Here is a 57,671-nt window from a genome sequence, read left to right on the forward strand (position 1 = left end):
ATTCCCGCTGCTGGTGGCCGGGCCGGCGAGCACGCATGTCCCCGAATCCGCTTTCGCGGCGGAGGATCTGACCCACCACGTGGTGCACGGCGACAACATCGTGCCTGCCGTCTTCTGGCTGCGACGACTGCTGCAACTCGCCAGGGACACCGCGGGAACGGCCGCCCTGACGAACTTCGCCGTGCACGAGAGGACCGATCCGAGCGCCCTGCCAGAGGTCGTCTATCGGGGGCGGGGCGCGGAAGAAAGCGTGCGGGCGGAGGTCACGGGCACCGGGACGCTGGCTTCGGCCCGGCCCGCCGGTGACCCCACACCCGCGGATATCGTCGCATGGATGCGGGTGGTCGACGCAAACCGGGCCGCACGGCATCACATGCGCGTCATCACCACCGGCGTCTTCTACCAGGAAATGCGCCGCAGGCGACTGGAGTACGGTCCCGGGTTCCGGACGTTGCGCGGCATCGCTGCGGGCGCCGGGCGCGCGCTCGGCCTGTTCGACGCCGCCGAATTGCCTCGCACCGCAACGCTGGACGGCTGCCTGCACGTGCTCGCCGCCGCGGTGTTCGACGAGTTGCCCACCACCTCGATTCCGCTGCCGATCGGCATCGACTCGGCCTGGCTGTCGCAGGAACCCGATCGCCACGTGCTCGAGGTGCACGCCCTGGTCCGCGAGCGCGGCGACACCGGACTGATCGGCGACGTCATCGCTACCGACCAGCACGGTGTGCCCTGTCTGGCTCTCTGCGGGGTGCGCATCCGCTACGCCGATCCCACCGGCGAGGAAGGGCTCGGCGTCCTCCGCACCGCCCCGGCCGAACTCGGAACGCGCGACGCGCCCTTCCGCCAGGAGACCTGGGAGCCGCACGACCTCGGTTCGTTCGGCGACGCACCCGATACCCGCGTGCGACGGGCGGTCGTGGTCGGCGCCTGCGACCTTGCCGTCCGGCTCGCTCGCGCGCTGGACGCCGAGTTGCCGACCGAACGGATCGCGCGGCCGCCGGACGACGCGAGTTCGCTGGTCAGCACGGTGCTGACCGGGCGAAGCGGCGGCAACGCCGTGGTGGCCGTCTGGCCAGACGGTTCCGGCGGGAGCGAGGGCGACGACGTCGCGGCGGCGGCCGGGCGTGTCCTCGAACTGCTGCAACTGATCTCCGCCCACGACGCCACCGCGTCGTTGACGGTCGTGCTGCCGCGATCCGATAAAGCCGCGGCGACGGCCTCGGTCGTCCCCGCGGCGATCGCGGGGCTGGTGCGCTCGCTCCAACTGGAGACGGGTCGCACGGTGCGCCTGGTCTGGGCCGATCCCGATCCCAGGAACCTGCCGCCGCTCACCCGACTGGCGACGACCGACAGCGCCGTGCCGGACGAGTTGCGCCTGTCGGCGGGCGAGGTGGCGGTGCGGCGCTTCACGCCAGCGTGGCCGCGCGCCGTGCCCGTCGCAGGCATCGACGCGAACGGAACCTACGTCGTCACCGGCGGGCTCGGCACGCTCGGCTCGGTCGCCGTGCGCTGGTTGCTCGACGCGGGCGCGCGCGACGTGGTGGTGCTGACCAGGGCGCCCCGCCCGGTGCCCGCCCTGCTCGACGGTTTGGAGGACCGCATCGTCGTGGTGCGCTGCGACGCGGCCGACCGGGACGATCTGGCCAACGCGCTCGGCGACATCCGGGCCTCCGACTCGGTGATCCGCGGTGTCGTGCACGCGGCGGGCGTGCTGGAGGACGCCGCGTTCGACTCGGTCACCGCGAGCGAGCTGGTCAGAACGTTTCTGCCCAAATCGACCGCCGCGGGCAATCTGATCGAGCTCACCGCGACCGACGCCACCGATTTCGTGTTGCTGTTCTCCTCGGCCACCGGCGCGCTCGGTGCGCCGGGACAGGCCGCGTACGCCGCCGCCAACGCGGCGATGGACGCTCTGGCACAGCGTGACCCGGGCCGAAGGATCGTGAGCGTCGGCTGGGGTCTGTGGGATTCCGGCCTCGCCGCAGCGGCGGGCGGCGCGAACCATCTCCGGCGAGCCGGTGTCGGCGCGTTCGATCCGACGGGCGGAATCGCCGTGCTGTCCCAGGTTCTGCGCTACGACGGCCCATACCTGCTGGCGCTGGAGCACACGCCGACGGCCGACACCTCCCCGATCGCGATGCGCTTGACGAATCTGCTGGCGCCCGCGTCCCGTACCGATCCCGCGCCCACGCGGGCCGCGAGCGAGCGCCCATCCGAGCCCGCCGACCCACTCACCACGATCATCCGCCGGGTCCTGGCGAGCACGCTGGAGCTGCCCGCCGAGCACATCGACCACGCGGCCGACTTCAACGACCTCGGACTCAGCTCGCTGCTCGCCATCGAGATGCGACGCAACCTGGAGGCACGACTGCGCGTCCGGATCGCGACCGCGGAGTTGTTCAAGCACCCCACCATCACCGCTCTCGGCGCCGCCCTGCTGGATCGGGTCGCCGCGAACACCGGAGACACCTCGTGAGCCGCACCGACCAACCGGCGGCCAACGGCCTCGCGACCTCGGTGGCAGCGACCGTCCGCACGCCGTCCTGGCCGATGCCAGGCCCTCGCTCAGCCTGCTCTCCGCTCACGACGAGACGAGTACTCGCCTTGTCCGCGAATCCCGGTGTCCCTGAACATCGTTCAGCAGAGGGAATCAGGTCCGGCGCGATGGCGTCGGCGAGCGCGGCCGACCGAACGCCCTTACATGACCCGGGCAGAGCTCGAATTCCCAAACCAGCAGCGGAAAGCTCCGCCGCGGCGAGCGCAGGGCGCGCTACCTGGCGGGACGCCTCGATCCGGTGACCATGATCTGACCGGCCTGCTTCCGTTCAGTGCTCGTCTCGGCCCATGAGACGGTCGGTCTCGCGACGCTCACGCTTGGTCGGCCGTCCCGCGCCGCGGTCGCGGCGGGGCATACTCGCCACGATCTCGCGCGGGGGAGGAGGCGGACTGCGATCGATCAGGCATTGCGCGGCGATCGGAGCGCCGACACGCTTGGTGACGATCCGCTCCACGATGACGATGCGCTCGATGCCGCCCACGCGGACGCGCACTTCGTCACCGGGACGTACCGGCTGCGCGGGCTTGGCCGTCGCGCCGTTCACCCGGACATGCCCGCCCCGACAGGCCTCCGCGGCAGCGGACCTGGTTTTGAACAGGCGCACCGCCCAGGTCCACGAATCGACGCGGGCCTGGGTCGCGGTGCTCTGGATGCCGGATTCGGCGCGGGCCACTCGTTAGACGATACGGCGTGCGGTGACCACCATGTCGGGGCGCAGCGGCGTGTAGGACACCGGCGTACCCGTCTGCACGGCGTTCAGGAGCTTGTTGTCGCCCGCGTAGATGCCGACGTGACCGCCGCCGTTGGTGATGACGATGTCGCCCGGCTTCAGCTCGTTGTAAGCGACCGGAGCGCCGACGTGCGACTGCTCGAAGCTGGTGCGGGGCAGCTCGACGCCGGCCTGGCGGAACGCCCACTGGACGAGGCCGGAGCAGTCGAAGGAACGGGGACCCGCCGCGCCCCAGGAGTACTGGGCGCCGACCTTGGTCCTGGCGGCGTCGAGGGCGATGTCGCCCGGGCTGTTGTTCTGCTGCTGGCCGAACAGGCCCGGCAGCATGGGCGCGAAATTGGGAGCCTGGGGAGCGACCTCTTGCGGCGCCTGGGCAGGGGCGGCGGGAACGGCCGCGAGCGCCTGCTGGATCTGCTGATTGAGCTGCTGGACCGGCTGTTCCCACTCCTGCGGAACGTCGAAATTGCCGACACCGGGAACGTTGATGGTCGCGGCCATGGCCGGAATCGCGGGCATGGCGCCGGTCGCGGCCACCGCACCCATGACAATCGCACCCTTGACGGAATTCGGAACTCGAGAATCCCGTTGCAAGCTGTGTTTACCCACCGAGCTACGTCTCCGATCTTGCTGCTCTCCCGCCGACCGGGTTAGCTGACGGGTTCGGGCCGGGAGAGCGGCCCTACCTCGCGACCGGAATCGGCCATGAGGATTCACCCCAGACGAACCTGTGGGTCCCCGGCACGACAGCCGAGACCGATTGGCCCCGACAGCCGTTAAGGCGGTAACTAGTGGCGCCGTTTCTCTTACGAAGCGACTGGTTCCACTAAGTCACGAAGAGATTACGGTGCCGACGCGATGTTGTCCAGCGCACAGAGCTGCATCTTTTCCATCACGGTGGGAACGCCGGTCGGATCGAGGAAAATCGCCGTGGACGGAAGGTCACGAATCGGTCTCGGCGAGCGGGGCGATGCAAGGCACCACCCTGCCTGCCCGACGGCTCAGCGTCGCGTCCCATGCACCGCGCGTTCGAGTTCGTCGATCCTGCGACGCGCCTCGGTCAGCTCGACCTCGAGCTTGCCGAGCGCCATGACCAGCGGGCCGACCGCGAGATCGGCGACCAGTTGTGGATCGTCGTAGCCGCGCTCGATCGCGATGAGGATGTTGGACCGGATGCGCTCGGCCACCGTGGCGCCCGCCGGAATGTTCCAGGATCCGACCACCTCGGCGAGGCCCGCGGTGGGTGGTTCGTCGGACATGCCCCTCCGTTCCCGCGCCGCCCTGCCGCGCGACCATTCTGGCGAACCGCCACCAGCCTAGAGAACCGGCGGCGAGAGCAATAGTGCAATACGAAACGCTAGGGCTTTCTAGAACACGCCGTAGACGCGCCCAGATCATCCGGACGAAACGCGCTACGGTGTCGGGGCATGGACCCCGTGCGGAACCCGTATGCCCCCGGCGCGGGACAGCGCCCGCCCGAATTGGCCGGGCGCGACAAACAACTCACGGCTTTCGACATCGTGCTCGAACGCATCGCGCGCGGTAGGCCGGAACGCAGCGTCATGCTGACCGGTCTGCGCGGCGTCGGAAAGACGGTGCTGCTCAACCAGCTTCGCTCGGCCGCGATATCGCGCGGTTGGGGCACAGGCAAGATCGAGGCGCGTCCGGACCAGGAACTGCGCCGCCCGCTGTCCTCGGCATTGCACATGGCGGCGCGTGCGATCGCGACGGCGCACCGCAATCCGGAACGGGTGGACGACTTCCTCGGCATCCTCAAGGCTTTCGCGCTGCGGTCCACCGCGGACAAGGGCATGCGGGAACGCTGGCAGCCCGGCATAGACGTACCAGCGGTGAGCGGCAGGGCCGATTCCGGCGATATCGAGATCGATCTGGTGGAACTCCTGGTGGAGGCGGCGGCCCTGGCCGGCGACATCGGCGTGGGCATCGCGATCTTCATCGACGAGATGCAGGATCTCGGCCCCGCCGACATCTCCGCGATCTGCGGCGCGTGCCACGAACTGAGCCAGGACGCCGCGCCGTTGATCGTGGTCGGCGCGGGCCTTCCGCACCTGCCCGCGGTGCTGTCCGCTTCAAAGAGCTATTCGGAGCGACTATTCAGTTATCACCGCATCGATCGCTTGGACCGGGAATCGGCCGACCAAGCGCTGATCGCGCCGGCCCAGCGCGAGGACGTGAAGTTCACCGACGACGCCCTGGACGCGCTGTATAGCAAGGCCGATGGCTACCCGTATTTCGTGCAGGCGTACGGCAAGGCGGTGTGGGATCAAGCGCCGGAGAGCCCGATCACGGCCGAGGACGTCGAGGTGGCTTCACCCGCGGCCGAGGAGGAGCTCGCGGTCGGATTCTTCGGTTCCCGTTACGAGCGGGCTACCCCGGCGGAGCGCGAGTACATGCGTGCCATGGCCGACCTGTCCGGCGACGACGGCCCGGTGGCGACCGCCGCGGTGGCCAACGAACTCGGCCGCAAGCCCGCTTCGCTCTCGCCCGCCCGTGACGGCCTGATCAAGAAGGGCCTCATCTATTCCGCCGAGCGCGGCACGATCGGGTTCACGGTGCCGCATTTCGGCCGCTATCTGCGCTCGGTGTGAGCGCGGCCGGCCATGCGGAGAGTGGCGGATTGCCAGCTATTCGCCCTTCTTTCAAGATCGCTAGATATTCGTAGATTTATCTCGACCAGCGGGCCTACCGATGGGTAACAAACCCTCCTACACTCGGATGTGATCCTGATCACGTCCGAGGGAGGACATCATGGCGACAGCCGCGAAAGTCGACGCCACCGAAGAACAGGCCCGCGCACTGGTCGAGGAGTCCCGCGAAACGAGCTGGGCCAAACCGTCCTTCGCCAAGGAGATGTTCCTCGGGCGGTTCCGGCTCGACCTGATCCACCCGTATCCGCAACCCGGCCCCGAGGACGCCGAGCGCACCGAAGCGTTCCTGTCCCGGCTGCGCACGCTGTGCGAGTCCATGGACGGATCGGTGATCGAAGCGGAGGGCCGGATCCCGGAGGAGTACGTCAAGGGTTTGGCCGAACTCGGCTGCTTCGGCCTGAAGATCCCGCAATCGTACGGCGGCCAAGGGCTTTCCCAGTTCGGCTACAACCGAGCGTTGATGCTGGTCGGCTCGACGCACCCGAGCCTCGGCGTCCTGCTCTCCGCGCATCAGTCCATCGGGGTGCCCGAACCGCTCAAACTGGCGGGCACCGACGAGCAGAAAGCCGAGTTCCTGCCCCGCTGCGCGGCCGGAGCGGTCAGCGCGTTCCTGCTCACCGAGCCCGACGTCGGCTCCGACCCGGCCAGGATGGCCAGCACCGCGACGCCGACCGACGACGGCGAGGCCTACCTGCTCAACGGCGTGAAGCTGTGGACGACCAACGGCGTGGTCGCCGAGCTGCTGGTGGTGATGGCACGGGTGCCCAAGAGCGAGGGCCATCGCGGCGGCATCTCGGCGTTCGTCGTCGAAGCCGACTCCCCGGGCATCACCGTCGAGCGGCGCAACTCCTTCATGGGCCTGCGCGGCATCGAGAACGGCCTGACCCGCATGCACGACGTCCGGGTGCCGAAGCGCAACCTGATCGGCCGGGAGGGCGACGGCCTCAAGATCGCGCTCACCACCCTGAACGCGGGCAGGCTCGCCATTCCGGCGTTGTGCACCGCCGCCGCGAAGTGGTCGTTGAAGATCGCGCGGGAGTGGAGCACCCAGCGGGTGCAGTGGGGCAGGCCGGTGGGCGAGCACGCGGCCGTCGGCCAGAAGATCGCGTTCATCGCGGCGACCACGTTCGCGCTGGAAGCGGCGCTCGATCTGTCGGCGACCATGTCCGACGAGGGCCGCAACGACATCCGGATCGAGGCGGCGCTGGCCAAGCTGTGGGCCAGCGAGATGAGCTGCCGGATCGCCGACGAACTCGTGCAGATCCGCGGCGGCCGCGGCTACGAGACGGCGGCGTCGCTCGCCGCGCGCGGCGAACGGGCCGTCCCCGCCGAGCAGCTGGTGCGCGATCTGCGGATCAACCGCATCTTCGAAGGTTCCAGCGAGATCATGCGGCTGCTGATCGCCAGGGAGATGGCCGACGCGCACATGGCGGCCGCGGGCGCGCTGGTCGACCGCAAGGCCGAGTTCAAAGACAAGGCGAAGGCCGCGGTCGGCGCGACGGGTTTCTACGCCAAGTGGTTCCCGCAACTCGCGGTCGGCGCGGGTACGGTGCCCGCGGCGTACACCGAATTCGGGGTGCTGGCCCGGCATCTGCGCTTCGTCGAGCGCAGCGCGCGCAAGCAGGCCAGGTCGCTGATGTACGCGATGGGCCGCTGGCAGGCGGGGCTGGAGTACCGGCAGAACTTCCTGGGCCGGATCGTGGACATCGGCGCCGAGCTGTTCGCGATGTCGGCGGCCTGCGTGCGCGCCCACGCGTTGCGGGCAGCGGACGCGCCGGAGGGCAAGGCGGCCGAAGAACTGGCCGACACCTTCTGCAGGCAGTCCCGGCTGCGGGTGCGCGAGTTGTTCGACGCGCTGTGGGAGAACACCGACGATGACGACCGCACCCTGACCCGCGGCGTGCTCGACGGCCGTTACGAATGGCTGGAGGACGGCGTGCTCGACCCGAGCGAGGGGACCGGCCCGTGGATCGCGGAGTGGCAGATGGGGCCGTCGACCGAAGAGAACCTCCTGCACCCGTTCCTGCCGTCCACCCGTCCCGGCGCGAAGGCCTGAGCAGCGGCCGGGCTCGTCGCACGCCCGTCGAGCGTGCGGCGAGCCGGGCTCGCCCACTATTTGCCACTATTGGAATTTCCCTAGACAACCGCAGATTTTCCTCGCGGGCCGCGCGACAGGTTCGTCCCGACGGAAATCAGCGCAATCTAAAGGAATCTAGCTTTTTGTCTAGCATTCCGTAGTTCTTCCTGTGCGCGTGGCGACAGCTGCCCGATCGACCGGCGGCGTCGGTTGGACAACGTGTGCGTAACGGCAGGTGTAGGGGGGTAACGGCGCGGAAATCCAGTTCGACAACTGGGCAGGAGACGCCGAACATGCGCCTCGCCCACAGGAGGGTGCCATGTCCACCACCATCGCCCGCCGCGCCGCCGATCACGACGGCCACCGCATCACGGTGTCGGCCGAAGACGGTGTCCCTCTCGCGGTCCGCGTCTTCGGCGCCGACGACGCCCTCGCGAGCGTCGTCTTCGTGCACGGCCACTGCCTGCGGGCCGAATCCTGGACCTCCTTGCGCGCACACCTCCTGCGACAGTGGGGCGACGACATCAGGATGGTTTTCTACGACCACCGCGGCCACGGCGAGTCCGGGATGGCGCATCCGTCGACGTACACCATCGAGCAGCTCGGGCACGACCTCGACACCGTGCTGCGGACGGTCGCGCCGACCGGTCCGGTAATCCTGGTCGGCCACTCGATGGGCGCGATGGTCGTGCTCGCCTATGCGCGGCTCTACCCGCAGGCCATCGGCACGCGGATCGCGGGCGTCGGGTTGCTCGCCGGCGCGGCCGCCGGGATCACCGACGCCGGGCTGGCGCGCCTGCTGCATCGGCGCGCGGTGAACTCGCTGCAAGCCGCCGTCACGCACGCCCCTCGGGTGATGCAGGCGTCCCGGCGCCTGACCCGCAGCCTCTTCGCGCCGATCCTGCGCGAGGCCGAATTCGGCACCGGGAAGGTGAACCCGCGGTTGGCCGCGCTGGCCACCGCGATGCTGAACGACACCCCGCTGGTGACCATGGCCGGATTCCTGCACTCGCTGATCACCTTCGACGAGACGGCGACCCTGCACCACCTCGGCGCCGTCCCCGCGCTGGTCCTGGCGGGTTCGGCCGACCTCATCTTTCCCTTCGCCCACTCCGTGGCACTGGCCTCACAGCTGGCCGGTTCCGAATTGGTCCGGCTGGAAGGGGCCGGGCACAGCGTGCTGCTCGAACGAGCCGAAGAGGTCGCGCTCTCCCTCGCCGGACTCGCCGAGCGCGCGTTCGCCGCGGCGCGCCCCTCCGCCGGCTACGCCGCTGCGGGCTGAACCTCGGCAATCGGACGGCAACTAGCGGATTTCTACCTCGCACGAGCCAGGAACGAATTCTTTCGGTACTGTGTTGTAGATCACGTTGTGTGGTGGGTCACACGGCTGGGTGCAGCGCGGTCCAAGGCAAACGGGCAACCGCGCGTCACTGCACCGAGTTCGCATGTCCGCCAGGGAATCAGGAGGTATCGATGACTCGCAGCGAATTCGCGGAACTACGCTACGCGGTCGGCCAGCTCCGGCAATCCATCGGCGTACTCCGCACCCAGTACGGCGACGCCAGCACGGTGCGGCGGTTGGAGAACGACCTCGAGCGCCTCGTCATCGACGCCGACGAACTCGAGCAGTCACCGCCGCCCGAGGTGCGGCGCCGGCCGCAGGACGTCATCTACGTGCCGGACAGCAAGTCCGACGAAGCCGCCTGGATGGGCGCGCAGGACGAGGGGCTCGGCTTCCACTCCCGTCCGCGGACGAAGTAGTCCCCGGATGGGCGGCGCGAGCCGCCCATCCCGGTATCCACGCCCGCCGTGGCGGCGACGCCCCAGGCACCGGGCTTCATCCTGGCGCCGCGCCGACCGGACGGCGGGCATCACGAAGAGCACGGCGACGGCATGATCGCTGCGAGCGGGTCGGCATTCGAGGCCGCGGCGGTTCTCCGCGCCACGCAGTTCATGCGGCAACTCGGCACGGTGTGCGGGTCGGCCGGATACCGCCCGTGATCGAGGCGTCGTTCGATCCGGGCACGGCAGTCGAGTCGTAACCCGCGCCGGGAGCCGGGAGCCGGAAGTCGGAAGCCGGAAGCCGGAAGCCGGAAGCCGAAAGCCGGAAGCCGGAAGCCGGAAGCCGGAAGCATTGTGCACGGGCCACGCGCCGAACGCCGACGGATCACCTACCTTGCGTTCGGCCATCATGTCGAACATCGACGAGGCCGACCCCACATCACCGGCGCGGGCGGCTACCATCAGCGGCGCTGAACGCCGTGGCTGTCGACCGGCGATCCACTGCCTCAACCGCACGGTTGAAGCGGCAATTCCGGCACTCCGGTTTCCCCTGCTCGAACTCATTTCACTGCCTCCGACTTCGAAAAGTCCGGTTGGCCCGGAACTCTCGGGAGACATACCTGAGGCTTGCCTGATGTGGCGTAAATCATACGGTTGACGGCGGGGCGGGTTTGTCGAGACCCCGCTCGATCAATAGCGGACGTGTCGTATGGTGCTCAGCATCACATTCGATTGCGGAGGTAACGATGACCACCCGCACACAAGATCAGCGAGGCATCCCACTGTGAGTGCCGCACCGACCGCCGCCCCCGAAGCGGGCACCGGCGTATTCAGCAGAACAAGGGCCCGAATCTCGGATCGCACATTGCGCACCGACCGATGGTGGATCCCCCCACTCGTCACGGTGCTCGGGCTCGCCGCGTTCGTCATCTACGCGACGATCAGATCGTATGTGCGCACGGCGTATTGGGTTCCGGACTATCACTATCTGACCCCGTTCTACTCGCCGTGCCTGAGCACTTCCTGCGTCGAGGGCTCCAGCCATTTCGGCACCCCCTTCGGCGATCTGCCCGCGATCCTGCCGCTGGGCTTCGTGGTGCTGCCCTTCCTGCTCGGCTTCCGCCTGACCTGCTACTACTACCGCAAGGCCTACTACAGGTCGGTGTGGTTCTCCCCGCCAGCCTGCGCCGTGGCCGAGCCGCACGCCAAGTACACCGGCGAGACCAAGCTGCCGCTGATCATCCAGAACGCGCACCGCTACTTCTTCTATGTGGCCGTGGTGGTTTCGCTGATCAACACCTATGACGCCATCGTCGCCTTCCACGGCAAGACCGGCGGCTTCGGTTTCGGTCTCGGCAATATCGTGTTGCTGGTCAACGTGATCCTGCTGTGGGCCTACACGCTGTCGTGCCACTCGTGCAGGCACATCGCGGGCGGACGGCTCAAGCACTTCTCCGAGCACCCGGTGCGCTACTGGTTCTGGACTCAGGTCTCCAAGCTGAACACCCGGCACATGGCGCTGGCCTGGACCACCCTCGGCACCCTCGTGCTGACCGACTTCTACGTCATGTTGGTTGCCAGCCAAACGATTTCGGATCTGCGGTTCATCGACTGACCGCCTCATCGAGGAGTTTTTCTGCATGGCAGAAGTGGAACGGCACAACTACGACGTCGTCGTGATCGGAGCGGGCGGCGCCGGATTGCGGGCGGTCATCGAAGCCAGGGAGCACGGCCTGTCCGTCGCGGTGGTGTGCAAATCGCTGTTCGGCAAGGCGCACACCGTGATGGCCGAAGGCGGTTGCGCGGCGTCGATGGGCAACGCGAACGAGAAGGACAATTGGCAGGTCCATTTCCGGGACACGATGCGCGGCGGCAAGTTCCTGAACAACTGGCGCATGGCCGAATTGCATGCCCAGGAAGCGCCCGACCGGGTGTGGGAACTGGAGACCTACGGCGCGCTGTTCGACCGGACGCCGGACGGCCGCATCAGCCAGCGCAATTTCGGCGGCCACACCTACCCGCGGCTCGCGCATGTCGGCGACCGCACCGGCCTGGAGATCATCCGCACCATGCAGCAGAAGATCGTCTCGCTGCAGCAGGAGGATTTCGCCGAGACCGGTGACTACGAGAAGCGCATCAAGGTCTTCGCCGAATGCACCATCACCGAATTGCTCAAGGACGGTGACCGCATCTCCGGCGCGTTCGGTTACTGGCGGGAATCGGGCCGCTTCATCCTCTTCGAGGCCCCGGCTGTGGTCCTGGCGACCGGCGGCATCGGCAAGTCCTACAAGGTGACCTCGAACTCCTGGGAGTACACCGGCGACGGGCACGCGCTCGCGCTGCGCGCCGGCGCGACGCTGATCAACATGGAGTTCCTCCAGTTCCACCCCACCGGCATGGTCTGGCCGCCCAGTGTGAAGGGCATCCTCGTCACCGAGGGCGTGCGCGGCGACGGCGGGGTGCTGAAGAACACCGAGGGCAAGCGGTTCATGTTCGACTACATTCCGCCGGTCTTCAAAGGGCAGTACGCCGAGACCGAGGAAGAAGCCGACCAGTGGCTGCGCGACAACGACTCCGCACGCCGCACGCCGGATCTGCTGCCGCGCGACGAGGTCGCCCGCGCCATCAACGAGGAGGTCAAGGCCGGGCGCGGCACCGAGCACGGCGGCGTCTACCTCGACATCGCCTCCCGGATGCCCGCCGAGGAGATCGTGCGGCGGCTGCCTTCGATGCACCATCAGTTCAAAGAGCTCGCCGATGTGGACATCACGAAGGAGCCGATGGAGGTCGGCCCGACCTGTCACTACGTGATGGGTGGGATCGAGGTCGATCCGGACACCGGCGCGGCCACGGTGCCCGGCCTGTTCGCCGCGGGTGAGTGCTCCGGCGGCATGCACGGGTCCAATCGCCTGGGCGGGAACTCGCTGTCGGACCTGCTGGTGTTCGGCCGCCGCGCCGGGCTCGGGGCCGCCGCCTATGTGGAACAGCTCGGCGAGCGGCCATCGGTCGCGGAAGACGACGTCACGAAGGCCGCGCAGGCCGCCGTCGCGCCGTTCGATCCGCCCGCCGACGGCAAAGGCGAGAACCCCTACACCTTGCACACCGATCTGCAGCAGACGATGAACGACTTGGTCGGCATCATCCGCAAAGAACACGAGGTACGGGAGGCGATCGACAGACTCGCCGAGCTGCGTGCCCGGTTCCGCCAGGTCACCGTGGAGGGCCACCGCCAGTTCAATCCCGGCTGGCATCTCGCGCTCGACTTGCAGAACATGCTGCTGGTCAGCGAATGCGTGGCGCACGCGGCGCTGCTGCGGACCGAGAGCCGCGGCGGGCACACCCGGGACGACTATCCATCGATGGACCCGGACTGGCGGAACAAACTGCTGGTGTGCGCGGTGGATCCGGGTACGGCCGGCGACCCGATTCCCGGTGTCACCGTGACGCGCAAGGATCAGATTCCGATGCGATCGGACCTGCTCGCCCTCTTCGATCTCGGCGAGCTCGAGAAGTACTACACCCCGGATGAACTCGCCGGGCACCCGGCCGCGGCCGGGCATTCGACGGAGCGAGAGGCGTAACGATGGGTTACGACGCCAAATTCCGCGTATGGCGCGGCGATCTCGACGGCGGAGAACTGCAGGATTTCACCGTGCTGGTGAACGAGGGCGAGGTGGTGCTCGACATCATCCACCGCCTACAGGCCACCCAGGCGCCCGATCTGGCCGTGCGCTGGAACTGCAAGGCGGGCAAGTGCGGTTCGTGTTCGGCCGAGGTGAACGGGCGACCGCGTCTGCTGTGCATGACCCGGATGTCCACCTTCACCCAGGACGAAGTGATCACGGTGACGCCGATGCGCACCTTCCCCGTGATCAAGGACCTGGTGACCGACGTGTCGTTCAATTACGAGAAGGCACGCGAGATTCCGTCTTTCACGCCACCCGCCGATCTCAAACCGGGCGAGTACCGGATGAAGCAGGTCGACGTGGAACGTTCACAGGAGTTCCGTAAGTGCATCGAGTGCTTCCTGTGCCAGAACACCTGTCATGTGGTTCGTGACCACGAGGAGAACAAGAAAGCGTTCGCCGGACCCCGCTATCTGATGCGGATCAGCGAATTGGAGATGCACCCGCTCGATGTCGGCGACCGCACCGAACTCGCGCAGGACGAGCACGGGCTCGGCCTGTGCAACATCACCAAATGCTGCACCGAGGTCTGCCCGGAGCACATCAAGATCACCGACAACGCGTTGATCCCGATGAAGGAACGGGTGGCCGATCGCAAGTACGACCCGCTGGTCTGGCTGGGCAACAAGCTGTTTCGCCGATAGCACGCCGGACAACCGGCCGGGGAAGTCCCCGGCCGGTCGGCGCACCCTTACAACATGGCCACGACGCCGAGGGCCACGACCCACACCAGCAGGCCGACGAGCAGCGCCGACCACAGCGAGCTGGTGAGGACGAAGACTCCGACCGCCGACACCGCGAACAACAGCGCGACGATCAGCCATTCCACCCAATCGCCCGGCCGCAATTTCCGGTACCGGGGATGGGAACTCTTGAGCCCACGGTCCACAGACTGTGGGCTACCCGTATTCGGCCTCGGCAAACGTCTTTCCGTTGCCGAATATGTGTCATTCCGTGATCTTCGAAGGCGCCGCGCCTCAGCGTGGCCGGTCGAACTCACCGTCCTGCACGCCCGCGGTGAAGGCGGCCCACTCTCCCGGCGTGAAGATCAATACCGGCCCTTCGGGGTCGGCCCCGTTGCGCATCCCCACGTGTCCGTCGGCGAGCAGCGCCACTTCGACGCTGTCGTTTCCCGAACCGTCCCCGGCTTTCCGCCACGTGGCGCCGGTCAGGTCGATGTTCGCGTTGCCTTGAATGCTCACGAAACGAACTCCTTCGCTATCTGCCGTGGGGAGACGTGTGTACGGACCGAGAACCCAGCACCACCACTGGACGCACGCACGCGCGCCCGATAGTACCGCCGCCGACCGGCGTCGGCGGGCGACTACCGAGGAAAAGGCCGGCACCCGCCACGCGATTCGACGGAACCGTTTTCAGCGAGGAATCCTGCCCTCAGCGGCGGCGCGGCGCGGGCTCCGCCCAAGCACGGATGGCAGCGACCACCACCCGGCCCGACGGGCGAAACCTGTTCCGCGGCGGCACGATCCAGGAGCGAATCGCGCCGACCGCCGCCGTCGGGGACGGCAACGCGATCGTCGACCCGGTGCGGGACACCGAGACGTTGAGCCGGAACAATTCCGCGAACAGGCGCGTATCGTTCTCCGGCAGGTCCGGCGCGATCAGGAAGGTCCAGCGATTCGAGCGCGGATGCGCCAGGATCGGGCCGAGCCGCACGCTCTTGCTCTGCATGTGCGCCTTCACCGCCTGTCCCAGGCTGCTCGGCATGGTCAACGCCCACACCGATCCGGCGCGCATCACGATCCGGCCCAGTTCGGGCGGATCCACCACGGCGGGCAGATCGCATTCCCGCCGGTAGAACTGGCATCTGGACCGCGGCGTATCCCCAAGTGGCCTCTGCTCCACTGACAACCCCCTGCAGTTGTGTGGTTCGACGATGAGGTGCGCGCCATCCCGAGCCCCTTCGGCTACCGCTCGCGTACCGATGTGCATGCGGCGATAGCCGAGTGTGGCGCGACTACCTCTAGTTTTGCTTTTCCCCGGCCTGAACCGACGGATAAAGAATGGGCAAAACTGCGGAAAAGTGAACGCGCCGTGCGGTCAGTGCCAGGTGTGGTCGGTCAGCGGGGTGCGCGGGCCGAACTTCGGCTTGTGGAAATGGCCGCTGATCTCGAGCAGGCGGATCGCCCGATAGCGGTGCGGACGCAGCGGTTCCAGATATTCGATCATCGCGTCGTCATCGATGGGACGGCCGAGCAGCGTCCAGCCGACCGCGGCGGCCAGGTGGTAATCGCCGACCGACAGCGCATCGGCGTCGCCGAAAGCACGCTGCGCGATCTCCGCGGCGGTCCACACCCCGATGCCGGGGACGCTGCGCAGCATCCGCGCCGCCTCGACCGGGTCGACCCGGGCAGCGCGCTCCAGCGATTCGGCGATACGAGCAGCGCGCACGATGGTCTGGGCGCGCTGCGGTCCGACATTGGCGCGGTGGTAGACCCAGGAGGGGATGCGCCGCCAAGCGTCCGCGTCCGGCGGCAACCGCATGCCCTCCGGCGCGGGACCCGGCGCCGGTTCGCCGTACTGCCGCACCAATTTCCGCCACGACGCCCGTGCCGACACGGTGTGCACCTTCTGTTCCAGCACCGACGGCACCAGCGCTTCGAAAACCAGGGCCGTGCGCAGCATGCGCAGCCCAGGGAAGCGGCGGTGGGCATCGACGAGCTTCGGATGATCCGGGAGGAATGCCGAGACGTCTTCGTCCAGGCAAAGCATGTGCTCGAGACCCGAGAGGAATTCCGCCGCGCCCGGACCCCACGCGCGGGCGTGCACGGCGAACGGACCGGCCTGGGCCAGGCGGTAGGTGACCGGACCGGTCGGCAGCCGGGAAGCATGCCAGTGCGCGCCGTCGGCCGTCACCCGGTGGCACGGATCGCCCGCGCCGCGACCGAGGGGGGCGAGGGTGCACGCCAGATCGATCGGCCGATCCGTGGTCACGGTCCGGCTGGCTTCCGGCTCGACCGTCACGCTGCGCACCGGAATCATTCTGCCCGGTGCGGCGCGCGGCGCCGCGTCGGCCTCCACCGAGCGGCTCGGATTATCATCTGAGCCACACCATAAGGCTTTTCATACCCATCGCACATAATTATGGATTCGTAATACGATGTAACGACATGAGATTCACGGCGATATTGTTTTCGTTCGGCAAATATCTGGCTGTAGCAATGATGGAGGTTCTCTGATGATCACCAATCTGCTCAACTGGCTGCTCAACGCCTGGGGTGGGGTTTCCGCGGGCAGCTCGGGCTACCAGATTCCGCCGGGCACCCTGCCGTTCGGCAGCTGAACCACGCGGGCGCCCGCCCGGCTCGTCGGCGGGCGCTCGAAAGGTCATTCCTCCAGCAGGAATTGCGCGATATGCCGCGCCTGTCGCCCGGAGAGGGCAGCGGTTTGCGTGCGACAGGAGAAGCCGTCGGCGAGGAAGACCGCGTCCGCACCCGCGGCGCGCAGGGCGGGCAGTATGCCGTTCTCGGCCACCGCGACCGAAATGTCGTAATGGCCCGATTGCATTCCGAAATTACCCGCCATACCGCAGCAACCGGTGATTTCCGTCACCGTCACGCCCATGCTGGCTAATAAACGGCGATCGGCATCGAATCCGAGAATCGCGTGCTGGTGACAATGCGGCTGGACCACCACTCGCCGACCGGTTCGCCGCGGCGGGCGCCAGGCCGGCTGTTCGGCGAGGAACTCGGCCAAGGTGCGCACGGCGGCGGCGGTCCTGGCGGCTCTCGGATCGTCCGGCAACAGTTCGGTCAGGTCAGCGCGCAGGACCGCGGTGCAGGACGGTTCCAGTCCCACGACCACGCCGCCCGCGTCGACGTGCTCCTGCAAGGCGGACAGCGTGGCCCGCAACCGCGCGCGGGCGCCGTCGAGCTGGCCGGTGCTGATCCAGGTGAGTCCGCAGCAGACGCGCCGCTCGGGGATTCGGACGCGGTAGCCCGATGCGGCCAGCAGCCGGGCCGCGGCCAAGGCGATCTCGGGGTCGAACGCGTCGGTGAAGGTATCGATCCACAGCATCACCTCGCCGGAAATACCGCTTTCGACCCGCTGTTCGGGCGCGTAGGCGGACTCGACCAGCCGGGCGCCTTCGTCCAGATCGCGCCAGATGCGGCGGAAGGTGCGCGGGGCGAGGCGCGGCACATCGCGGCGCGGGTCGATGCCCGCGGCCCGCAGCCCCGCTCGGCGCAGCGCGGTCCGGCCCGCGAGCGCGTTGACGACCCGCGGCACCCGACTGGCGGCGGACAGCCATCGAGGCAGCCAGCCCAGCGCGTAGTGATCGATGGGCCGGAGCCGGTGGCGGTAGCGGCGATACAGCGTCTCCGACTTGTAGGTGGCCATGTCCACACCGGCGGGGCAGTCCGACCGGCACGCCCGGCAGGACAGGCACAGATCGAGAGACTCGGCGACGGCGTCCGACGACCACGGCAGCGCGCCACGCACCACCTCTTGCAGCACCCTCGCCCGTCCGCGGGTGCTGTCCTTCTCGTCCCTGGTGGCCTGATAGGACGGGCACATGAAACCGCCGTCGGCGCGACATTTGCCGACGCCGACGCAACGATGGACCGCGACACCGAGATCGCCGCCGTCCTCCGCGAGCAGGTGACCGTTCGACGCGCCGACGCCACCGAGTCCGGCCAGCCGCAGGTCGGCGTCGATCGGCCGCGGTGCGACGAGCACGCCGGGGTTCAGGACGTCGTCGGGGTCGAACAGCGCTTTGTAACCGGCGAAGACGTCGAGGACCGCGGGGGAGTACATCGCCGCGAGCAACTCGGAGCGAGCCCGGCCGTCGCCGTGCTCGCCGGACAGCGAACCGCCGTGCCGGACGACCAGCTCCGCGGCATCGAAGAGGAAGGCGCGGAAGCGGTGCGGCGCGTCGGCGATCGGAAGATCGAGGCGGACGTGGATGCAGCCGTCACCGATATGCCCGTACAGCAGCCCGTCGACGCCGTGCTCGCGGGTCAGGTCGGCGAAATCGCGCAGGTAGGCGCCGAGCCGGGCGGGTGGGACGGCGGCGTCTTCCCACCCGGGCCACGCAGGCTGCCCGTCCGGTGTGCGGCCGGCCAGCCCCGCCCCGTCGGCGCGGATACGCCACAGCGCCGCGGCGCTGCCGGGATCGGTCACGATCCTGCTGTCCATCGCGCCCGCCGTCCGGCACAGCCGCTGCGCGACGGCCAGCGCGTCGGCCTGCGTCGCGCCCGCGGTCTCCACGAACAGCCAACCGCCGCCGCGCGGCAGGTCGGGCACCGTCCCCCGATGCGCCCTGACCACGTCGACCAGCCGCGCGTCGATGCCCTCCACCGCGATCGGCGCGCAGGCCAGCACGGCGGCGACGTCGTCGGCCGCGGTGGCGATGTCCGGGTAGCCGAGCACCGTGAGCACGGTGGCCGCGGGCAGCTCGACCAGCTCGACCGTCGCGTCCAGCAGCAGGCCGCAGGTGCCCTCGCTGCCGACGAACGCCTTCGCCGCCGACGCGCCGCGCTCGGGCAGCAGATGTTCCAAGCCGTAACCGGATGCCTGGCGGTCGAAGCGGCCGAGATCGGTGCGCAGCACCGCGAGATTCGCCCGGCTGAATTCCGCGAGACCAGGCACCGCGGACAGGTCGGCGGCCAACGTGCGCTCGGTGCGGGTGCCGTCCAGGATGCGCAGCTCGCGCACCGTATCGGAGGTGCGGCCCCACGCGACGGCCCGCGGTCCGCACGCGTTGTTGCCGATCATGCCGCCGAGCGTGCAGCGATTCTGCGTCGAAGGGTCCGGTCCGAAGCGCAGGCCGTGCGGACGGGCGGCACGCTGCAACTCCGACAGCACCACGCCCGGCTGCACGGTCGCCACGCGCTCGTCGGGATCGATCGCCACCACCCGGTTCATATGCCTGCTGAAGTCGAGCACCAGCCCGGGGCCGATCGCGTTGCCCGCCACCGACGTTCCCGCGCCGCGCGCGGTCACCGGCAGCCCCTCGTCTCGGGCGAATTCCAAGGTGACCGCGACGTCGTCGTCGGTACGGGGAAAGACGACCGCCGCCGGGACGACCCGGTAGTTCGACGCGTCGGAGGAGTACTCCGCCCGCCGCCGCTCGGAGGTATCGACCGCACCATCGATCCTGCGACGCAGGGCCGCCATCGGGTTCACTGTGTCTATTTTTCCAGCGCCTGCGGCGCTGGGTGTTCGCGGCCCTCTTGTGGCTCGCGTTTACGCGACCGCCGCTTGCTCCTTCGTCGCGTACGCGGCGGCCGCGTAAACGCGAGCCGGGCCGCGAACGGCAGATGCTCGGTCTCGCTTCGCTCGAAACCGGTGGTCGGGGTGCGCTGGGCGCGTCGGTTGCCAAGCCCGCTGTCCGAGTGCGTGGTTCACGGTGGCCGATGTCAGATCGCTCGGCAGGCGTGGCCCACCGCCAAAATAGTGGTCCCGCAGCCCGCCGATCCTGACGATGAGGCATTCGCCCCACAGCGTCACGCACGAGGCGCCGCCCAGGTGCGCCATTCACAGTGACCAATGACAGGGTGATCGGCAAGCGTGGTCTATCGCGGACGGGGTGGTCCTGGGGACCGCCGACCCTGACGGTGAAATATTCGCCCACAGCGTCACGCACTGGGCGCGTCGGTTGCCAAGCCTGTTGCCCGAGTGCGCGATTCACGGTGACCAATGACAGCGGTCGGCAAGCGTGGCCGATCGCGGAAATGGTGGTCCTGGGGACCGCCGACCGTGGCGGCATGTGTCCGTCTACGGCGTCGATCGTCTACAGGCCGGTGCGAAAGAATTGTGGCGGCGCTGGCTGTCCGGCGTTCGAGGCCCATGTAATCGTGCCCGCTGGCTCGCCGGATCGAGACTTGGCGGGCAGCCTGGGGAAGCGGCGCATCTGCGCGTGCACGCTCGACGGTATGCGTCAGTGAAGACTGCTTCGCCGACACGCCGCGCTGATCGCCCTCCGCCGTTCCGAGGCGGGCATGCCGGCGGCGTTCGTCGGGTGTTCGCCGCGCCGGTTGCGCCAACGTCATTCGCCTCAGGGGCGGGTGGGAGGTTCGGGGCCTCGGCCGGTTTCGCTGTGGGCGGAAACCCTCGGTGGGCGGAATCGACTTGAACTCAACCATTGTTGAGGTCTTAGTGTCGGTGGCCAGGTCTTGGATGGGTGGGGAGCGAAGAGGGAGTACGACGTGAGTATCGAATCCGTGGCGTGGAGCCAGATGTATCGGCGGGCGAACGCGCCGCAGGAACAGCGGCCGTTCCGGCTCGCCACCGCGCGGCGCATCCTTCGGTTCGCCGCGCCGCACCGGCGGCGGATCGGCGCGTTCCTGCTGTTCAGCGTGGTGTCGGCGGTGCTCGCGGTGGCGACGCCGGTGCTTGCGGGCCGGGTCGTCGACCACATAGTCGGCGGGGCGGCGCCACGGGTGGTGGTCGTGCTCGCGGCGGTGATCGGCGTGCTCGCGGTGTTCGACGCGGGGCTCGGGGTGGCGATCCGGTGGATGTCGGCGCGCATCGGTGAGGGGCTCATCCTCGATCTGCGCACCGCCGTGTTCGACCACGTGCAGAAGATGCCCGTCGCCTTCTTCACCCGCACCAGGACCGGCGCGCTGGTCAGCCGCTTGAACAACGACGTGATCGGCGCTCAGCGCGCGTTCAGCGACACCCTGTCCGGCGTGGTGGCCAATCTGGTCACCCTCGCGCTGACCCTCGGGGTGATGATCAGCATCTCGTGGCAGATCACGCTGCTCGCGCTGGTGTTGCTTCCGGTGTTCGTGCTCCCGGCGCGGCGGATGGGCAACCGCTTGGCCGACTTGCAGCGCGAAGCCGCCCGGCTGAACGCGGCGATGAGCACCCAGATGACGGAGCGGTTCTCCGCGCCGGGCGCGACACTGGTCAAGCTCTTCGGGCGTCCGGAACAGGAGTCCGGCGAATTCGCGCTGCGGGCCCGCCGGGTGCGGAACATCGGCGTGCGCACCGCGATGCTGCAAACGGTCTTCGTCACCTCGCTCACCCTGGTGTCCGCGCTGGCGATCGCCTTGGTGTACGGCCTCGGCGGCTGGTACGCCCTGCGTGGGCAATTGGACGCGGGTGCGGTCGTGTCGCTGTCGCTGCTGCTGACCAGGCTCTACACGCCGCTGACCGCGCTGGCCAGCGCCAGGATGGAGATCATGGCGGCGCTGGTGAGCTTCGAGCGCGTCTTCGAAGTGCTCGATCTGAAGCCGCTGATCGAGGACGCCCCTGACGCGAAACCGGTTCCGGAGGGCCCGGTCGCGGTGGAGCTGGACGCGGTGAGTTTCGGCTACCCGTCGGCCGACAAGGTGTCGCTGGCCTCCCTGGAGGACGTGGCCAATCTGGACACCCGCGGTGGGGTGCGGGTGCTGCACGACGTGTCGCTGCGCGCCGAGCCCGGTCAGCTGATCGCGCTGGTCGGCTCGTCGGGCGCGGGCAAATCGACCATCGCGCAGTTGGTCTCCCGCCTCTACGACGTCGACGCGGGCACGGTGCGGTTGAACGGCGTCGACGTGCGCGAGCTGACCACCGCATCGCTCCGCGACACGGTCGGCCTGGTCACCCAGGACGGGCATCTGTTCCACGACACCATTCGCGCGAATCTCCTGCTCGCGCGGCCGGAGGCCACCGAGGACGAACTGTGGGACGCGCTCCAGCGCGCCCGGCTGCGTGACCTGGTCGCGTCGCTGCCGGACGGGTTGGCGACCGTGGTCGGCGAGCGCGGCTACCGGCTCTCCGGGGGTGAGCGCCAGCGCCTGACCATCGCCCGCCTGCTGCTGAAGCAGCCGCGTGTGGTGATCCTGGACGAGGCGACCGCGTCGCTGGACTCGACCTCGGAAGCCGCCGTGCAGGAGGCGCTGTCCGAAGCGCTGGAGGGCAGGACCGCGCTGGTGATCGCGCACCGGCTGTCCACCATCCGCGCCGCCGACCAGATCCTGGTGCTGGAGGAGGGCCGAATCGTGGAGCGGGGCAACCACTCCCAGCTGCTGAACGCCGATGGCCGCTACGCGGAGCTGTACCGCACCCAGTTCGCCGAGGAACCCGTCACGGCCGCGGCGTGAGCCGTCGTCCGGCTAGCTCGCCGTCTGGTCCGCGCTACAAGTGGTGTCGGCGTCCGGCAGGGTTCCCGCGCCGAAGTAGGTGTTGATCGCGTTGTTCACACAACTGCTCAGCTCAGGCCGGAAGGTCATGTGGATGCGGACGCCTTGCAGGCTGACCATGCGCGACTCCGACAGGTACTGGTGCAGCCGGACGCCGTGCGCATAAGGAGTGCGCGGATCACCCGTCGCCTGCACGATCAGCGCGGGCACGGCGTTGCGCACCACGGTCGGCGGCTCCACCGGGCGCGGCCAGAAGGCGCACGGCTGGATATTGCCCGCCAGCGCGCCGAACACCGGCTGCGTGGCCCGGCTCTCCTCGATATTGCGCCAGTACCAGAGGGGATCGATGGGCGCGCTGACATCACCGCAGGCGATCTCCGCCAGGACGGAGTTCTCGTTGTCCCGCAGCGCCGCCACGATGGCGCGCAGCCGCGGCGTCTGCGCGGTCGTCGGCGGCCCGCCCGCGGCGTCGGCGAGTTCGCGCACCGCCGCGGCCAACGGTTCGTTCAGCCGGAAGTTCCACAGCAAGGCGTGCAGGATGAACGGCAACCAATGGTCGTCGATAGCGAATCCATCGATGACGATCGGCTGGCGGTGGACGATCCGGACCAGCTCCTCGATCTTCGCGCGCACCTGCTGCGGCGTCGCCCCGAGCCGGAACTGTTCGTCCCGGGCGGCGGCCCACACCGCCCAATCGTCCAGCGCGATCTCGTCGGCGGGTCCCCAATCCTGGACCAAGCCTGTCCAGTACCGATCCGGGTCGATCGCGCTGTCGAGCACGATGCGATCGCTGCGCTCGGGAAACATCTGGGTGAAGACCGCCCCGAGATACGTGCCGTAGGACAAGCCGTAGAAGTTGATCTTCTCCTCGCCCAGTGCCGCCCGGACGACGTCCATGTCTCGCGCCGTGTTGCGGGTGGTGAACTGCCGCACCAGCTCCGGATCACGAACGACGCAGCTCACGGCCATGCCGGCGGACAGAACGGTGTCGTGCGCGAAACCCAGCGGATCGAGGCCCGCCGACCGGACCATCTCGCCGACCGGCCACCCGCACCGCGGGCTCGAGGTGGATTCGCCGACGCCGCGCGGGTCCAGCCCGATCAGGTCGTAACTCGCCAGCACGTCCGGCGACAGCACGTCGCCGAGCAGATCCACACTGTCCAGGCCCGGCCCGCCCGGACCACCCGGATTCGACACCAGGATGCCCCGCCGCCGCGCCGGATCGCTCGCTTTCACCCGGGATATCGCCAAAGTGATCGTGCGACCGCCCGGCTGCCCGTAGTCGAGCGGCACGACGACGTTGGCGCACTCGCCACCGGCCTTGTCCAGATTCTCGACGCCGCACGGCTTCCACTCCAGCGGCTGGTGATAGAAGCGGTCCAAGCCGTTCTGACGCGAGTCGTCCACCGGATCGGCCCGGCCGTACGCGGGCGCGGCGAGCAGCGCGCACACCGCCACTATCGACATCGAACGCCAGAACAGATTCGCGGACAACGAAGTTCGCCTCTCGACCGGAGCGAGCACGGAGATGATGCGGAAGAACCGTATCGGATCTGTGCCCGCGACGGCGGCAACGGCTTCCCCCGCGCGGCGGGGCCGGGTCACGACCGGTGCCGGGATGTCGGCGGGGCCTTGCGACTTCCCTCGGTCGGCGGGGTCCGGTCGAGGCCGGCCGGAAGGTCACAATGCGCGCCCCTGTCGCATCTGGGCGCGTCACCGCGGGACGCCGCAGACCTCATAGTGGCAGTTGAGCGGCGGCCCAACGGGCGCGTGGCCGGCAGAACCGGCGAAGCCCGGCTCGAACGGATCGAGCCGGGCTTCGCTGCTCGGTCTCATGGTCTGCGAGGTCGGAACGTCGTCCGGCGCGGAAGTCGTTCGAGCACCGCCGAGCCGAGGACCTTCGGTCAGAACTCGCCCATGACGCCGAGCACGGTGCGCCCACGGTGGCTGCCGTCGCGGATGGAGTGCAGCACCCTCTCCACATCGGTGATCGGCGCGTAGTTCTCCAGCGCCGAAAGATGCTGCGGGCGAAGCTCTTTGCCGAGCTGTGCCCAGACCTCACGACGGCGATCGATGGGCAGGTTGACCGAATCGATGCCTTCCAGGGTGACGCCGCGCAGGATGAACGGCATCACCGTGGTGGGCAGCTCCGGTCCGCCGGTGAGCCCGCTCACCGCGACCACGCCGCCGTAACCGATGGCGCTGAGCACGTAGGCCAGCGACGCGCCGCCGACGCTGTCGACCGCCGCGGCCCACCGGGCCTTGGTCAGCGGTCGCGGCTTGGCGTTCGGGTCCTCCGGCAGCCTGCCGATCACCTCGTTCGCGCCGATCTCGCTGAGCAGATCGTTCGCGTCGGTCTTGCCGGTGGAGGCGATGACCTCGAAGCCGAGGCCGGAGAGGATGTCGATGCTCACGCTGCCCACTCCGCCGGTCGCGCCGGTGACCAGCACCGGGCCCGCGTCGGGCAGCAGGCCGCGATCGAGCAGGGCCTGCACGCTCAGGGCAGCGGTGAACCCGGCGGTGCCGAGCGCGGCGGCGTCGCGCAGGCTCAGACCGTCCAGCTTGACCACCCATTCGGCCGGCACCCTGGCGTATTCGGCGAAGCCGCCGTTGTGCGCGACGCCGATGTCGTATCCGTGCGCGATCACCTGGTCACCCGGGGCGAAATCGTCGTCGGCGGACTCGACCACCTCGCCGACGAGATCGATGCCGGGGACGATCGGGTAGTCGCGCACCACACCGCCGCCCTTGGTGATCGCCAGACCGTCCTTGTAGTTCGCGCTCGAGTAGTGCACTTTGATCGTCACGTCACCCGGTCCGAGGAAATCCTCGCCCACCTGCTGCCGGGTCAGGACGATCCCGCTATCCGATTCGTGTGCCACCATCGCCCAGAACTCCATGCGGACGAGCATACGAGCGTCAGGACGGGTCCGGGAGCTACTGCGGCAGGAGTTCCAGCCGCACGCCGAGCAGACGAACCGGGCGGTCGAGGTCGAACCGTTCGACGATGCGCACCGCCGTCTCGGCGATTCGCGCGACGTCGATGGTGGGTTCGGGCAGTTTCTCCTGTTTGCTGCGGGTGTAGAAGGTGTTCGTGCGCACGGTCACCGAGACGCGGGTGCCGATCCGGCCCGCCGCGGCCATCTCCTCGGCGACCTCGGTGGCCAGCCGCGCGACTTGGGCGCGGATCTCGCCGGGATCGGTCAGATCGTGCGGGAAGGTCTCGGATTTGCTTCGGCCGACCGGGATTCGCGGGTCGGTGGTGACGTCCGTATCGCCTTTGCCGTGGCCGAGCACCCAGAGATACGGACCGGTGTTCGGCCCGAATTCGGCGGCCAGGCGATTCCGGTCCGCCGCCATCAACTCGCCGACAGTGCGAATGCCGAGTTCGGCGAGCCGGGCGGCGATGCGGCTGCCGATGCCCCACAGCGCGTCGGTCGGGCGGTGGGCCATGATCTCGGTCCAGTTCGCGGCGGTGAGCCGGAAGACGCCGGCGGCGGCGCCCGCGCCCGCGGCGGGCTCGGCCGAGGACTTGCCCGCCGACTTGGCGAAGCCGGTCGCGAGTTTGGCGGTGAGTTTGTTGTCCCCGATGCCGATCGAGCAGGTCAGATCGAGGCCGGCGATGGCCTCGCGCACCTGCCGCGCGAGTGCTTCCGGATGGTCGGTGTCGGCGGCGAGGAACGCCTCGTCCCAGCCCCATACTTCGACGCGTCCGGGGAACGTCCGCAGCAGGGCCATGACCTCGTCGGAGGCATCCTCGTAAGCGGCCATGTCCAAGGGGAGGAACACGCCGTCGGGACACTTGCGCTGGGCGCTGCGCAGCGGCATTCCGGCCCGCACGCCGAACGCGCGCGCCGGATAGGACGCGCAGGTCACCACCTTGCGCGGCTCGCTGGGATCGCCGTGGCCGCCGACGATGACCGGCAGTCCCCGCAGTTCCGGATGACGGCGGAACTCCACCGCCGCCTGGAACTGATCGAGATCGACGTGCAACAGCCATCTGGCCACATGCCGTTCTTACCGCAGGGGTGCGACACCCGGCCTGGATTCCGCCGCGATCGCCCGCCGACCGGCGGCACCGCGCCTACCGCGTCGTTCTTGGTACGGCCGCCGCGCAGGCCTCGTCCGATTGCGCGGCCGCGAAAACAGAATTAAATTCTGGTCATGAAGATTCGAGATCGGTTGCTGTTGGCAGCCGAGCGCCAGTTCGCCGAGCACGGCGCGCTCGACGCGACGCTGACGCAGATCCGCGCCGCGGCGGGCGCCAGCGTCGGCGCGCTTTATCACCACTTCCCCGACAAGTCCGACCTGTACCGGCAGGTCTGGGCCAACGCACTGGTGGACTATCAGGAGCATTTCTGGGCGGTGGTCGGCGACAGCGCCGACGCGCGCGAAGGCGTCGTCGTCGGCGTGCACGAGCATTTGCGCTGGGTGAGCGAGAACCAGTACCGCGCCACCGTGCTCACCGCGGCGCGGCCGCCAGGGGTGCGCGAGAGCGAGAGCAATCGCCGCTTCATGTCCGACGTGACGCGATGGTGGCGCACGCACGCCGGATACGGGGCGGTGCGGGATCTCCCGATCGATCTGGTCTACGCGCTGTGGCTCGGCCCGGCGCAGGAGTACACGCGGCAGTGGCTCGGCGGGGAGATGCGCCTCGCCCCCGACCGAGTCGCGGGCGAACTCGCCGACGCCGCCTGGCTCGCCCTCGCCGCCGACCGCCCCCGTGCCGCGAAAGAGGTCTCCCGATGACCACCACGACCCTCGACCTGGACAGCGCCAAGAAGGTCCTGGCCGCACAGCCCTTCGCGACCCTGGTGGGCACCGAGATCACCGCGTTCGGCGACGGCGCCGCGACCCTGGTCATCCCGCTGCGCCCGGAGCTGACCCAGCAGTTCGGCTACGTGCACGGCGGCGTGCTGGCCTACGCGGCCGACAACGCCCTCACCTTCGCCGCTGGAACAGTGCTCGGCGCGAACGTGCTCACCGGCGGTGTGACCATCACCTACCTGCGTCCCGCCGCGGGTGAACGGTTGCGCATCGAGGCGTCCGTCACCGGGGCGACGCGTCGCCAAGCGGTGGCCCACTGCGAGATCTACGCGGAAAGCCCTGACCGCGAACCGATCCTGTGCGCGGTGGGCCAAGGCACAACGCGGCTCGCGGAAACCGACCTGACCGGCACGAACGGCTCGTGATGGCATACGAGAGGCCGGGCACGGAGTAGCTCCGTGCCCGGCCCGTTCGTCCCGGATCAGGCGGTCGCCGCGAAGGCGGGCTCCAGCGCGGGCTCGGTGACCGGCTCGATCGCGTAGGCCAGGATGTCGGCCACGTCGGCGACCGGCCGGACGTCCAGCGCGGCCAGCACCTCCGCCGGGACGTCGTCCAGGTCCGGCTCGTTGCGAGCCGGGATGAACACCGTCTTCAATCCGGCCCGCTGAGCGGCGAGCAGCTTCTGCTTGACGCCGCCGATCGGCAGCACCCGGCCGTTCAGCGTGACCTCACCGGTCATGCCGACGTCCGATCGCACCTGACGGCCCAGCGCCAGCGACACCAGGGCGGTGACCATCGTGACGCCCGCGGACGGCCCGTCCTTCGGCACCGCACCCGCCGGGAAGTGGATGTGGATATTGCGATCCAGCACCGACGGCTCGATGCCGATCTCCTCCAGGTGCGAGCGCACGTAGGTCAACGCGATCTGCGCCGACTCCTTCATGACGTCGCCGAGCTGGCCGGTGAGGGTCAGCGAGCGCTCACCCTCGGCGGCGTTCGCCTCGATGTAGAGGACGTCGCCGCCCGCCCCGGTCACGGCGAGGCCGGTGGCCACACCCGGGACGGCCGTGCGTTCCACCGAGTCCGGGGTGAAGCGCGGACGACCCAGGTAGTCCTTCAAGTCGCCGAGACCGATCGTCAGTGCTCCGGCGTCGACCGTCGCCTCGTAACCCAGTTCGGGGTCGTAACCCGATCCGGCTTCGCGCTCCGACAGCCGCGTGGCCGCCTTGCGCAGCGCTTTGGCGATCAGCCGCTCCATCTGCCTGACCCCGGCCTCCCTGGTGTAGTTGGCGGCGATCTCGCGCAGTGCCTCCTCGGTCACCGACACCTCGTCGGCGGTCAGCGCGTTGCGCTCCAGCTGCCGCGGCACCAGGAAGTCGCGCGCGATGGCCACCTTGTCGTCCTCGGTGTAGCCGTCGACGGTGATCAGTTCCATCCGGTCCAGCAGCGGGCCGGGGATGGTCTCCATGACGTTCGCCGTGGCGATGAACAGCACGTCGGACAGGTCCAGGTCCAGATCGAGGTAGTGGTCGCGGAACGTGTGGTTCTGCGCCGGGTCGAGCACCTCGAGCAGGGCGGCCGCCGGGTCGCCGCGGAAGTCGGAGCCGACCTTGTCGATCTCGTCCAGCAGGACGACCGGGTTCATCGAACCGGCTTCCTTCATGGCCCGCACGATCCGGCCGGGCATGGCGCCGACGTAGGTGCGGCGGTGCCCGCGGATCTCGGCCTCGTCGCGCACGCCGCCCAGAGCCACGCGGACGAACTTGCGGCCGAGAGCGCGCGCCACGGACTCGCCCAGCGAGGTTTTGCCGACACCGGGCGGGCCGACCAGCACCAGCACCGCGCCGGACCCGCGTCCGCCGACGACCTCCAGGCCGCGGGCGGCCCGGCGTGCGCGGACGGCGAGGTACTCGACCATGCGGTCCTTGACCTCTTCCAGGCCGTGGTGGTCGGCGTCCAGCACCGCGCGGGCGGCCGAGACATCGGCGCTGTCGGTGGTCTTCACCGTCCACGGCAGTTCGAGCACGGTGTCCAGCCAGGTCCGGATCCAGCCGGATTCCGGGCTCTGATCACTGGCTCGCTCCAGCCTGCCGACCTCGCGCAGCGCGGCCTCGCGCACGGTGTCGGGCAGGTCGGCCTGTTCGACGCGGGTGCGGTAGTCGTCGGCGCCGTCCGGCTCGTCCTCGCCGAGTTCCTTGCGGATGGCGTTGAGCTGCTGGCGCAGCAGGAATTCGCGCTGGCTCTTCTCCATGCCCTCGCGCACGTCTTCGCTGATCTTCTCGCTGATCTCGGCCTCGGCGATGTGCGCCTTGGTCCACTCGATCAGGGTGGTGAGCCGCTCGGCCACGTCGGGGGTCTCGAGCAGTTCGCGCTTCTGATCGGAAGTCAGGTAGGGGGCGTAGCCCGCGGTGTCGGCGATGGCCGACGGATCGGTCAGCTGGTTGACCGCGTCGATGATCTGCCAGGCCTCACGGCGTTGCAGCACCGAGACGACCAGCTTCTTGTATTCCGCGGCCAGTTCCTTGGTGCGGCCGTCGGCGGTGGGCGTCTCGACCGGCTCGGCCTCGACCCACAGCGCGGCGCCGGGACCGGTGACCCCGTGCCCGATCTTGGCGCGCCGTTCGGCCTTGAGGACGGCGGCAGGAGCGCCGCCGCGCATCCGGCCGACCTGTTCGATGGTGGCGACCACACCGTAGGTGGCGTAGCCCTCGGTCAGCCGCGGCGCGAGCAGCACGGCGTCGGTCTTGGCGGCGCGCGCGGCGTCGATCGCGGCCTGCGCGGATTCGTCCAGTTCGATGGGCACGACCATGCCCGGCAGCACGATCGGATCGGTGAGGAACAGCACCGGCAGGTTCTGTGGTGTAGTCACGTTCTTCGACCCTTCCAAAAGTTGAGCGATGCCTACTCAACCCCGGGGCGGGTGGGTTTGTTCCGCCCCGACCGGTCCGTTCGCTGACGGCGAAGTCACGACCGGCTTCGCGTTGACACTCCGTCCAAGGCAATGAGAACGTTGTGACCTTGATATCTCATACCGGCGGTACCGCCGGATCGGCTTAGGGAGTCCCATCGATGTCGTCGCTCGCCGCTGGCGTGTTCATCGACTGGGAAAGCCTGACCGGGCAGCCGAAATTCGTGGTCGACCTGATCACGTTCCCGATCTTCAGCGCGCTGGCGGGATGGCTGACCAACTGGACCGGCGTGCTGATGCTGTTCTGGCCGATCGTCTTTCGCGGCATCCGCATCCCCGGCCTGCACGTGCTCTACCCGTATTTCCCGCGCCGGGTGCAAGTGCTGCCGACCTTCTCCGGTGACGGCCGCCGCCTCGGATTCCAGGGCTTCATCCCGGCGCGCGCGGAGAAGATGGCCAGTATCTGCGTGGACAAGGCCCTGATGCGGATCGGCAGTCCCAAGGACTTCATCCACGAACTCGATCTCGACGGCATCGCCGACTACATCGCGGTGCTCGCGCGCGAGCAGGTGCGCCCGCTGGTGGACGAGCTGATGTACCGGGAGAACCCTGACCTGTGGCGTTCGGTGCCGCGCGCGGCCAAGCAATTGATCTACCAGCGGGTGGATCGGGAACTGCCCGCGCTGTCGCGCCGCGCGTTCGCGTCGCTCGGCGACAACGTCGACCAGTTGATCGGCATCAAGGGCTTCGTGATCCGCTACCTGCAGGACAACCCGGCCATCCTCAAGGACCTCACCACCACCATCGCGGCGCCCGAACTGCGGTTCATGGTGCGCATCGGCTTGCTCGGCGCGCCCTTCGGCGTGCTGCTCGCTCTGTACCTGCATGTGCACCAGCAGATTCCGGTGCTCGGCTGGGTACCCGGCTGGGTGATCGTTCTGCTCGCCTCGGCGGCGATCGGCGTGATCGTGAACGTCATCGCGGTGAAGATGGTGTTCGAGCCGGGTGACCCGCAACCGAGGTACAAGTACCTGTGGAAGCAAGCGCTGCTGGCGAAGCGGCAGCCGCAGGCGGCGACCGATCTGGCGCACATCCTGGCCTACCAGGTGCTGACGCTGCCCAATCTGTCGAAAGAGCTGCTGGAGGGCCCGAACGGGGACAAGACCAGGCAGTTGCTGGAGCGCCTCATCGCCGACGAGATCAATCGCCAGCTCGGGCCGACCACCACGCTGGTGCGGGCGGCGCTGGGCCGTCGTCAGTTCGACAACCTCACCGTCGGCGCGGCGGGCGCCGCCGTCGGCTTGGCGCCGACCCTGGCCGAGGACGAGGAGTTCATCCGGGAGCAGGCCAAGACCATCGATGAGTTCGCCGCGCGTAAGCTGCGGCGGCTCACTCCGGGGGAGTTCATGGAGATGTTCTACGCCTCCGTCGAACAGGACGCCTGGCTGCTGTATCTGCACGGTGCGGTGCTCGGCCTTGCCGTGGGAGCCACCCACCTGCTCCTTTTCGGCTGGTAGCGGGCCCATCGCCGCCAAGATAAAACAAGCATGCTTGCCTTTTTTTGGCCTCGCTGCGATGCTGGACGCCGGTGGCGCACGAGGCGGTGTGCCCGGGACGGCAGGGGCACAGATGGCTGATCTAGAGGCTTTGCTCGGCGATTTCGCCGACGAATGCGCGGACCTGGAACGACTCGTCGCCGCGCTGGCGCCCGAGGAATGGGCGCGCGCCACGCCCGCGCCCGGCTGGACCATCTCTCATCAGATCGGGCATCTGGCCTGGACCGACGAGATCGCGACGATCGCCACCGCGGACGCCGCCCGCTTCCAGCAGTTGCTGACCGAAGCGGGGCCCCGCGCGCTCACCTTCGTCGACGAGGCCGCCGAGAAAGCGGCGACCGAACCGCCCGCCGAGTTGCTCGACCGCTGGCGCCGTGGGCGCGCCGCGCTCGCCACCGCGCTGCGGGCGGTGCCCGCGGGCGCCAAATTGCCCTGGTTCGGCCCGCCGATGAGCGCCGCGTCGATGATCTCCGCCCGCATCATGGAGACCTGGGCGCACGGGCAGGACGTAGCCGATGCCGTCGGCGTGCACCGCTTGCCGACGGCGCGGCTGCGCACCGTGGCGCATATCGGCGTGCGCACCAGGAATTTCGCTTACACCGTGCACGGAAAGAACCCGCCCGCAGCCGAATTCCGGGTAGAGCTCACCGCGCCGGATCGCACCATCTGGTCGTGGGGACCGGAGGACGCCGAACAGCGAGTGACCGGACCGGCGCTCGATTTCTGCCTGCTGGTGACCCAGCGCCGCCATCCGGACGATCTGGCGCTCGTGGCGCACGGCGCGGACGCCGCGGAATGGCTTACCATCGCACAGGCTTTCGCGGGCCCCTCGGGCGAGGGAAGGACGGCGGGCCAGTTCACCTGACCCGCCCACACCCGACCCGATCGACGATGATGCGGGAGCGGGCGAGCGCCACACTTGGGTGCGCCGTGTTCATGTCGACGGCCGGACGCCGTTGGCCGGGTGTCTCGAGTTGGCAGTCGAGAATGGCGCTCGCCAGCTTTCAGTTGTTTACCCGCCTGTGCGCTCACGGAAACATCCGCGCAAGACAGGCCGGGGCGCGCCGGTTCCTTCCGCGCCGCCCGCCCGTTGTGATCCTGCTCTCTTCGATGAGGTATGCCCCACGATCGCGGAGGTAATCTGGTCGCGCGTACAGCTTTCCATGGTGCTGATCGCCTGTGGGGAGCAGCGTCGAAGGGAAAGGAACGCATCGTGACAGCACACCGGCCTGGCCAGGTCGCACGGCATGCCGCCGTCGTGCTCGCCGGTGCGGCCAGCCTGAGCCTGACCGTCGCGGCGGGCGCGTATGTCGTTCACCAGATCGCCGATACGCAGCGCCCCGATACTCCGATCGCCGCGCCGGTCACCCCGGCCGCCCCGGATGAGCCCCGCCACGGACACGGCACGGTCTTCGATCCCGTGCTGACCGGCACCAGTTTCGTCCTGCCGAAAATGGTTTCCGACGCACCTGTCGATGAGCGGGAACCGATTGCTCCGCAAGCTGGTTCGCCTGCCGCACCGCCTGCTCGCGCACCCCTCGGCGGCACCGTCCGGCTCGGCGACGCCTACCTCGGCGCGCGAGTCGCGGAGGGTGAGACCGACACGGTCTCGGTCACCGTGGACACGAATGCCTTGACCATGCTCACGGGTCTGCTCCGGCCCGGTTCCGCGCCGGAGCCGGGCGCGGGCGCGGTGACCACGATGCGCACCGACCTCGATACCCAGCGGGGCGAAGTGCGAGTGGCGTTCTCCGACCCGCGTCTGGGCGAGCACGACTTGCACCTGGATCGTCACCCCGCCCCGAAGGGAACCGACGAACGCGCGGCCGCGCACGGTGCGGTGGATTCCACCGTGGTGTGACCCACCGCTTACCCTGCTCGGCATGAGCGCCTACGACTTCTGCGTCATCGGCGGCGGCATCGTCGGGGTGGCGACCGCGCACCGGATCCTGGCGCGCCATCCCGGTGCGAGTCTGGTGCTGCTGGAGAAGGCCGAGCGTCTTGCCGTCCACCAGACCGGGCACAACAGCGGCGTCATCCACTCCGGCATCTACTACCCGCCGGACAGCCTGAAGGCCACGCTGTGCCGCCGGGGTGCGCGCTGGACCAAGGATTTCGCCGCGGCGCACGACATTCCGCACCGGGTCTGCGGCAAATTGCTGGTCGCCACCGACGACGCCGAGTACGGGCGCATGCTCGCACTGCACGAGCGTTCCGTCGTCAACGGGGTGACCGTCGAGCTGATCGACGCCGCCGAACTCGCCCGGCGTGAACCGAACGTCACCGGCGTCGGCGCGCTCTTCGTCGCCGACACGGGCATCGTCGACTACACCAGGGTGACCGAGGCGCTGGCCGAGGAAGTGCGCAGCACCGGAGGCGAATTCGTGTTCGGCGCCGAGGTCGCGACGCTCACCGAGACCTCGGACGCGGTGACCGCCGCCGGACCGGCCGGCTCGTGGACGGCGCGGCGCCTGGTGGTCTGCGCGGGGCTGCAAGCCGACCGGATGGCACGGGCGGCCGGACTGCGCACCGACTTTCGCATCGTTCCCTTCCGCGGCGAGTACTACCAACTGCCGCAAGAGCGCAACGACCTGGTCAGCACGTTGATCTATCCGATCCCTGATCCCGAGTTGCCTTTTCTCGGCGTGCATTTGAGCCCCATGATCGACGGAACGCTCACCGTGGGGCCGAACGCGGTGCTCGGCCTGGCCAGGGAAGGCTACCGAAAAGGCAGCGTCGACTTACAGGACGCGCGAGAAGTGCTCGGATTCGCGGGCTTTCACCGCGTCGCCAAGGCGAACGTCGGCACCGGACTGCGGGAGCTGCGCGATTCGCTGTTCAAGCGGGGCTACCTGGCTCGATGCCGCCGCTACTGTCCGGAGCTGACACTGGCTGATCTGCTTCCGCGGGAGGCCGGAATTCGCGCACAGGCGGTGTTGCGCGACGGAACCTTGGTGCACGACTTCATGATCGAGCGCACCGACCGCTCGGTGCATCTGCTCAATGGGCCCTCACCTGCGGCGACCTCGGCGATGCCGATCGCCGAGCACATCGTCGATCAGCTCTGAGCACGCGTCCGAGCACCCTTTTCCCAAGCAACCACTCGGTCGCAATCTTGCGATTGCATCCACCAAATCGCCCAGAGCTCTCGAATAAAGAGGAGAGCTGTAGTACTTTTGACGCCAGTCGTGGGACAGGGAGGGCCTATGGGCCACATCAAGTACGCGAGTGACGTCGGAGCGCCTGTCGAGGTCGCTTTCAACTACACCGACAACCATCTCTTCGTACCCGATTGGATGTTCGGGATCGCGGACTTCGTACCGACCGGCGACCAGGAACGCGGGCTGGGCGCGGTCTTCGCCGTCAGCAGCCGCCTCGCGCTCTGGCAGCCGACCACCACCTGCGAGATCACCGAATACCGCCCCAACGCGGTGATCGGGTACACGCTGCGCGGGCGTTTCTCCGGCACGCTGCGGCTGCGCTTCGACCCGCTCGGTTACGGGCGCTCGGTGCTGACCTCGGAGGCGGAGTACGGTCCGCCTCGCGGAGCACTCGGGCGCCTCGGCGCAGGCCTGGTGGACGCCGCGGTGAAATCGGCGTTGCGCCGCACGGAGTCGCGGCTACGGAGAGAGATAGAGGAATTCCACGGTACCGATCTTGTCGGTCGGATTGCGTAGGGTGCCAGCCATGATCATCGTGAGCACCGACGGATCCTGCCTCCGCAATCCCGGCGGCGCCATCGGCTGGGCTTGGGTCAATCATCAGGGCTCTTCGGCGAGTGGGGGAGCCACGTCGGGAACCAATCAGGTCGCGGAGTTGCGCGCGGTGCTGGAAGCGATCGTCGCCCATCCGGGCTCCGAACCCCTGCTCATCGAGAGCGATTCGCTCTACGCCATCAAATGCGCCTCGGAGTGGGTGTCGGGGTGGCGACTCAACGGCTGGCGCACCTCGACCGGTGGCGCGGTGAAGAACGTCGAACTCGTCCGGCAGATCGATCAGGCCATCGCGAGCAGGCCGGGTCCGGTCCGGTTCCGCTGGGTCCGCGGGCATGTCGGCAACTACTTCAACGAACAGGCCGATGCGCTGGCCGGAGAAGCGGCTCGGCAGGCCGCGGTCACCGCGGCTGTCGCCGAGGCGAACACCGTGGAAATGCTCGCGGTGACTGTGGAGGAAACGCCGACGGCGCCGGAAGCGCCGAAGGACGAGGCCGCGGGGAAGGCGGCCGCGCCGTCGGCGCCACAGGCTTTGACGCTGTTCTGACCGCGCGGCGAACGCAGGCTGCCCGAATGACCTCCGGCGGTGGTGGCTCGGCCCACCGCCGGAGGCGCTCGGCTAGTTGCCCGGCTGCGGGGCGGGCTGACCAGACGGTGCCTGCTGCGGGACGCCGCCCGGCGCAGGAGCACCGCCCGGTGCGGGAGCGCCGCCGGGTGCGGGAGCGCCGGGCAGGCCGGTGCCCGCGCCCTTCAGCATCGGCGAATCGAGCTTCTCGACCAGCCACTTGTCGCCCGACTTCGACAGCTGGGCGATCACTACGACAAACTGCCGCTCGGGGTTGGCCTGGGTGAAGTTGGTCCGGTACTGCGTGAGGGTCACCAGCACCTTGGCTGAAGTCTTGTCACCGGACTGGTAGCCGCACTGCACGTCGTCGACCCAGGACTTGACCTGCGCCTGCACCATGGCGTCCTTCAGCGCCTTGGTCGCGTCGTCGAACTCCTTGAGGAACTCGCCCGACGACCCGGCCTTCACCGTGGCGAAGTAGTCGTCGAGGTTCTTCGAGTAGTCGTAGACCGACACGTCCTTGCCGAATTCGCACGCGGCGTTGGTGGAGTCGCGGATCGCGTCGAGCTTGTCGCCGCGGTCCTTGCCCTGCAGGAAGAACACCACCACCGCGGTGATCGCCGCGACCGCGAGCACACCGGCCACGAACGCGGCCACCAGCGGAAGCGAAGTCGACTTCCCGGACCTGGCGGGTGCGCCCGCCGTGCGGGACTCGCTCTTCGCTGCTTTCTGCTTCTCGCCTGCCTCGGCCTTGTCTGCCTTCTCCGCCTTGGACAGGTCGGGCTTCGCCGCGCCAGCGGCGTCCTGCGACTTCTCGGTCACCGCGTCGGTGTCCTGGTCGGAGGCGGCGGCCGTGGTCTCGGCGTCCTTGCCGGTCTCGGCGTCGTCGGTAGACATCGATAAAACCTGCACTTTCCCGGCGCGCGTCGGTGCGCACCGATTGGCTTCAGTGGTCCGCGACAGCGAACCGCGAGCGTTCCACCGGCGAGTATGCCCGGCCGGCGGGACGACCGCCGGGCCGGGTACGTCTCACCGCACCGGAGGCAGCGTCCGCTCGTTCGGATCCACACCCGGCGGCATGTGCGCGCCGTTGTTCGGCACGTCCGGCCGCGGGGCGTTGGCGGCGCCGCGGATCTGCTGACCCGGCGGCGGGTTCTCACAGTAATTCCACTTCGGGATCGTGCCGTCCTGCACGACCTCGTTGCGGATCTTCGGAGTGTTGTAGGTGCAGAACGGCCGCGGCCAGATGTCGATCATCGCGTGGAACTCGCCGTCGTGCGCCGGAACGCCGAGCGCTTCGCCACCGAGCGCGAGCGAGGGGAACAGCGCGCGCAGCGCGGGCAGCCGCAGCTGCGCCGCCTTCGTGATCGCCTGGAAGTTGGTGGCCAGGCTGGTGATCGGATCGGCCGTCTTGTCCACCACCGCGCCCAGGCTGGTGAGCTGGCCCGGGGCCTGCTCCAGCACTCGCTGCAGTTCCGCGTTGGCGTTGTTGAACTGCTCGAACAGCACGCCCGAGTTGCGCGTCAGCGTGGCCAGATCGGGTTGCGCCATGGACGTGGTGTTCGCGATGGTGCGCAGGTTGGTGATCAGATTCGTGGTCTGCGGCAGCAGCGAATCCAGGCCCGCCATCGCCAAGCTGATGCCGTTGACCAGCCCGCGCAGCTGATCAGGGCCGCCGCTGAGCGCGATGTCCAGCTCGTTCAGGATGACCTGGAAGTGATCCGGGTTGATCTGCGCGATCAAGGCGCTGGCGTTGTCCAGCACCGACCACACCGGCGTCGGCGTGTGGATCTTGTCCGGATCGAACTTGATCACCGCGCCGTTGGCCAGGTACGGCCCCTGCTCGGCGTTCGGCCGGAAGTCGATGTACTGCTCACCCGCGCCGGACAACGCCTGCACCGCGATCTGGGTGTCCACCGGGATCTTGTACTTCGACTCGATCTGCGCGGTGGCGGCGATGGCCTGGCCGCGATCGGTCAGCTCGATCGAGGTCACCTTGCCGATGCGCCAGCCGCGCAACGTCACGTCGTTGCCGGGTTGCAGACCGCCGGACCGGTCCAGATTCACCGTGACGGTGTAGTCGGTCCGCAGCGGGTTCACCCGCATGACGTTGATCATCAGGTACGCGGCGCCGACCAGCAGCACGAGCACCAGGCCCAGGTTCGACAGGAAGATCTTGCTGCCGAACAGCTTGCGCGCGGAGGTCATCGCTGTCCTCCCGCCACCCGGCTCTGCACGAGTTGCAGCACCTGGATCAAGCTGCCCGCGAAGTCCTGCAGGTCGTTGAGATCCTGGATCTTGCCGTGCTGCGGATCGGTGAGCGCGCTGATGTCCAGATTGGTCGCGGTCGCGTACACCGCGAAGCTGCTGCCGCGGAAGGTCGCGTCCACCTTCGGCCGAATTTCGCGCAGCCGATCCAGCAGGACGCCGAAGCCGTCACCGGTCTTCGCGATCGCGTCCATCAGCTGGCGGGTGTTGTCCAGCAGTCCGTTCAGGGTCTCGGTCGAAGTGTTCGCGTAGTCACCCAGCGCGGCGCTGGTGGTGGACAACTTGGTGAGCAGATCGCCGAGTGCCCGGTTGTTCTCGGCGATGGCGCCGATCATCTGCGGCAGCGTATCGGCCACCTGGCCGAGTTCCGACCGCCTGCCCTCGATGGTGTCGGCGAGCGTGCTGAACTCGCCGAGCACGCTGTCCACCCGCGCGGAGTTGGCGTTCAGACTGCCGACGACGCCGGTCATCTCGGTGATCAGGTGAGCGAGCTGCTCGCCCCGGCCGCCGACGATGGAGTCCAGCTCGGAGCCGAGCTTGGAGAGGCTGGCGATGCCGCCGCCGTTGAACAGCATGGAGACCGAGATGAGCAACTGCTCGACGGTCGCGCCGGCCGAGGTGCTGTCGATGGTGAGGGTGTCGCCGTCGTGCAGCATCGCCGCGCCGGGCTCGGTCTTGGGCTTGGACACCGCGACGAACACGTCGCCGAGGGGAGTGGCCTGCCGCAGCTCCGCCGTGCTGCCCTTGGGCAGCTCGATGTCCTTGCGGATGGTCAGATCCACGATGGCCTGGAAGTTCTTGGTCTTGATGTCGGTGACCACGCCGACATCCGAGCCACCGATCTTCACCTTCGCCTGGTCGGGCAGGTTCAGCGCGTTCTCGAAGACCGCGTGGATGGTGTAGGTCTCCCCGCCCTGGCCCGGTTTCGGCAGCGGCAGCTTCTCCACGGTGAGCCCGCAGCCGGAGGTGACCGCCACACCGGCCACCGCGGCGAGGGCGACCAGCGCCCTGCGTGCCTTGATCGTCATTCGGTCCGTCATTTCGTCAGTCCGAGCAGTGCGGCGGTGAGCCCGTAGTCGGGGCCGAAGTCCTGCATGTTTCCGGTGCGGCAACCATCGGCCTTCATCTGGATGCGTTCGCAGAACAGGCTGACGATCTCACCCGAGAGCGCGGTGCCGATCACCGCGTGCAGCCGGACGTGCCCGTGCTGGCGGTCGATGATGTTGTCGACGTTCTGCATGACCATCGGCGCGAGGTCGGCGACCTCGGTGAGGCCGTAGGCGTTGTCGCGCAACTGCTGGGTCACGTTGGTCAGGCCGGCCATCGAGCCCTGCAACTGGTCCTGGTACTGCGTCAGCGTGGTGCTGGTGTTCTGCAGGAAGGCGAGCAGCTGGTCGAGCGTGGCCTGCAAGCCGGGAGCCTGCTCGGCGAGCAGGCCGGTCATCTGGGTCACGCGGTTGCTGAAATCGCGCACCGACTGGTCGTTCTCGGCCAGCATGGTGGTGAGGTCGTTCAGCTTGATGATGATGCTGGAGATCGCGTCCTTGTTGTCCACGCCGACCTTCAGCGCGCTGGACAGCGCGTTGAGGGTGTCGCGGATCTTCTCGCCGTTGCCGTTGAGCATCGGGTACAGCACCCGGCCCGACAGCGGGCCGATGCCCTCCTGACCCGGCTCCGGCTTCAGCGCGGCGGCGAACTGGTCGATGGTCTTGATCATCGTGTCGAGCTCGACCGGCGTCTTGGTGCGGGCCTTGGGCAGATGATCGCCGTCGGACAGGGTCGCGCCACCGGTGTAGACCGGGGTCAGTTCGACGTGCCGGTCGGTCACGATGGATGGCGAGACGATCGCGGCGATGGCGTCTTTCGGGATCTTCACGTCCTTGTCGATGGACATGTGCACCTCGACCAGCGTGCCCTTGGGCACGATCTTGTCGACCTTGCCCACGTCGAGCCCGAGCACCGTGATCGGGTTGCCCTCGTAGATGCCCGCGATGTTGTCGAAGTCGGCGGTGATCTGCAGGGTGTTGCCCAACGCGTCGTTCACCGAGCTCGGCAGCAGCGAGCAACTGCCGACCGTCAGTGCGGCGGCGCTGATCAAGACCGTCTTCGCGACGGCAGGCAGCGAAAAGCCCGTGCGGAATCTCATCCCTGGCACCCCTCGATGACTTGGGCGAAGCACAACCAGTTGTCCGGGAACAGCCACGGCAGGCCGACATCGCCGTACGGACCGCTGCCGCCCCAGGAGTTCGCCAGGTAGCGCAGGGTCGGCGGCATGAGCGACAGCATCCGATCCAGGTTGTCCTTGTTCTTCTGCAGGCCCTCGGCCATGGTGTTCAACTGCTGGATGGTCGGGCCGAGCTGATCGTTGTTCTCCGCGCCGATCGCCTCCAGCTGCTTGGTCAGCGTCGCGACGTTGTCCAGCAGCTGGCGCAGTAGCGCCTGGCGCTCCATCACCCGGTTGGCGATGGCCTCGCCCTGAGTGATCACCAGCAGGATGCTGTTGCGGTTGTCGCCGAGGATCTGAGTGACCCGATCGAGGTCCTTCAGCAGAATGTCGACCTCGGCCTTGCGGCGGTCGATCACCTTGGCCAGCGCGCCGACGCTGTCCAGCGCCTGCGCGGTGAGCTGGGGCGAGCCGTTCATCTGCTCGTTGATCAGGTTCAGCGAGTCGGCCAGCTTCTTGGTGTCGAGCGCTTCGAATTTCGGAGTGCCGACCTGCACCACGTCGGCCAGGTTGTACGGCACCGAGGTGTTGGAGACCGGAATCCGCTTGCCCTTCAGCCCGGAGCCGTCGCCCGGTTCGAGGTCGACGTACCGCGCGCCGAGCAGCGTGGCCATCTTGATCGACGCGCGCGCGTCCGGGCCGAGTTTCACGTCGTTGCTGACGCTCAGCGTGAGCAGCACGTGACTGCCCTCGAGTTCGGCGGCGACCACCCGCCCGGAGGACACCCCGGCGACGTTCACCTTGTCGCCGACCCTGATGCCCGCGGCCTGCACGAACTCGGCCTTGATCGACTGCTCGCCGACGCCGATCAGTTTGTAGACGCTGGACACCAAGAGCAGCACCACGATGAGGGCGCCGCCGATGATGCCCAACCAGAAGTACCGGTTGCTGTCGAACCTGGACCTGAGCTTCGTCATCATGGGCGGCACACCGCCGAGTGCGAGGTGCCACCGATCTGGGAGAACAGACCGCGTGGGAAGAGCACGCCGTAGAGCGACACGTCGAGGCCGCACAGATAGGCGTTGGCGTAACCACCCTCCGAGGTGTGCCTGCCCGCCGCCGACAGGACGTTCGGCAGGTCGATCGCGGCTTGATCGAGTTTGGCGCCGTTGTCGAGCAGCAGCGTCAGCGCCGCGCTGGTGGAGTTCTGCGCGTTACGCAGGCTCGGCTGGATCCGGTCGAGCATGCCGACCACCGACGTGGTCGCGCTCGCGATCTGCTCGGTGGAGGCGAGCAACGACTGTCCTTGTTCGTACAGCCCGCCGATCAAGGCCCGGGTCTGGGTCACCAAGGTCTCCAATTCATCACCTCGTTTCGCCAACCCCGACATCACGCCCGACAGGTTGGAGATCACATCGGACAGGATCGCGTCCCTGCGCTGGAAGTCGGTGGCCAGCTGGGCGGCCTGGACGATGAACGCGCTCAGCGAGACGCCGTCACCCTGCAATGCCTGGATGAACGTCTCCGACAGCCGGTTGACCTGCTCGGGCTGCAACACCTGGAACAGCGGCTGGAACCCGTTCAGCAGACCCGACACGTCGAACGACGGCTCGGTGCGGTCGATCGGGATGGAACCGTTGTTCTTCAGCGGCGCCGGATTCGGCGCCTTGCCCGGCGCCAGCGCCACATACCGCTGACCGATCAGGTTCTGGTAGCGGACCAGCGCTTTGGTGTCGTTGTAGATCGTCTGGTCCCGCTGCACGACGAAGGTGACCTTGGCGACCGACTTCTTCAGATTCGCGTCGCGGCCGAGCTCGATCTTCTCGACCTTGCCCACCCGGACGCCCGCCATGCGGACGTCGTCGCCCTCGTGCAGGCCGAGCACATCGGAGAACGTGGCGGAGTAGGTGTAGGTGTCGCCGCTGACGATGCGCGCCAGCGTGTTCCACACCACCACCGTGACCAGGATCGACACGATGGCGAAGATGCTGAATCCGATCAGCGGTTTGCGAATGCTCATCGGCCTGCACCGTTGTCGGACACCTGCATGGTTCCGCCCTTCAGGATCGTGCTCAGCAGCAGGTATTCCGCGGTGGTCGGCTGCCGGCCGAGCAGCGCGGTGATCGCCGCGTCACCCCGGTAGGAGATCGGTGCCGCCGACGGTGTGCCCTCCGGCGCGGCGGCCGGAGCCACCGGCGCCGGGGCCGCGGCCGGCGGGAGCAGGCCCGGCAGCATCGGGAACAGGCCCTCGAGCGGGGTGCCCGCGAACGGCGCGGGTGCGCCGCCGGTCGGAGCGGCCGCGGTGGCGCGGTTCGGATCCGGGGTGGTGACGCCGGGAATCAGCGGCAGACCCGGCATCGGCACCACCGGCGGAAGCCCGGCGGCCGAAGCGAGCGCGCGCGGCTTCAACTGCTCCGGCAGCTCGCCGACATCGGCGACGGCGGGAGCGGTGTAGCAGCTCGGCCCGACCAGGTCGCCGTAGCGCGGGCAGTCGGCCACGGTGTAGGGCCGGTACGGGGTCAGCGTGATGCCCGCGTCCCAGACCTGCTGTTTCTGCGGACCCCACTTGAAGGTGGTGTCCATCCGGCGCATGGTCTCGCTGAGGTTCAGCAGGCTCCTGGTGATCGCGTCCGGGTCGGCGGCGAGAGCGCCGAACATGTCGTTGGTGCCCGCGGTGACCTCGATGCCCACGTTCGGGTTGCGGGCGAACAGCCCGTTCACCGTGTCGATGGTTCCGCTGGTGCCGGTGATCAGCGAGACCAGCTCACTGCGCCGGTCGGCGATGGTGCGCGCGGTCTGCACCGAGCTGCCGAGCACGTCCACCAGCTCGGGCGCGGACTGGTTGAGCGCGTTGAACGAGGCGGAGAAGTCGCCGAGCAGCACACCGAGATCGGGGATCGACTCGTCGACGGCGAGCAGCCAGCGGTCCAGCCGCTCGACGGTGGAGCCCGGCATCCGGCCGCTGCCGTCCAGCGCCTGGGACAGGGTGCCGAGCACCCGGCCGAACTGCACCGGGTCGATCTTGTCGAGGATGTTGCGGACCGTGGTGAGCGTGTCCTGCAACGCGATGGTGCCCTTGCTGCGGTCCTCCTCGATGACCGAGCCCTCGTGCAGGTACTGGTCGGCGGGACCGTTGAAGACGAGTTCGACGGAGGTGACGGCGAACAGGTTGCTGGGCACCACGCGGGCGGTCACGTTCGCCGGGATGTCACCGGCGAACTCCGGCTTCATCTCGATCCTGACCTTCTGCAGCTCGCCCTTGGCCGCGACGTCCACGGTCTTCACCGCGCCGACGAGCACGCCGCGGAACTTGACGTCGGCCTGCTCGGGCAGACCGTCGCCGGTGGTGGTCAGGTTCGCGGTGACGTTGACCTTCTCCTGGAAGTACCCCTTGTAGCGCAGCATCAGGACGCTGAGTACCAACGCGAACACGACCAGACCGCACACGCCTGCGATGAGCAGCTGCCGCATCGTGGGCCCACGCCCACTGGGATCGATGATCATCTGGTGTCTACCCCGAGATCCGGATGCCTGGGTTTACGCCCCAGATCGCCAATGTCATGAACAGGTTCGCGAAAACGACCGCGATGATGCACATCTTGATCGCGCGGCCCGCGGCCACACCGACGCCCTCGGGGCCACCGGAGGCGAAGAAGCCGTAGTAGCACTGGATGAACGTGGTGATCGCGACGAACAGGATCGCCTTGATCAGCGAGTAGATGACGTCGGTCGGAACCAGGAACTGATAGAAGTAGTGCTGGTAGGTGCCGGTGGCGGTGCCGCCGATCAGCTGCACGGTCAGCGCGCAGGAGACGTAGGCCATGGTGAGGCCGAGGCAGTAGAGCGGGATGATGGCGACCATCGCCGCGAACATCCTGGTGCTGATCAGATACGGCAGCGGCCGGATGGCGATGGACTCGAGCGCGTCGATCTCCTCGGAGATACGCATGGCGCCGAGCTGCGCGGTGAACCGGCAGCCCGCCTGGGCCGCGAAGGCCAGCGTCGCCAGCAGCGGACCGAGTTCGCGCGTCGTCGCGAACGCCGAGATCGCACCGGTGATCGGACTCAGCCCGAGCAGGTTCAGCGAGTTGTAACCCTGGATGCCGACGGTCATGCCGCCGAACGCGCTCAGAATGACGACGACGCCGATGGTGCCGCCGCCGACGACGAGATTGCCGTTGCCCCAGGTGACGTCGGAAAGCAGGCGCCACACTTCCTTGGGGTAGTGCCGCAGCGCCAGCGGGATCGAGCCGATCGAGCGCAACAGGAAGAACACCTGGTGGCCGAGCCTGGCCAGCCAATCGACCGGAGCCTGCGCGGATTTCCGGAACGCCTGGAGCGGCCGCAGCAGCGGCGGTACATAGGTTGATGACACCGGCTCAGACCACCTGTGACGGGAATAGTGCGTTGTAAACCTGGGTGATGATGAGGTTCACTCCGAACAGCATGATGGCGGAGCTCACCACCGCGGAATTCACCGAGTTCGCGACACCGCCGGGGCCACCACGGGTGTTCAATCCGGTGTCGCACGCGATGATTGCCGCCAGCAGGCCGAAAATCAGCGATTTCATCAGCGCGACAAGCAGATCGGTGGTCACCGCGAACGAAGAGAAGGTGCCGACGTAGGAACCCGGCGTACCGTTCTGCGCGAAGATGTTGAAGATGTAGCCGGTCAAGAAGCCGACGAAGACGACGAAGCCGCACAGCAGCACACTCACCAGCATCGCGGCGCCGAGACGCGGAGCGACCAGCCTGCGCATCGGATCGACGCCCATCACCTTCATGGCGTCGATCTCCTCGCGGATGGTGCGCGAGCCGAGATCGGCGCAGACCGCCGAGCCGACGGCGCCCGCGATCATCAGCGAGGTGACCAGCGGGGCGCCCTGCTGAATGATGCCGAGGCCGTTGGCCGCGCCGATGAACGAGGTGGCGCCGACCTGCCCGGCGACCGAGCCGACCTGGATGGAGACGATGACGCCGATCGGGATGGCGACCAGCAGGGTCGGCGCCGCGGAGACGCTGGCCATGAAGGCGCACTGCCGCACGAACTCCGCGACCGGGAAGCGCCCGCGGAAAATCGAGACGAACAGTTCGGCGACCGCGGCGAAGCCCATCGTGATCTGCCTGCCGAAGGTCTCCAGCGATCGCTTGGGATGATCTTGCCAATAAGATCTCGTCCAATCGACCGCACCACTGAACCGTGACCCTGATGGTGGACTCTCGGTCGACTGCACTGGCTGATCCTCCTCGACGCCGGTTGGTTGCCCCGACGACTCGTTTGCTTGACGCACCTTACTACGGAGTAGTGCAGAACACACCATCCACTTGTGATCGCAGTCATAGATGTCTGTCACCACTGCCGGAAAGTGATGGTTAAAGCGCGGAACATTGGGAACGACCCCAAAGATGATCAGCCGAGCTCTGGCACAAGCTACAGCCGAAGTGCGGGAATGCCCGATCGCTTCCTGCGATTCGGCGAATTACTTCGGATAACTTTCATCGAAAATCCGATTTGTTTCCTGGAACCAACGCGGCGCCTTCTTACTATCACTGCGTCACTAACGGCCACACGATTTTCACAATTGCGATAGCTAATCGCTATTGGGCCGATAAGATACATTTGATCACGGTTGTATGAAAGTGGATTGAAGTGCGGAGCGGTGGGGACAACCCCCGTAGTGGTGACGCGCCCGAGACCGATTACTGACACGATGGGTGCGACAGATTGATATCGTGCGGGCTTCCGACGTCTGGAGGGACATGTTCAGCAAACTCGCCAAGGTGGCCAACGCCGCCTTCGCCGTCGCCCTGGGCGCGGCGCTGCTCGGCACGGGCGCAGGGGCCGCTAACGCCGACCCGGGCCCGCCGGTGTTGGGCGGTGGATCCGGCATCATCATCGACAACCAGTTCGAGTGCACGGTCACGACGGTCGGCCACGACAACGCGGGCCGTCTGGTCGGCCTGACCGCGGGGCACTGCGGCGACCCCGGCGCACAGGTCTACGCCGAAGCCGATCGCGGCTCGGGCGTGATCGGCCGTTTCGTGTACTCCAACCACGATCTCGACTACGCCGTCATCCAGTTCGAGCCGGGCAGGATCACCCCGGTGAACCGGGTCGGCAACGTCACCATCACCGGTATCGGCGGACCGGCCAACTTCCCGCAGATCGTCTGCAAGGAAGGGCGCACCACCGGCAACACCTGCGGTATCGCCTGGGGTGACCTCTTCAGGACGAACGTCGAGACCTGGAGCCAGATGTGCGTCGTCGAAGGCGACTCCGGCGCGCCGGTCGTCGTCGGTTCGACGCTGGTCGGCATGGTGAACGCCTACCTGGCCATCGCGTGCTTCGGTCCCGAGGTGGGAACCAACATGAGCGCGATCATGGGCGACATCAACGCGCGCGGCGGCGTCGGCGCGGGCTTCCTCCCGATCTGATCGCCCGCTACTCGGCGATGAGCGGCCCGAACGCGAGCTACGCGTTCGGGCTGCTCATTTTTTCGCTCGGCGCCACCGCAGGTCCGGCGACCGCGCACTGGGGCATGCAATCGACGCTGTCGAGCGTGGGCGCGTGCCGCACCGGGCGCAGCAGCACGGCGGCGAGCACCGCGCCGAGCACCAGCAGCCCGGCGCACAGCCACATCGCGGTGGCGAAGCCGGCGTCGAAAGCCGCGGGATCACCCAGCGCGCCCGAGATGCCCGCGAGTCCGGGCAGCGCCGCCACCGCGAGCAGTTGCGCGGTGCGCGCGACGGCGTTGTTCACGCCGGAGGCGATGCCGGCCTCGCTCGCGGGCACCGCGCCGAGCACCGCACCGGTGAGCGGCGCGACCAGCGCCGCGAGCCCGAGCCCGAAGACGAGGACGCCGGGCAGCACATCGGTGAGATATCTCGTTTCGGGTCCGATGCGCAGCAACAGCACCAAGCCCGCCGCCGCCAGCAGCGGTCCCGCGGTCATCGGGATGCGCGGCCCGTGCCGCTGCGCCCAGCGTCCGGCGGGAGCCGACAGCGCCAGCATGATCAGCGTGATGGGCACTGTCGCGACGCCGGACATCAGCGGCGTGTACCCCGCGACCAGTTGCAGTTCCAGCACCAGCAAGAAGAAGACGCCACCGAGGGCGGCGTAGACCGCGAGCGTCACGAGATTCGCCGCGGTGAACACCCGCGAGCCGAACAGCGACGGCGGCACCAACGGGTGGTCGCTGCGCAGTTCGATCACGACGAATGCCAGCAGCAGCACCACACCGGCCCCGATGAGCACGGGCACGGTGTCGATCAGTCCGAGAGTCAACGCACCCAGAGCCAGCGCCACCACGAGCGCGCCCGGTACGTCCAGCTCGGGGGCGGCGTCGGGATCGTGGCTCTCGGGCACGTGCCGCAACGCGACCAGCACGACGACGACGGTGAGCGGAACGTTGAGGAAGAAAATGGACCGCCAGCCCGCGAACTCGATGAGCCAGCCGCCGAGGAACGGCCCGAGCGCGCCTGCCACCCCGCCGAAGCCGGACCACAGGCCGATCGCGGCGCCTTGATCGCGGCGATCGATGGACGAGGAGATCAGCGCCAGACTGCCCGGTGTGAGCATCGCGCCGGCGACGCCCTGCAGGATCCGGGCCGCGACCAGCAGTTCGATGGACGTCGCGACGCCGCACAGCACCGAAGCGACCGCGAAAGCCGCGGTGCCCCAGACGAAGACCCTGCGGCGGCCGAACTTGTCGCCGAGCGAGCCGCCGAGCAGGATGAACGACGCGAGGGTGAGGGTGTAGCCGTTCAACGTCCACTGCAACCCGGCGACGTCGGTGTCCAGCGATTCGCCGATCCGCGGCAACGCGATGTTCACGACCGTCGCGTCGAGGGAGGCGACCGAAGATCCGAGGATGGTGGCCAGCAGAATCCAGCGACCGGTGCCCGACCGCAACCGCGGTAACTCGGTGGTGCTCACCCACCCCAACCTAGCGGCAGGCAAGCAGTGGGAAGTCCTGCTCAGAGCTCCTGGACGCAGATGACGAAACGGCGCTTGTCGTAGACGTATCCCGTGCCGCTGCCGCAGACGTTCACGTCATCGGCGCTGTCCACACGCTTGACCACCTTGACGCCCTTTACCGGAGACGAACCGGTGCAGTCGATGCGCTTGGGGTCGTCACCGCCGACATCCATGCAGCCGCCGACCACCCAGTCGATGTCGAGGCACAGCGCGCCCTGTTCGATGCCGTTGATCGTCTCGGCGTAGTAGTTGTCGGCGTCGCTGCTGCACTGCGAGCTCTTCGCCTTCTTATCGATCACCTTGTAGTTCGACTCGCGGCTGCCGCACGACGCCTTCTCGATGGTGGCGTTGGTGGTGGTGCCGCCGAGCTTCACGCAGTCGCCGATGCTCGCGTCGAAATCGGTGCTTCCGCTCGGCTTGCTCGTCGTCGGCTTGCCGGTGCTCGGCGCGGGCTTGCCCGAGGACGGCTTCGGCGTGTTGGTCACCGACACCGCGTCGATCGTCCCGTCCACGGCGGGCTGTGCGGTGCCGCTGACCGTGGAAGTACAGCCGACCAGCGACAATCCGGCCGCCACGGCCATTCCGGCGAAGGCGAGACGCCCCCAGGTCAGTTGACGAGACACGTACAGTCCTCCCGAGCTGTAACGCCGGCGAACTCACGCCCCCGTAATCCGAAGTTGCCTTGGCTGCGCTTGAAATACCACGCCATGAATACACCATCGACCGAGCGCCCGTCGAGCCGGAGCCGGAAACGAACCGCGGCCAGTAGCTCTGGGTATGGTGAGGTTTCTGTGTGAGAGGAGCCCCCGGGTGAAGCTGATCAGCGCAATCGTGTGTTCGACCGCCGCGATCGGAGGCTCCCTGGTCGTTCCCGGCGTGGCCGCCGCGGCGGATGTGCACTGCCGATCGGAACGCGGAACCGATATCACCCGCATCGTTGGGGAGACCGCCTGCCGCGCGGCGACCGACGACTACGGCTTGGCCACGGCCAGCGGGATCGACGGGGTTGGCTACGCCAACGCGACCTCGGGCGCGACGGCCATCGGCATCGGCGCGGCGGGAGGCGTCGGCGCGAGCGAGGGCGCGGGCGGGATTCCGGTCGCGCTCGGCTTCGGCCAGGACGCCGTCGCCATCACCTCGACCACGGTGCCGGGCGTGCGCACTTTCGCGATCTCGATCGCGCTGGAAGGGTCGCGAGCGGGGGTGGAGACCGCCGAACAGACGGTCGTCTGCCTCGGCGCGGCGGCCTTCGCGTGGAACGCCGACAGCGGCGACGCGTGCATTGCGACACCTTTTGGGCTCTGGCAGACCCATTGAACGGGTTACCCTGGTTGACCAGCCCGGATAACGGCGGTCAGGAGGTGACCCCATGGTTTCGGCAATGGCGGCGGACGACTTCGAGCCCGCCGATGCACCCGGCGGGAAGCTGGCGGCGCCGCACGAAATGCTGGTCGATCCGCGTTTCATCCGGCTGGCGGATCAGTTCTTCGGCCTGTTCGCCCAGCCTGCGCGCGGCGGCGGGGCACTGGCTGTCTACCTCGACGGCAAGCCCGTTGTCGACATCTGGGCAGGCTGGGCGGACAAGGAGCGGCGCTGGAACGGCGATACCGTCGCGCTGACCTTCTCCACCGGCAAGGGCGTGGCGTCCACCGTCGTGCACCGCTTGGCCGAACGCGGTCTGATCGACTACGACATCCCGATGGCCGAGTACTGGCCGGAGTTCGCCGCGCACGGCAAAGACGACATCACCGTCCGTGACGTGCTCTGCCACCGCGCCGGTCTGCACCGGGTGCGCGGCCTGGTTCCCGGCCGCGAAGGCATCCTGCACTACGACGCCGTGGTTCGTGCGCTGGCCGAAAGCCCGGCGGACCCTCGGCGCATCCGCACCTCCGGCTATCACGCGATCACCTTCGGCTGGCTGGTCGCCGAGCTCGTGCAACGAGCGACGGGCACGCCGTTCACCGAGGTGCTGCGCACCGAGATCGCCGAGCCACTCGGGCTGGACGAGTACTGGTTCCGCGTTCCGGAATCCGAACGGCACCGGATCGCCAAGATCTACCGTCACCTCGGCCCGCCGGGGATCCGCTGGAACACCGCCTCCTCGGTGCTGTCCTGGGTGCGGCCGGTGCGCGGGCTCGCCGAGGCGGGCATGCCGGAGAGCTTCGACGAACTGGTCCGCGATCCCCGCGTGCACGACTCGGTGATGCCGGGCTGGAACGGCGTGTTCTCCGCGCGCGCACTGGCGCGGATGTACGGCGCCCTGGCCAACGGCGGCGTGGTCGACGCGGCCGGATCGGACCGGAAGACGCACGGTGCCCAGCAAGGCGCGCCGTTCCTCCACCCGCGGACGATCGAAACCATCAGTCACGTGCAGCCGACCCACAGCCGGGACTACGTGCTCGGCGTGCCGATCCACTTCACGCTCGGCTACCACCGCCCGGTCCTCATGTCCAAGCAACAGCCACGGCACGCGTTCGGCCACTACGGCGTCGGCGGGTCCGGCGCGTACGCCGATCCGGATCTCGGCATGTCCATCGCGTTCGTGACCAACGGGCTCGGCAGCATGGTGACCGCGCTCGGCGACGCCAGGCTCGCGCGGCTGGCGGCGACGGCGCAGGCGACGGTGCGCAAGTACAAACAGGCCGCGGGCTAGGCGTCGAACCGCCGCCGTCGCGGCCTCGTGTTCTCGACATGGAGGTGCGCATGCCACGAACCGAGGCGGGTGCCCGCCACGGCGGGCCGCGCGTGCCGCGAGCGACCGTACTGCACGCCTTGGCCGCGGGGGCGGATTTCGATCGGTACTTCCGCTGGCGCAGGGCGCGCGAAGGCGACCCGTTCTACGTTCGCTTTCCCGGCTTCGGCGCGGTGCTGTTCACCGGGACGGCCGTCGGCGCGAGCGAGTTGTTCCGCTTGCCGGTCGACGGCTCCGAGCCGCCGCGGCCGAATCCGATCGAACCGATGGTCGGCGCCGCGTCGCTGATCCTGGCTTCCGGCGAACGTCATCGCCGCGACCGCGCCCTGCTCACGCCCGCCTTGCACAGTGCCAGGGTCCGGGAGCACGGAGAGCTGATCCGGGAAGCCACCGAGGGGGAACTCGCCGGGAAGAGCGGTCAGGAGTGGGCGGTGGGCGCGCGCGTCGATGCGCGAGCGGCGGCGCGGGCCCTCACGCTTCGCGTGATCGCGACGGTGGTGCTGGGTGCGCGCGACCCGCGGCGGCAGGCGGAATACACCGCCGCGATGGCGGACTTCCTCACGGCCTTCTCCGGGCCGTTGCTGCTGCTACCCGCGCTGCGCCGCGGACTGCACGGGCACGGTCCGTGGGATCGGTTCCGCGCCGCGCGCGAGCGATTGGACCGGTTGATCCGCGCCGACATCGCGCACCGGCGCGCGCATCCGGCGGCGCCGCCCTCCGACCTGCTCGACCTGTTGCTGTCCGCCTATCCCGACGACGCCGACGACGTACTGTGCGAGCAGATACGCACGTTGCTGGTGGCCGGGCACGAGACCACCGCGACCACGCTGGTCTGGGCGCTGTTCCGGCTGCACCGCGCACCCGAGGCACTGGACAGGCTGCGGCGGGAGCTGCGGGACGCGGGCTGGGACGCAAGCCCGGAGGACCTGGCCGCACTGCCGTACCTCGACGCCGTCTGCCAGGAGACGCTGCGGCTGCACCCGCCGGTGCCGATCGTCCTGCGCAGGCTGACCGAGCCCTTCGCGCTGCGCGGCGTCGCGCTCGCCCCCGGCGACACCGTAGGGGTAGCGGTGCCATTGCTGCACTCCGATCCCGAGGTGTGGTCCGACCCGGGGCGCTTCGACCCGTCCCGCTTCGTCGGGCGCCGCTACCGGCCGTTCGAGTTGGCGCCGTTCGGCGGCGGCCATCGGCGCTGCGTCGGCGCGGCCCTCGCGGAGTACGAGTTGCGGATCGCGCTGGCCACCATCCTGACGCGAGTACGCCTGTGGCTCGCCCCTCGATACGCGCGCGGGAGGGTCCCGCTCACGGTGCCGCACAATATCGCGAGCGGTCCGCATGGTCCGATTTCGTTCGACGTGATCAGTGAGCTTCGTCACTAATGAGTTTGCTGTGAACCATCTTTCGGGAAAACATCGACTCCGGCTCCCGGTCGCCCGATCCGTCGTGACCGGCAGGTTTGCCCGCTTCGATACCCGGTCGCCGCGTTTGTGATCCATACCACAACAAGCACGGGTGACGAATCATTCTGAAACGCCGGTAGCTTCGAGGCGCGCCGGGACGGTAGGAATGGACGACGGGTCGGGCCGTCGATACCAGTGGGGCGCTCTTCTGGCTCCGCGCTGAAATGAAATATCTCGCTGCGCGGCGTACGCGTGCGCGCGAGAGATGGAATGGACGAGAAACCTATGCATGCCGCTTTGCACACCGGGTCGTTGCCTGCTCCTCGCAAGGGAGCGCGGCTAGCCCGCCGGATGCGCGAGGGCGTCCTGCTGTCCGCCGCGATCGCGGCAGCCGGTGTTCTGCTCGTCGCGCCTGCCCAGGCCGAACCGCTTCCCGGGATCGGCACCGGCTCGGCCGCCGCCGCCACCGAGCCCGAACCACAGGCGAACTTCGCTCCGCCCTCGATCAACATCGCCGACGGCGAGGTGGTCGGCGTCGCACAGCCGATCATCATCACCTTCAAGGAACCGGTGACCGACCACGCCACCGCCGAGAAGGCCATCAAGATCACCTCCTCGAAGTCGGCGCCGGGCCACTTCTACTGGCGCGGCGACAAGCAGGTGCGCTGGCGGCCGGACGAGTTCTGGCCGGACAACACCGACGTCCAGGTGCAGGCGGGCGGCACGACCAGCTCGTTCCGCATCGGCGACGCCTTCGTGACGACCGCCGACGACACCACCCACACCATCACCATCACCCGCAACGGTGAGGTGGTGAAGGAGATGCCCACCTCGATGGGCAAGCCCAAGCACGAGACGCCGAACGGCACCTACATCGTCGGCGAGCAGCTGCGCAAGATGACCATGGACTCGTCGACCTACGGCGTTCCGGTGACCGACCCCGAGGGCTACAAGCTCGAGGTCGAGTACGCCACCCGCATCTCCAACAGCGGCATCTTCGTGCACGCCGCCCCGTGGTCGGTCGCCCAGCAGGGCGTGTCCAACGCCAGCCACGGCTGCCTGAACGTCAGCACCGAGGACGCCAAGTGGTTCTTCGAGAACGCGCGTCGCGGCGACCCGGTGATCGTGCAGAATACCCAGGGCGGCACGCTCAGCGCGAGCGACGGTCTCGGCGACTGGAACTGACCATCCGGTAACCCCTGATCGGCGCGAAGCCGAACATTACGATCAATTGCTCGAAGTAGCCGATCGTAGTGTTCGGCTTTTGCTGTACTTGGCCCGTGCGCGAGAAGTTCAGCGCGACGGCGGGCGATCGTAACCGGCTGTTTGCTCCGGTCCGTAGAGTCACCGCCGTGCGTACCAGGCCGGAGCGAGTGCTGCCGCAGCCACCGGGACGCGGTCTGCGGCACCGTCCCTGGCCGGACTACGCCCTCTTCCTGGTCTTGGTGCTGCCGAATCTCGCGCTGCTCGCACTGTTCGTCTACCGGCCGCTGGTCGACAACATCCGGCTGTCGCTGTTCGACTGGAACATCTCCGATCCGGTCGCCACCTTCGTCGGTTTCGACAACTACCGCGAATGGTGGAGCAGGCCGGATTCCTGGGACATCGTCACCAACACCGTGGTGTTCACCCTCGCGGCGGTGGTGGGCAGCATGGCGCTCGGTCTGGCGCTCGCGTTGCTGCTGGATCGGAAACTGTTCGGCCGCAACGTGGTCCGCTCCGCGATCTTCGCGCCGTTCGTCATCTCCGGCGCCGCCATCGGCGTGGCCTTCCAGTTCATCTTCGATCCGAGTTTCGGCCTGGTCCAAGACGCACTGCACCGGCTCGGCGTGCACGAGGTGCCGGATTTCTACCAGAACCCGCGATGGGCGCTGTTCATGGTGACGGTGACCTACGTCTGGAAGAACCTCGGCTACACCTTCGTCATCTATCTGGCCGCACTGCAAGGCATTCGGGCCGATCTGATGGAAGCCGCGCAGATCGACGGCGCGAGCCGCTGGAGGACGTTCACCAAAGTCCTGCTGCCGCAATTGCGGCCGACGACCTTCTTCCTGTCCATCACGGTGCTGCTGAATTCGTTGCAGGTCTTCGACATCATCAACGTGATGACCCGAGGCGGACCGCTCGGCACCGGCACGACCACCATGGTCTACCAGGTCTATCAGGAGTCCTTCCGCAATTTCCGGGCCGGGTACGGCGCGACCGTGGCGACCATCATGTTCCTGGTGCTGCTGGTGGTGACGCTGGTGCAGGTGCGGGTGATGGATCGGGGGCAGCAGTGAATCGACAGCGCGCGGTGACGCTGCTCGGCTACGGGGCGATGGCGTGCGTGCTGATCATCGTGGGCGTCCCGCTGTTCTGGATCTTCATCACCTCGTTCAAAGCGCGGCCGGACATCTACGTGCAGCCCGCCGTGTACTGGCCGCACAGCTGGCACCCGGAGAACTACCGGGAGGCCACAACGGCGCTGCCGTTCTGGACCTTCCTGCGCAATTCGCTGATCGTCACCGGCATCGTCGCCGGGGTGAAGTTCGTGCTCGGCGTGCTCAGCGCGTACGGCCTGGTGTTCCTGCGGTTTCCGGGCAAGACGGTGGTGTTCCTGGTGATCATCGCGGCGCTGATGGTGCCCAACCAGATCACCGTGATCTCCAACTACGCGTTGATCGCTCAGCTGGGGTGGCGGAATACGTTCCAGGGCATCATCGTTCCGCTCTGCGGTGTCGCCTTCGGCACCTTCCTCATGCGCAACCACTTCCTCTCGCTGCCCTCCGAGGTGATCGAGGCGGCGCGGATGGACGGTGCGAACTGGTGGCGGTTGCTCACCAGGGTGGTGCTGCCGATGTCCGGGCCGACGATGGTCGCTTTCGCGGTGGTGACGCTGGTCAACGAGTGGAACGAATATCTGTGGCCCTTCCTGATGGCCGACGACACGACGGTCGCCACCCTGCCGGTCGGACTGACGCTGCTGCAGAACACCGAGAACCCGAGCGTCACCAACTGGGGACCGGTCATGGCGGGGACGCTGCTGACCATGCTGCCGATCCTCGTGGTCTTCCTGGTGCTGCAACGCCACATGATCAAGGGCCTCACCTCCGGTGCGGTCAAGGGTTGACCGATCAAGGAGAAACCACGTGTCCACTACACAGTTCCCGGCGCTCACCCGCCGCGGCTTCCTCGGGCTGACCGGCGCGCTCACGGCGGGCGCGGCGCTGACCGCGTGCGCGGGCACCGGAGGCGGCGGCAAGCAGTCCGGCGACGCCGAGACCATCACCTTCTGGTCCAATCACCCAGGCACGTCGAAAGAGCTGGAGGCCGAGCTCATCCGCCGCTTCCAGGAGAAGTACCCCGACCTCACGGTGCACCTGGTCGACGCGGGCAAGAACTACGAGGAGGTGTCGCAGAAGTTCAACGCGGCGCTCTCGGGCGGTGACCTGCCCGACATCGTGGTGCTCTCCGACGTCTGGTGGTTCAACTACGCGCTGAACGGCACCATCGAACCGCTCGACGGCCACTTCGCCGACGCGGGCGTGCAACTGGACGACTACGTCGATTCGCTGGTCGCCGACTACCAGTTCAACGGCAAGCACTACGCGCTGCCCTACGCCCGCTCGACCCCGCTGTTCTACTACAACAAGGACGTGTGGAACCGGGCCGGCCTGCCCGACCGCGGTCCGCAGAGCTGGCAGGAGTTCGACGAGTGGGGGCCGAAGCTGCAAGAGGTGGTCGGCGAGGGCAAGCTCGCGCACGGCTGGGGTGACGCGAAGAACTACCTCGCCTGGACCTTCCAAGGCCCGAACTGGACCTTCGGTGGCGCGTATTCGGACAACTGGACGCTGAAGTTCAACGATCCGGGCACCATCGCGGCGGGCACGTTCCTGCGCGACATGATCGCCACCAAGAAGTACGCGGGCATCAAGCCGCAGATCGCGGTGGATTTCGGTACCGGTGTGATCGCCTCCACCATCGCCTCGACCGGTGACCTGCGGGGCATCCAGAAGAACGCCGAGGGCAAGTTGACCTTCGGCACCGCCTTCCTGCCGCATCCGAACGGCCCCGGCGTCACCACCGGAGGCGCGGGCCTCGCGATTCCGGCGCGCATCTCCGACGAGCGAAAGGTGAACGCGCTGAAGTTCATCGATTTCGTCACCAACGCGCAGAACACCGCGTACTTCTCGCAGGGAACGGGCTACATGCCGGTGCGCAAGTCGGCCGTGAACGACCCGAGCGAGCAGGACTTCCTGGCGAAGAATCCGAACTCGAAGGTCGCGATCGACCAGCTGCCGTTGACCAAGTCGCAGGACTACGCCCGGGTGTTCGTGCCGGGCGGTGACCAGATCATCGGCACCGGCTTGGAGCAGATCGGTTTGCGCAACGCCGACGTGGCCGCCACGTTCGCGAACGTGACCAGCCAGTTGCAAGCGATCATCGATCGGCAGATCACGCCCAAGCTGCCGAAGTAGCGCCCGCCCCGAGGAGACCGACAAGCATGGCCACCGTGCAGTTCGACAGCGTGACGCACCGGTACCCCGGCGCGCAGGCGCCTGCCGTCGACCAGCTCGACCTCGACATCGCCGACGGTGAGTTCGTCGTGCTCGTCGGTCCGTCGGGATGCGGCAAGTCGACCAGCCTGCGCATACTCGCGGGACTGGAATCCGTTGCGCGGGGGCGCATCCTGATCGGGGGCAAGGACGTCACCGGATTGCCGCCGCGGGCGCGGGACGTGGCGATGGTCTTCCAGAGCTACGCGCTGTACCCCAACATGACCGTCGCGCAGAACATGGGCTTCGCCCTGCGCAACGCGGGCATGAACAAGGCCGACACGCTGGTGCGGGTCCGCGAAGCGGCGAAGATGCTCGAGCTCGAGCACCTGCTCGATCGCAAACCCGCCCGGCTGTCCGGCGGACAGCGGCAGCGCGTCGCCATGGGACGGGCCATCGTTCGGCGTCCCCAGGTGTTCTGCATGGACGAGCCGCTGTCCAACCTGGACGCCAAACTGCGGGTGAGCACGCGCTCGCAGATCGCGTCCTTGCAGAAACGGCTCGGCACCACCACGGTGTACGTCACCCACGACCAGGT

Annotated in this window: 50 protein-coding genes and 1 riboswitch (2 of these 51 cut by a window edge); of the genes, 27 read left to right on the top strand and 23 right to left on the bottom strand. The window is 68.1% G+C overall.

The genetic code is table 11. The features are described 5' to 3' along the window. Positions 1–2,476, top strand: the end of a protein-coding gene (locus tag NB3_RS25635; protein ID WP_067808468.1) for a type I polyketide synthase. It extends 2,552 nt beyond the left edge of the window; only the last 2,476 of its 5,028 coding nucleotides appear in the window; its start codon lies off the left edge, out of view; its stop codon occupies positions 2,474–2,476. Positions 2,477–2,825: 349 nt separating this feature from the next. Here NB3_RS25635 and NB3_RS25640 read toward each other — a convergent pair whose 3' ends face one another. From NB3_RS25640 to NB3_RS25650, 3 genes are all read right to left on the bottom strand, one after another. Beyond that, a complete protein-coding gene (locus NB3_RS25640) occupies positions 2,826–3,230 on the bottom strand; it encodes an RNA-binding S4 domain-containing protein (protein WP_244892082.1) in 405 nt (134 codons plus the stop codon). 3 nt (positions 3,231–3,233) lie between these two features. Beyond that, positions 3,234–3,830, bottom strand: coding sequence for a C40 family peptidase (locus NB3_RS25645; protein ID WP_067808470.1), 597 nt, complete (start codon positions 3,828–3,830; stop codon positions 3,234–3,236). 78 nt (positions 3,831–3,908) lie between these two features. Beyond that, a riboswitch (cyclic di-AMP (ydaO/yuaA leader) is annotated at positions 3,909–4,078 on the bottom strand. Positions 4,079–4,285: 207 nt separating this feature from the next. Next, on the bottom strand, positions 4,286–4,543 hold the full coding sequence (locus NB3_RS25650) for a hypothetical protein (protein WP_067808472.1): 258 nt from the start codon (positions 4,541–4,543) through the stop codon (positions 4,286–4,288). A gap of 168 nt (positions 4,544–4,711) precedes the next feature. Here NB3_RS25650 and NB3_RS25655 point away from each other — a divergent pair, with 168 nt between their 5' ends. The 8 genes from NB3_RS25655 to NB3_RS25690 all read left to right on the top strand — a co-directional run bounded on the left by NB3_RS25655 (position 4,712) and on the right by NB3_RS25690 (position 14,142). Next, on the top strand, positions 4,712–5,893 hold the full coding sequence (locus NB3_RS25655) for an ATP-binding protein (protein ID WP_067808474.1): 1,182 nt from the start codon (positions 4,712–4,714) through the stop codon (positions 5,891–5,893). A gap of 160 nt (positions 5,894–6,053) precedes the next feature. Further along, positions 6,054–8,009 (top strand): acyl-CoA dehydrogenase family protein, encoded by a 1,956-nt coding sequence (locus NB3_RS25660; RefSeq protein WP_067808476.1) that lies wholly within the window; start codon positions 6,054–6,056, stop codon positions 8,007–8,009. Positions 8,010–8,349: 340 nt separating this feature from the next. Continuing rightward, complete coding sequence (locus NB3_RS25665; RefSeq protein ID WP_067808478.1) at positions 8,350–9,312, top strand: alpha/beta fold hydrolase; 963 nt, start codon at positions 8,350–8,352, stop codon at positions 9,310–9,312. Between the two features lie 191 nt (positions 9,313–9,503). Further along, positions 9,504–9,791: an Rv0250c family protein gene (locus NB3_RS25670; RefSeq protein ID WP_067808481.1), complete on the top strand. Its 288-nt coding sequence runs from the start codon at positions 9,504–9,506 to the stop codon at positions 9,789–9,791. 48 nt (positions 9,792–9,839) lie between these two features. After that, positions 9,840–10,031 (top strand): hypothetical protein, encoded by a 192-nt coding sequence (locus NB3_RS25675; protein WP_067808483.1) that lies wholly within the window; start codon positions 9,840–9,842, stop codon positions 10,029–10,031. Positions 10,032–10,596: 565 nt separating this feature from the next. Beyond that, a complete protein-coding gene (gene sdhC / locus NB3_RS25680) occupies positions 10,597–11,427 on the top strand; it encodes a succinate dehydrogenase subunit SdhC (protein ID WP_067808485.1) in 831 nt (276 codons plus the stop codon). Between the two features lie 25 nt (positions 11,428–11,452). Next, entirely contained in the window at positions 11,453–13,393 is a 1,941-nt protein-coding gene (locus NB3_RS25685; protein WP_067808487.1) for a fumarate reductase/succinate dehydrogenase flavoprotein subunit, read from the top strand. A gap of 2 nt (positions 13,394–13,395) precedes the next feature. Then, on the top strand, positions 13,396–14,142 hold the full coding sequence (locus NB3_RS25690; RefSeq protein WP_039803305.1) for a succinate dehydrogenase/fumarate reductase iron-sulfur subunit: 747 nt from the start codon (positions 13,396–13,398) through the stop codon (positions 14,140–14,142). 47 nt (positions 14,143–14,189) lie between these two features. Here the strand turns inward: NB3_RS25690 and NB3_RS25695 are convergent, their stop codons facing one another. The 5 genes from NB3_RS25695 to NB3_RS25715 form a co-directional block, all read right to left on the bottom strand. Further along, entirely contained in the window at positions 14,190–14,387 is a 198-nt protein-coding gene (locus NB3_RS25695) for a hypothetical protein (protein ID WP_067808490.1), read from the bottom strand. Between the two features lie 88 nt (positions 14,388–14,475). Further along, positions 14,476–14,700, bottom strand: coding sequence for a DUF397 domain-containing protein (locus NB3_RS25700; protein WP_084823669.1), 225 nt, complete (start codon positions 14,698–14,700; stop codon positions 14,476–14,478). A gap of 190 nt (positions 14,701–14,890) precedes the next feature. Continuing rightward, positions 14,891–15,286 carry a DNA-directed RNA polymerase subunit beta gene (locus NB3_RS25705; RefSeq protein WP_244892083.1) on the bottom strand — a complete coding sequence of 132 codons (396 nt, stop codon included), beginning with the start codon at positions 15,284–15,286 and terminating at the stop codon, positions 14,891–14,893. A gap of 270 nt (positions 15,287–15,556) precedes the next feature. Beyond that, entirely contained in the window at positions 15,557–16,498 is a 942-nt protein-coding gene (locus NB3_RS25710; RefSeq protein WP_067808602.1) for a DNA-3-methyladenine glycosylase family protein, read from the bottom strand. 345 nt (positions 16,499–16,843) lie between these two features. After that, complete coding sequence (locus tag NB3_RS25715) at positions 16,844–19,633, bottom strand: FAD-binding and (Fe-S)-binding domain-containing protein (protein ID WP_067808492.1); 2,790 nt, start codon at positions 19,631–19,633, stop codon at positions 16,844–16,846. Positions 19,634–20,664: 1,031 nt separating this feature from the next. Between NB3_RS25715 and NB3_RS25720 the strand changes: the two genes are divergently transcribed. Beyond that, the gene (locus tag NB3_RS25720; protein WP_067808493.1) at positions 20,665–22,545 is read left to right on the top strand and encodes an ABC transporter ATP-binding protein; all 1,881 of its coding nucleotides are present in this window, start codon (positions 20,665–20,667) and stop codon (positions 22,543–22,545) included. 12 nt (positions 22,546–22,557) lie between these two features. Here NB3_RS25720 and NB3_RS25725 read toward each other — a convergent pair whose 3' ends face one another. From NB3_RS25725 to NB3_RS25735, 3 genes are all read right to left on the bottom strand, one after another. Next, positions 22,558–24,078, bottom strand: coding sequence for an alpha/beta hydrolase (locus tag NB3_RS25725; protein WP_157112002.1), 1,521 nt, complete (start codon positions 24,076–24,078; stop codon positions 22,558–22,560). 410 nt (positions 24,079–24,488) lie between these two features. Next, a complete protein-coding gene (locus NB3_RS25730; protein WP_067808606.1) occupies positions 24,489–25,484 on the bottom strand; it encodes an oxidoreductase in 996 nt (331 codons plus the stop codon). A gap of 37 nt (positions 25,485–25,521) precedes the next feature. After that, positions 25,522–26,592, bottom strand: coding sequence for a DNA polymerase IV (locus NB3_RS25735; protein ID WP_067808494.1), 1,071 nt, complete (start codon positions 26,590–26,592; stop codon positions 25,522–25,524). A gap of 156 nt (positions 26,593–26,748) precedes the next feature. Here NB3_RS25735 and NB3_RS25740 point away from each other — a divergent pair, with 156 nt between their 5' ends. Together NB3_RS25740 and NB3_RS25745 are read left to right on the top strand one after the other, a co-directional pair. After that, positions 26,749–27,333, top strand: coding sequence for a TetR/AcrR family transcriptional regulator (locus NB3_RS25740; protein WP_067808496.1), 585 nt, complete (start codon positions 26,749–26,751; stop codon positions 27,331–27,333). Then, positions 27,330–27,776, top strand: a complete 447-nt coding sequence (locus NB3_RS25745) for a PaaI family thioesterase (protein WP_067808498.1) — start codon at positions 27,330–27,332, stop codon at positions 27,774–27,776. The genes NB3_RS25740 and NB3_RS25745 overlap by 4 nt, the downstream gene beginning before the upstream one ends. Before the next feature lie 56 nt (positions 27,777–27,832). On the opposite strand, the gene lon is transcribed toward NB3_RS25745, so the two are convergent. Further along, on the bottom strand, positions 27,833–30,160 hold the full coding sequence (lon, locus tag NB3_RS25750) for an endopeptidase La (protein ID WP_067808608.1): 2,328 nt from the start codon (positions 30,158–30,160) through the stop codon (positions 27,833–27,835). Positions 30,161–30,420: 260 nt separating this feature from the next. Here lon and NB3_RS25755 point away from each other — a divergent pair, with 260 nt between their 5' ends. From NB3_RS25755 to NB3_RS25780, 6 genes are all read left to right on the top strand, one after another. Further along, positions 30,421–31,776, top strand: coding sequence for a DUF445 domain-containing protein (locus NB3_RS25755; RefSeq protein WP_067808501.1), 1,356 nt, complete (start codon positions 30,421–30,423; stop codon positions 31,774–31,776). A gap of 112 nt (positions 31,777–31,888) precedes the next feature. After that, complete coding sequence (locus NB3_RS25760; RefSeq protein ID WP_067808503.1) at positions 31,889–32,680, top strand: TIGR03084 family metal-binding protein; 792 nt, start codon at positions 31,889–31,891, stop codon at positions 32,678–32,680. A gap of 348 nt (positions 32,681–33,028) precedes the next feature. Next, positions 33,029–33,676 (top strand): hypothetical protein, encoded by a 648-nt coding sequence (locus NB3_RS25765; RefSeq protein ID WP_157112003.1) that lies wholly within the window; start codon positions 33,029–33,031, stop codon positions 33,674–33,676. Between the two features lie 22 nt (positions 33,677–33,698). Further along, positions 33,699–34,883 (top strand): L-2-hydroxyglutarate dehydrogenase, encoded by a 1,185-nt coding sequence (gene lhgD, locus NB3_RS25770; protein WP_067808507.1) that lies wholly within the window; start codon positions 33,699–33,701, stop codon positions 34,881–34,883. Between the two features lie 138 nt (positions 34,884–35,021). Next, on the top strand, positions 35,022–35,492 hold the full coding sequence (locus NB3_RS25775; protein ID WP_067808509.1) for an SRPBCC family protein: 471 nt from the start codon (positions 35,022–35,024) through the stop codon (positions 35,490–35,492). Positions 35,493–35,502: 10 nt separating this feature from the next. Next, a complete protein-coding gene (locus NB3_RS25780) occupies positions 35,503–36,075 on the top strand; it encodes a ribonuclease H family protein (RefSeq protein ID WP_067808511.1) in 573 nt (190 codons plus the stop codon). Between the two features lie 72 nt (positions 36,076–36,147). Here the strand turns inward: NB3_RS25780 and NB3_RS25785 are convergent, their stop codons facing one another. The 9 genes from NB3_RS25785 to NB3_RS25825 form a co-directional block, all read right to left on the bottom strand. After that, a complete protein-coding gene (locus tag NB3_RS25785; RefSeq protein ID WP_067808513.1) occupies positions 36,148–36,990 on the bottom strand; it encodes a hypothetical protein in 843 nt (280 codons plus the stop codon). Between the two features lie 132 nt (positions 36,991–37,122). After that, a complete protein-coding gene (locus NB3_RS25790; RefSeq protein WP_067808515.1) occupies positions 37,123–38,301 on the bottom strand; it encodes an MlaD family protein in 1,179 nt (392 codons plus the stop codon). Continuing rightward, entirely contained in the window at positions 38,298–39,389 is a 1,092-nt protein-coding gene (locus NB3_RS25795; protein ID WP_084823672.1) for an MCE family protein, read from the bottom strand. The genes NB3_RS25790 and NB3_RS25795 overlap by 4 nt, the downstream gene beginning before the upstream one ends. A gap of 8 nt (positions 39,390–39,397) precedes the next feature. Beyond that, positions 39,398–40,507: an MlaD family protein gene (locus NB3_RS25800; protein WP_067808519.1), complete on the bottom strand. Its 1,110-nt coding sequence runs from the start codon at positions 40,505–40,507 to the stop codon at positions 39,398–39,400. Continuing rightward, on the bottom strand, positions 40,504–41,502 hold the full coding sequence (locus NB3_RS25805; RefSeq protein ID WP_067808521.1) for an MCE family protein: 999 nt from the start codon (positions 41,500–41,502) through the stop codon (positions 40,504–40,506). Before NB3_RS25805 ends, NB3_RS25800 begins: the two co-directional genes overlap by 4 nt. Further along, complete coding sequence (locus tag NB3_RS25810; RefSeq protein WP_067808523.1) at positions 41,502–42,545, bottom strand: MCE family protein; 1,044 nt, start codon at positions 42,543–42,545, stop codon at positions 41,502–41,504. The genes NB3_RS25805 and NB3_RS25810 overlap by 1 nt, the downstream gene beginning before the upstream one ends. After that, the gene (locus tag NB3_RS25815; protein WP_067808525.1) at positions 42,542–44,029 is read right to left on the bottom strand and encodes an MCE family protein; all 1,488 of its coding nucleotides are present in this window, start codon (positions 44,027–44,029) and stop codon (positions 42,542–42,544) included. Before NB3_RS25815 ends, NB3_RS25810 begins: the two co-directional genes overlap by 4 nt. Positions 44,030–44,036: 7 nt before the next feature. After that, positions 44,037–44,900, bottom strand: coding sequence for an MlaE family ABC transporter permease (locus tag NB3_RS25820; protein ID WP_067808527.1), 864 nt, complete (start codon positions 44,898–44,900; stop codon positions 44,037–44,039). A gap of 4 nt (positions 44,901–44,904) precedes the next feature. Beyond that, positions 44,905–45,759 carry an MlaE family ABC transporter permease gene (locus tag NB3_RS25825; protein ID WP_067808528.1) on the bottom strand — a complete coding sequence of 285 codons (855 nt, stop codon included), beginning with the start codon at positions 45,757–45,759 and terminating at the stop codon, positions 44,905–44,907. Between the two features lie 526 nt (positions 45,760–46,285). Between NB3_RS25825 and NB3_RS25830 the strand changes: the two genes are divergently transcribed. Further along, positions 46,286–46,960 (top strand): S1 family peptidase, encoded by a 675-nt coding sequence (locus NB3_RS25830; protein ID WP_067808531.1) that lies wholly within the window; start codon positions 46,286–46,288, stop codon positions 46,958–46,960. A 37-nt stretch (positions 46,961–46,997) separates the two neighbouring features. Here NB3_RS25830 and NB3_RS25835 read toward each other — a convergent pair whose 3' ends face one another. Together NB3_RS25835 and lppU are read right to left on the bottom strand one after the other, a co-directional pair. Further along, complete coding sequence (locus NB3_RS25835; protein ID WP_067808533.1) at positions 46,998–48,461, bottom strand: MFS transporter; 1,464 nt, start codon at positions 48,459–48,461, stop codon at positions 46,998–47,000. A 41-nt stretch (positions 48,462–48,502) separates the two neighbouring features. Next, complete coding sequence (gene lppU, locus NB3_RS25840; protein ID WP_067808535.1) at positions 48,503–49,126, bottom strand: LppU family putative lipoprotein; 624 nt, start codon at positions 49,124–49,126, stop codon at positions 48,503–48,505. A gap of 187 nt (positions 49,127–49,313) precedes the next feature. Between lppU and NB3_RS25845 the strand changes: the two genes are divergently transcribed. The 8 genes from NB3_RS25845 to NB3_RS25880 form a co-directional block, all read left to right on the top strand. Next, positions 49,314–49,820: a DUF6764 family protein gene (locus NB3_RS25845; protein WP_067808537.1), complete on the top strand. Its 507-nt coding sequence runs from the start codon at positions 49,314–49,316 to the stop codon at positions 49,818–49,820. Between the two features lie 64 nt (positions 49,821–49,884). Next, entirely contained in the window at positions 49,885–51,156 is a 1,272-nt protein-coding gene (locus NB3_RS25850; RefSeq protein ID WP_067808538.1) for a serine hydrolase domain-containing protein, read from the top strand. 50 nt (positions 51,157–51,206) lie between these two features. Then, positions 51,207–52,574, top strand: a complete 1,368-nt coding sequence (locus NB3_RS25855) for a cytochrome P450 (protein ID WP_067808610.1) — start codon at positions 51,207–51,209, stop codon at positions 52,572–52,574. A 306-nt stretch (positions 52,575–52,880) separates the two neighbouring features. After that, positions 52,881–53,780 carry a L,D-transpeptidase gene (locus tag NB3_RS25860; RefSeq protein WP_169810747.1) on the top strand — a complete coding sequence of 300 codons (900 nt, stop codon included), beginning with the start codon at positions 52,881–52,883 and terminating at the stop codon, positions 53,778–53,780. 167 nt (positions 53,781–53,947) lie between these two features. Further along, entirely contained in the window at positions 53,948–54,877 is a 930-nt protein-coding gene (locus tag NB3_RS25865) for a carbohydrate ABC transporter permease (RefSeq protein WP_067808613.1), read from the top strand. A 38-nt stretch (positions 54,878–54,915) separates the two neighbouring features. Continuing rightward, positions 54,916–55,707 (top strand): carbohydrate ABC transporter permease, encoded by a 792-nt coding sequence (locus NB3_RS25870; protein WP_244892086.1) that lies wholly within the window; start codon positions 54,916–54,918, stop codon positions 55,705–55,707. Between the two features lie 19 nt (positions 55,708–55,726). Beyond that, complete coding sequence (locus tag NB3_RS25875; protein WP_067808545.1) at positions 55,727–57,055, top strand: ABC transporter substrate-binding protein; 1,329 nt, start codon at positions 55,727–55,729, stop codon at positions 57,053–57,055. 26 nt (positions 57,056–57,081) lie between these two features. Then, on the top strand, positions 57,082–57,671 hold the 5' portion of the coding sequence (locus NB3_RS25880; RefSeq protein WP_067808547.1) for an ABC transporter ATP-binding protein. The gene runs 493 nt beyond the window's last position; 590 of the gene's 1,083 nt are visible here — the first part of the coding sequence; it begins with the start codon at positions 57,082–57,084; its stop codon lies off the right edge, out of view.

This window comes from Nocardia beijingensis NBRC 16342, assembly GCF_001612785.1.
GTDB lineage: Bacteria > Actinomycetota > Actinomycetes > Mycobacteriales > Mycobacteriaceae > Nocardia > Nocardia beijingensis.

Excerpts from the sequence above, each read along its gene's own strand:
- NB3_RS25740 (WP_067808496.1), top strand. The coding sequence starts at position 26,749 with ATGAAGATTCGAGATCGGTTGCTGTTGGCAGCCGAGCGCCAGTTCGCC.
- NB3_RS25800 (WP_067808519.1), bottom strand. The coding sequence starts at position 40,507 with ATGAGATTCCGCACGGGCTTTTCGCTGCCTGCCGTCGCGAAGACGGTC.
- NB3_RS25805 (WP_067808521.1), bottom strand. The coding sequence starts at position 41,502 with ATGACGAAGCTCAGGTCCAGGTTCGACAGCAACCGGTACTTCTGGTTG.
- NB3_RS25790 (WP_067808515.1), bottom strand. The coding sequence starts at position 38,301 with ATGACCTCCGCGCGCAAGCTGTTCGGCAGCAAGATCTTCCTGTCGAAC.
- NB3_RS25810 (WP_067808523.1), bottom strand. The coding sequence starts at position 42,545 with ATGAGCATTCGCAAACCGCTGATCGGATTCAGCATCTTCGCCATCGTG.
- NB3_RS25730 (WP_067808606.1), bottom strand. The coding sequence starts at position 25,484 with ATGGAGTTCTGGGCGATGGTGGCACACGAATCGGATAGCGGGATCGTC.
- NB3_RS25860 (WP_169810747.1), top strand. The coding sequence starts at position 52,881 with ATGCATGCCGCTTTGCACACCGGGTCGTTGCCTGCTCCTCGCAAGGGA.
- lon (WP_067808608.1), bottom strand. The coding sequence starts at position 30,160 with ATGGTCGTGCCCATCGAACTGGACGAATCCGCGCAGGCCGCGATCGAC.
- NB3_RS25745 (WP_067808498.1), top strand. The coding sequence starts at position 27,330 with ATGACCACCACGACCCTCGACCTGGACAGCGCCAAGAAGGTCCTGGCC.
- NB3_RS25665 (WP_067808478.1), top strand. The coding sequence starts at position 8,350 with ATGTCCACCACCATCGCCCGCCGCGCCGCCGATCACGACGGCCACCGC.
- NB3_RS25830 (WP_067808531.1), top strand. The coding sequence starts at position 46,286 with ATGTTCAGCAAACTCGCCAAGGTGGCCAACGCCGCCTTCGCCGTCGCC.
- NB3_RS25655 (WP_067808474.1), top strand. The coding sequence starts at position 4,712 with ATGGACCCCGTGCGGAACCCGTATGCCCCCGGCGCGGGACAGCGCCCG.
- NB3_RS25795 (WP_084823672.1), bottom strand. The coding sequence starts at position 39,389 with ATGACGATCAAGGCACGCAGGGCGCTGGTCGCCCTCGCCGCGGTGGCC.
- NB3_RS25645 (WP_067808470.1), bottom strand. The coding sequence starts at position 3,830 with ATGGGTGCGGTGGCCGCGACCGGCGCCATGCCCGCGATTCCGGCCATG.
- NB3_RS25775 (WP_067808509.1), top strand. The coding sequence starts at position 35,022 with ATGGGCCACATCAAGTACGCGAGTGACGTCGGAGCGCCTGTCGAGGTC.
- NB3_RS25815 (WP_067808525.1), bottom strand. The coding sequence starts at position 44,029 with ATGATCATCGATCCCAGTGGGCGTGGGCCCACGATGCGGCAGCTGCTC.
- NB3_RS25715 (WP_067808492.1), bottom strand. The coding sequence starts at position 19,633 with ATGGCGGCCCTGCGTCGCAGGATCGATGGTGCGGTCGATACCTCCGAG.
- NB3_RS25870 (WP_244892086.1), top strand. The coding sequence starts at position 54,916 with ATGGCGTGCGTGCTGATCATCGTGGGCGTCCCGCTGTTCTGGATCTTC.
- NB3_RS25855 (WP_067808610.1), top strand. The coding sequence starts at position 51,207 with ATGCCACGAACCGAGGCGGGTGCCCGCCACGGCGGGCCGCGCGTGCCG.
- NB3_RS25670 (WP_067808481.1), top strand. The coding sequence starts at position 9,504 with ATGACTCGCAGCGAATTCGCGGAACTACGCTACGCGGTCGGCCAGCTC.
- NB3_RS25710 (WP_067808602.1), bottom strand. The coding sequence starts at position 16,498 with ATGATTCCGGTGCGCAGCGTGACGGTCGAGCCGGAAGCCAGCCGGACC.
- NB3_RS25690 (WP_039803305.1), top strand. The coding sequence starts at position 13,396 with ATGGGTTACGACGCCAAATTCCGCGTATGGCGCGGCGATCTCGACGGC.
- NB3_RS25760 (WP_067808503.1), top strand. The coding sequence starts at position 31,889 with ATGGCTGATCTAGAGGCTTTGCTCGGCGATTTCGCCGACGAATGCGCG.
- NB3_RS25650 (WP_067808472.1), bottom strand. The coding sequence starts at position 4,543 with ATGTCCGACGAACCACCCACCGCGGGCCTCGCCGAGGTGGTCGGATCC.
- NB3_RS25755 (WP_067808501.1), top strand. The coding sequence starts at position 30,421 with ATGTCGTCGCTCGCCGCTGGCGTGTTCATCGACTGGGAAAGCCTGACC.
- NB3_RS25780 (WP_067808511.1), top strand. The coding sequence starts at position 35,503 with ATGATCATCGTGAGCACCGACGGATCCTGCCTCCGCAATCCCGGCGGC.
- NB3_RS25785 (WP_067808513.1), bottom strand. The coding sequence starts at position 36,990 with ATGTCTACCGACGACGCCGAGACCGGCAAGGACGCCGAGACCACGGCC.
- NB3_RS25850 (WP_067808538.1), top strand. The coding sequence starts at position 49,885 with ATGGCGGCGGACGACTTCGAGCCCGCCGATGCACCCGGCGGGAAGCTG.
- lhgD (WP_067808507.1), top strand. The coding sequence starts at position 33,699 with ATGAGCGCCTACGACTTCTGCGTCATCGGCGGCGGCATCGTCGGGGTG.
- NB3_RS25660 (WP_067808476.1), top strand. The coding sequence starts at position 6,054 with ATGGCGACAGCCGCGAAAGTCGACGCCACCGAAGAACAGGCCCGCGCA.
- NB3_RS25685 (WP_067808487.1), top strand. The coding sequence starts at position 11,453 with ATGGCAGAAGTGGAACGGCACAACTACGACGTCGTCGTGATCGGAGCG.